Annotated in this window: 58 protein-coding genes (1 of these 58 running past the window's edge); 34 read left to right on the top strand and 24 right to left on the bottom strand. The window is 59.9% G+C overall.

All coding sequences use genetic code 11. From position 1 onward, the window contains the following. Window positions 1–163: 163 nt before the first annotated feature. Window positions 164–916: a M23 family metallopeptidase gene (locus NX84_RS05045; RefSeq protein WP_039674670.1), complete on the bottom strand. Its 753-nt coding sequence runs from the start codon at window positions 914–916 to the stop codon at window positions 164–166. Window positions 917–1,324: 408 nt separating this feature from the next. Here NX84_RS05045 and NX84_RS05050 point away from each other — a divergent pair, with 408 nt between their 5' ends. Genes NX84_RS05050 through purH form a run of 3 tightly spaced genes read left to right on the top strand, consistent with a single transcriptional unit; the run spans window position 1,325 to window position 5,183 of the window. Then, window positions 1,325–2,959, top strand: coding sequence for a cell division protein PerM (locus tag NX84_RS05050; protein WP_126297601.1), 1,635 nt, complete (start codon window positions 1,325–1,327; stop codon window positions 2,957–2,959). A 42-nt stretch (window positions 2,960–3,001) separates the two neighbouring features. Then, window positions 3,002–3,607 (top strand): phosphoribosylglycinamide formyltransferase, encoded by a 606-nt coding sequence (gene purN / locus NX84_RS05055; protein ID WP_039674495.1) that lies wholly within the window; start codon window positions 3,002–3,004, stop codon window positions 3,605–3,607. Between the two features lie 43 nt (window positions 3,608–3,650). After that, window positions 3,651–5,183, top strand: coding sequence for a bifunctional phosphoribosylaminoimidazolecarboxamide formyltransferase/IMP cyclohydrolase (gene purH / locus NX84_RS05060; protein WP_039674497.1), 1,533 nt, complete (start codon window positions 3,651–3,653; stop codon window positions 5,181–5,183). A gap of 16 nt (window positions 5,184–5,199) precedes the next feature. Here purH and NX84_RS05065 read toward each other — a convergent pair whose 3' ends face one another. Next, window positions 5,200–6,120, bottom strand: a complete 921-nt coding sequence (locus NX84_RS05065) for a flagellar basal body-associated FliL family protein (protein WP_039674499.1) — start codon at window positions 6,118–6,120, stop codon at window positions 5,200–5,202. Between the two features lie 227 nt (window positions 6,121–6,347). Between NX84_RS05065 and NX84_RS05070 the strand changes: the two genes are divergently transcribed. Beyond that, window positions 6,348–7,259 (top strand): hypothetical protein, encoded by a 912-nt coding sequence (locus tag NX84_RS05070; protein WP_039674501.1) that lies wholly within the window; start codon window positions 6,348–6,350, stop codon window positions 7,257–7,259. After that, on the top strand, window positions 7,259–8,176 hold the full coding sequence (locus NX84_RS05075; RefSeq protein WP_039674503.1) for a serine hydrolase: 918 nt from the start codon (window positions 7,259–7,261) through the stop codon (window positions 8,174–8,176). Before NX84_RS05070 ends, NX84_RS05075 begins: the two co-directional genes overlap by 1 nt. A 36-nt stretch (window positions 8,177–8,212) precedes the next feature. Here NX84_RS05075 and NX84_RS05080 read toward each other — a convergent pair whose 3' ends face one another. Next, window positions 8,213–8,914 carry a hypothetical protein gene (locus NX84_RS05080; protein WP_231913697.1) on the bottom strand — a complete coding sequence of 234 codons (702 nt, stop codon included), beginning with the start codon at window positions 8,912–8,914 and terminating at the stop codon, window positions 8,213–8,215. A gap of 106 nt (window positions 8,915–9,020) precedes the next feature. Here NX84_RS05080 and NX84_RS05085 point away from each other — a divergent pair, with 106 nt between their 5' ends. Both NX84_RS05085 and NX84_RS05090 read left to right on the top strand, forming a co-directional pair. Next, the gene (locus NX84_RS05085) at window positions 9,021–10,265 is read left to right on the top strand and encodes a serine/threonine-protein kinase (RefSeq protein WP_039674508.1); all 1,245 of its coding nucleotides are present in this window, start codon (window positions 9,021–9,023) and stop codon (window positions 10,263–10,265) included. 108 nt (window positions 10,266–10,373) lie between these two features. Then, window positions 10,374–11,054, top strand: a complete 681-nt coding sequence (locus NX84_RS05090) for a hypothetical protein (RefSeq protein WP_052319677.1) — start codon at window positions 10,374–10,376, stop codon at window positions 11,052–11,054. Between the two features lie 63 nt (window positions 11,055–11,117). On the opposite strand, the gene NX84_RS05095 is transcribed toward NX84_RS05090, so the two are convergent. The 6 genes from NX84_RS05095 to rpmB form a co-directional block, all read right to left on the bottom strand. Then, window positions 11,118–11,834: a TetR/AcrR family transcriptional regulator gene (locus tag NX84_RS05095; RefSeq protein ID WP_039674512.1), complete on the bottom strand. Its 717-nt coding sequence runs from the start codon at window positions 11,832–11,834 to the stop codon at window positions 11,118–11,120. A gap of 86 nt (window positions 11,835–11,920) precedes the next feature. Further along, complete coding sequence (locus NX84_RS05100) at window positions 11,921–12,715, bottom strand: hypothetical protein (protein WP_039674514.1); 795 nt, start codon at window positions 12,713–12,715, stop codon at window positions 11,921–11,923. A gap of 261 nt (window positions 12,716–12,976) precedes the next feature. Continuing rightward, entirely contained in the window at window positions 12,977–13,231 is a 255-nt protein-coding gene (gene rpsR / locus NX84_RS05105; protein ID WP_039674516.1) for a 30S ribosomal protein S18, read from the bottom strand. Between the two features lie 15 nt (window positions 13,232–13,246). Then, entirely contained in the window at window positions 13,247–13,552 is a 306-nt protein-coding gene (gene rpsN / locus NX84_RS05110) for a 30S ribosomal protein S14 (RefSeq protein ID WP_039674518.1), read from the bottom strand. Window positions 13,553–13,555: 3 nt separating this feature from the next. Further along, complete coding sequence (gene rpmG, locus NX84_RS05115; RefSeq protein WP_010187624.1) at window positions 13,556–13,720, bottom strand: 50S ribosomal protein L33; 165 nt, start codon at window positions 13,718–13,720, stop codon at window positions 13,556–13,558. Between the two features lie 2 nt (window positions 13,721–13,722). Continuing rightward, complete coding sequence (rpmB, locus tag NX84_RS05120; RefSeq protein WP_005279911.1) at window positions 13,723–13,959, bottom strand: 50S ribosomal protein L28; 237 nt, start codon at window positions 13,957–13,959, stop codon at window positions 13,723–13,725. Window positions 13,960–14,462: 503 nt separating this feature from the next. Here rpmB and NX84_RS05125 point away from each other — a divergent pair. The 7 genes from NX84_RS05125 to NX84_RS05155 all read left to right on the top strand — a co-directional run bounded on the left by NX84_RS05125 (window position 14,463) and on the right by NX84_RS05155 (window position 19,951). Further along, entirely contained in the window at window positions 14,463–14,732 is a 270-nt protein-coding gene (locus tag NX84_RS05125; RefSeq protein ID WP_005530151.1) for a type B 50S ribosomal protein L31, read from the top strand. A 15-nt stretch (window positions 14,733–14,747) separates the two neighbouring features. After that, window positions 14,748–14,921, top strand: coding sequence for a 50S ribosomal protein L32 (rpmF, locus tag NX84_RS05130; protein WP_039674524.1), 174 nt, complete (start codon window positions 14,748–14,750; stop codon window positions 14,919–14,921). 237 nt (window positions 14,922–15,158) lie between these two features. Further along, window positions 15,159–15,857: a response regulator transcription factor gene (locus tag NX84_RS05135; RefSeq protein WP_039674526.1), complete on the top strand. Its 699-nt coding sequence runs from the start codon at window positions 15,159–15,161 to the stop codon at window positions 15,855–15,857. Beyond that, complete coding sequence (locus NX84_RS05140) at window positions 15,854–17,407, top strand: HAMP domain-containing sensor histidine kinase (protein ID WP_039674528.1); 1,554 nt, start codon at window positions 15,854–15,856, stop codon at window positions 17,405–17,407. The genes NX84_RS05135 and NX84_RS05140 overlap by 4 nt, the downstream gene beginning before the upstream one ends. Before the next feature lie 110 nt (window positions 17,408–17,517). Next, window positions 17,518–18,996, top strand: coding sequence for a S1C family serine protease (locus NX84_RS05145; RefSeq protein ID WP_039674529.1), 1,479 nt, complete (start codon window positions 17,518–17,520; stop codon window positions 18,994–18,996). Window positions 18,997–19,109: 113 nt separating this feature from the next. Then, window positions 19,110–19,703 (top strand): MogA/MoaB family molybdenum cofactor biosynthesis protein, encoded by a 594-nt coding sequence (locus NX84_RS05150; RefSeq protein WP_039674531.1) that lies wholly within the window; start codon window positions 19,110–19,112, stop codon window positions 19,701–19,703. Further along, window positions 19,703–19,951 carry a hypothetical protein gene (locus tag NX84_RS05155; RefSeq protein WP_039674534.1) on the top strand — a complete coding sequence of 83 codons (249 nt, stop codon included), beginning with the start codon at window positions 19,703–19,705 and terminating at the stop codon, window positions 19,949–19,951. Before NX84_RS05150 ends, NX84_RS05155 begins: the two co-directional genes overlap by 1 nt. Window positions 19,952–20,112: 161 nt before the next feature. On the opposite strand, the gene mscL is transcribed toward NX84_RS05155, so the two are convergent. The 3 genes from mscL to NX84_RS05170 form a co-directional block, all read right to left on the bottom strand. After that, window positions 20,113–20,532 (bottom strand): large conductance mechanosensitive channel protein MscL, encoded by a 420-nt coding sequence (mscL, locus tag NX84_RS05160; protein WP_039674536.1) that lies wholly within the window; start codon window positions 20,530–20,532, stop codon window positions 20,113–20,115. A 277-nt stretch (window positions 20,533–20,809) separates the two neighbouring features. Beyond that, window positions 20,810–21,469, bottom strand: a complete 660-nt coding sequence (locus NX84_RS05165) for an SAF domain-containing protein (RefSeq protein ID WP_039674539.1) — start codon at window positions 21,467–21,469, stop codon at window positions 20,810–20,812. A 56-nt stretch (window positions 21,470–21,525) separates the two neighbouring features. Next, entirely contained in the window at window positions 21,526–22,092 is a 567-nt protein-coding gene (locus NX84_RS05170; protein ID WP_039674541.1) for a 5-formyltetrahydrofolate cyclo-ligase, read from the bottom strand. A 70-nt stretch (window positions 22,093–22,162) separates the two neighbouring features. Between NX84_RS05170 and NX84_RS05175 the strand changes: the two genes are divergently transcribed. From NX84_RS05175 to sepX, 4 genes are all read left to right on the top strand, one after another. Continuing rightward, window positions 22,163–23,092: a UTP--glucose-1-phosphate uridylyltransferase gene (locus tag NX84_RS05175; RefSeq protein WP_039674543.1), complete on the top strand. Its 930-nt coding sequence runs from the start codon at window positions 22,163–22,165 to the stop codon at window positions 23,090–23,092. 59 nt (window positions 23,093–23,151) lie between these two features. After that, window positions 23,152–24,444, top strand: a complete 1,293-nt coding sequence (gene glp, locus NX84_RS05180; protein WP_039674545.1) for a molybdotransferase-like divisome protein Glp — start codon at window positions 23,152–23,154, stop codon at window positions 24,442–24,444. Window positions 24,445–24,448: 4 nt separating this feature from the next. Continuing rightward, the gene (locus NX84_RS05185; protein WP_039674547.1) at window positions 24,449–25,159 is read left to right on the top strand and encodes a GNAT family N-acetyltransferase; all 711 of its coding nucleotides are present in this window, start codon (window positions 24,449–24,451) and stop codon (window positions 25,157–25,159) included. Window positions 25,160–25,301: 142 nt separating this feature from the next. Further along, complete coding sequence (gene sepX / locus NX84_RS05190) at window positions 25,302–26,663, top strand: divisome protein SepX/GlpR (protein WP_039674549.1); 1,362 nt, start codon at window positions 25,302–25,304, stop codon at window positions 26,661–26,663. Between the two features lie 81 nt (window positions 26,664–26,744). Here the strand turns inward: sepX and NX84_RS05195 are convergent, their stop codons facing one another. After that, a complete protein-coding gene (locus NX84_RS05195) occupies window positions 26,745–27,383 on the bottom strand; it encodes a DNA-3-methyladenine glycosylase I (RefSeq protein WP_231913695.1) in 639 nt (212 codons plus the stop codon). Between the two features lie 24 nt (window positions 27,384–27,407). Then, window positions 27,408–27,959, bottom strand: coding sequence for a methylated-DNA--[protein]-cysteine S-methyltransferase (locus tag NX84_RS05200; RefSeq protein WP_052319678.1), 552 nt, complete (start codon window positions 27,957–27,959; stop codon window positions 27,408–27,410). Between the two features lie 52 nt (window positions 27,960–28,011). On the opposite strand from NX84_RS05200, the gene NX84_RS05205 reads away from it, so the two are divergent. Next, window positions 28,012–28,425 carry a DoxX family protein gene (locus NX84_RS05205; protein ID WP_039674551.1) on the top strand — a complete coding sequence of 138 codons (414 nt, stop codon included), beginning with the start codon at window positions 28,012–28,014 and terminating at the stop codon, window positions 28,423–28,425. Next, complete coding sequence (locus NX84_RS05210) at window positions 28,412–29,101, top strand: zf-HC2 domain-containing protein (RefSeq protein ID WP_039674553.1); 690 nt, start codon at window positions 28,412–28,414, stop codon at window positions 29,099–29,101. The genes NX84_RS05205 and NX84_RS05210 overlap by 14 nt, the downstream gene beginning before the upstream one ends. A 4-nt stretch (window positions 29,102–29,105) precedes the next feature. Here NX84_RS05210 and NX84_RS05215 read toward each other — a convergent pair whose 3' ends face one another. Then, window positions 29,106–30,704: a dolichyl-phosphate-mannose--protein mannosyltransferase gene (locus NX84_RS05215; RefSeq protein WP_370664351.1), complete on the bottom strand. Its 1,599-nt coding sequence runs from the start codon at window positions 30,702–30,704 to the stop codon at window positions 29,106–29,108. A gap of 44 nt (window positions 30,705–30,748) precedes the next feature. Here NX84_RS05215 and rsmI point away from each other — a divergent pair, with 44 nt between their 5' ends. From rsmI to NX84_RS05240, 5 genes are all read left to right on the top strand, one after another. After that, window positions 30,749–31,600, top strand: coding sequence for a 16S rRNA (cytidine(1402)-2'-O)-methyltransferase (rsmI, locus tag NX84_RS05220; protein ID WP_039674557.1), 852 nt, complete (start codon window positions 30,749–30,751; stop codon window positions 31,598–31,600). A gap of 292 nt (window positions 31,601–31,892) precedes the next feature. Continuing rightward, window positions 31,893–33,740 carry a BCCT family transporter gene (locus tag NX84_RS05225; RefSeq protein ID WP_039674559.1) on the top strand — a complete coding sequence of 616 codons (1,848 nt, stop codon included), beginning with the start codon at window positions 31,893–31,895 and terminating at the stop codon, window positions 33,738–33,740. A gap of 107 nt (window positions 33,741–33,847) precedes the next feature. After that, window positions 33,848–35,680: a methionine--tRNA ligase gene (gene metG, locus NX84_RS05230; RefSeq protein WP_039674561.1), complete on the top strand. Its 1,833-nt coding sequence runs from the start codon at window positions 33,848–33,850 to the stop codon at window positions 35,678–35,680. A gap of 5 nt (window positions 35,681–35,685) precedes the next feature. Then, window positions 35,686–36,879, top strand: a complete 1,194-nt coding sequence (locus tag NX84_RS05235) for an MFS transporter (RefSeq protein WP_039674563.1) — start codon at window positions 35,686–35,688, stop codon at window positions 36,877–36,879. A 91-nt stretch (window positions 36,880–36,970) separates the two neighbouring features. Continuing rightward, complete coding sequence (locus tag NX84_RS05240) at window positions 36,971–37,276, top strand: HigA family addiction module antitoxin (RefSeq protein ID WP_039674565.1); 306 nt, start codon at window positions 36,971–36,973, stop codon at window positions 37,274–37,276. On the opposite strand, the gene NX84_RS05245 is transcribed toward NX84_RS05240, so the two are convergent. Both NX84_RS05245 and NX84_RS05250 read right to left on the bottom strand, forming a co-directional pair. Beyond that, the gene (locus NX84_RS05245; protein WP_039674567.1) at window positions 37,273–37,776 is read right to left on the bottom strand and encodes a GNAT family N-acetyltransferase; all 504 of its coding nucleotides are present in this window, start codon (window positions 37,774–37,776) and stop codon (window positions 37,273–37,275) included. The two genes, NX84_RS05240 and NX84_RS05245, sit on opposite strands and share 4 nt — an antisense overlap. A gap of 11 nt (window positions 37,777–37,787) precedes the next feature. After that, entirely contained in the window at window positions 37,788–38,282 is a 495-nt protein-coding gene (locus NX84_RS05250; protein ID WP_082013917.1) for a GNAT family N-acetyltransferase, read from the bottom strand. 24 nt (window positions 38,283–38,306) lie between these two features. Between NX84_RS05250 and NX84_RS05255 the strand changes: the two genes are divergently transcribed. From NX84_RS05255 to NX84_RS05270, 4 genes are all read left to right on the top strand, one after another. Then, complete coding sequence (locus NX84_RS05255) at window positions 38,307–39,131, top strand: TatD family hydrolase (RefSeq protein WP_039674569.1); 825 nt, start codon at window positions 38,307–38,309, stop codon at window positions 39,129–39,131. Between the two features lie 252 nt (window positions 39,132–39,383). Continuing rightward, the gene (locus NX84_RS05260) at window positions 39,384–40,532 is read left to right on the top strand and encodes a resuscitation-promoting factor (RefSeq protein WP_039674571.1); all 1,149 of its coding nucleotides are present in this window, start codon (window positions 39,384–39,386) and stop codon (window positions 40,530–40,532) included. Between the two features lie 33 nt (window positions 40,533–40,565). Continuing rightward, on the top strand, window positions 40,566–41,408 hold the full coding sequence (rsmA, locus tag NX84_RS05265; protein WP_039674572.1) for a 16S rRNA (adenine(1518)-N(6)/adenine(1519)-N(6))-dimethyltransferase RsmA: 843 nt from the start codon (window positions 40,566–40,568) through the stop codon (window positions 41,406–41,408). Further along, window positions 41,405–42,343, top strand: coding sequence for a 4-(cytidine 5'-diphospho)-2-C-methyl-D-erythritol kinase (locus NX84_RS05270; protein ID WP_039674574.1), 939 nt, complete (start codon window positions 41,405–41,407; stop codon window positions 42,341–42,343). The genes rsmA and NX84_RS05270 overlap by 4 nt, the downstream gene beginning before the upstream one ends. A 32-nt stretch (window positions 42,344–42,375) precedes the next feature. On the opposite strand, the gene NX84_RS05275 is transcribed toward NX84_RS05270, so the two are convergent. After that, a complete protein-coding gene (locus tag NX84_RS05275; protein ID WP_039674576.1) occupies window positions 42,376–43,668 on the bottom strand; it encodes a hypothetical protein in 1,293 nt (430 codons plus the stop codon). 91 nt (window positions 43,669–43,759) lie between these two features. On the opposite strand from NX84_RS05275, the gene NX84_RS05280 reads away from it, so the two are divergent. Beyond that, entirely contained in the window at window positions 43,760–45,625 is a 1,866-nt protein-coding gene (locus NX84_RS05280) for an ABC-F family ATP-binding cassette domain-containing protein (protein WP_039674578.1), read from the top strand. Between the two features lie 25 nt (window positions 45,626–45,650). Here NX84_RS05280 and NX84_RS05285 read toward each other — a convergent pair whose 3' ends face one another. After that, on the bottom strand, window positions 45,651–46,565 hold the full coding sequence (locus NX84_RS05285) for an AEC family transporter (protein ID WP_039674580.1): 915 nt from the start codon (window positions 46,563–46,565) through the stop codon (window positions 45,651–45,653). A 139-nt stretch (window positions 46,566–46,704) separates the two neighbouring features. Here NX84_RS05285 and NX84_RS05290 point away from each other — a divergent pair, with 139 nt between their 5' ends. Together NX84_RS05290 and NX84_RS05295 are read left to right on the top strand one after the other, a co-directional pair. Further along, window positions 46,705–47,262, top strand: a complete 558-nt coding sequence (locus NX84_RS05290; RefSeq protein WP_231913694.1) for a hypothetical protein — start codon at window positions 46,705–46,707, stop codon at window positions 47,260–47,262. A 105-nt stretch (window positions 47,263–47,367) separates the two neighbouring features. After that, window positions 47,368–47,691, top strand: a complete 324-nt coding sequence (locus NX84_RS05295; protein ID WP_039674584.1) for a putative quinol monooxygenase — start codon at window positions 47,368–47,370, stop codon at window positions 47,689–47,691. Window positions 47,692–47,799: 108 nt separating this feature from the next. Here NX84_RS05295 and NX84_RS05300 read toward each other — a convergent pair whose 3' ends face one another. Continuing rightward, window positions 47,800–50,091, bottom strand: coding sequence for an acyltransferase family protein (locus NX84_RS05300; RefSeq protein WP_231913693.1), 2,292 nt, complete (start codon window positions 50,089–50,091; stop codon window positions 47,800–47,802). A gap of 97 nt (window positions 50,092–50,188) precedes the next feature. On the opposite strand from NX84_RS05300, the gene NX84_RS13145 reads away from it, so the two are divergent. After that, the gene (locus NX84_RS13145; protein WP_039674586.1) at window positions 50,189–50,371 is read left to right on the top strand and encodes a hypothetical protein; all 183 of its coding nucleotides are present in this window, start codon (window positions 50,189–50,191) and stop codon (window positions 50,369–50,371) included. Between the two features lie 77 nt (window positions 50,372–50,448). Here the strand turns inward: NX84_RS13145 and NX84_RS05310 are convergent, their stop codons facing one another. Next, window positions 50,449–51,237 carry an HAD family hydrolase gene (locus NX84_RS05310; protein ID WP_052319680.1) on the bottom strand — a complete coding sequence of 263 codons (789 nt, stop codon included), beginning with the start codon at window positions 51,235–51,237 and terminating at the stop codon, window positions 50,449–50,451. Between the two features lie 118 nt (window positions 51,238–51,355). Here NX84_RS05310 and NX84_RS05315 point away from each other — a divergent pair, with 118 nt between their 5' ends. Beyond that, window positions 51,356–52,390 carry a 3-hydroxyisobutyryl-CoA hydrolase gene (locus tag NX84_RS05315; protein ID WP_039674588.1) on the top strand — a complete coding sequence of 345 codons (1,035 nt, stop codon included), beginning with the start codon at window positions 51,356–51,358 and terminating at the stop codon, window positions 52,388–52,390. A 9-nt stretch (window positions 52,391–52,399) separates the two neighbouring features. Here NX84_RS05315 and NX84_RS05320 read toward each other — a convergent pair whose 3' ends face one another. The 3 genes in view from NX84_RS05320 to NX84_RS05330 are tightly spaced (at most 23 nt apart) and all read right to left on the bottom strand, a layout consistent with a single transcriptional unit that may run on beyond the window. Then, window positions 52,400–53,539: a DUF6882 domain-containing protein gene (locus tag NX84_RS05320; protein ID WP_039674590.1), complete on the bottom strand. Its 1,140-nt coding sequence runs from the start codon at window positions 53,537–53,539 to the stop codon at window positions 52,400–52,402. 23 nt (window positions 53,540–53,562) lie between these two features. Further along, the gene (locus tag NX84_RS05325) at window positions 53,563–54,705 is read right to left on the bottom strand and encodes a glycosyltransferase family 4 protein (protein WP_039674592.1); all 1,143 of its coding nucleotides are present in this window, start codon (window positions 54,703–54,705) and stop codon (window positions 53,563–53,565) included. 11 nt (window positions 54,706–54,716) lie between these two features. Next, on the bottom strand, window positions 54,717–55,697 hold the 3' portion of the coding sequence (locus tag NX84_RS05330; protein ID WP_039674594.1) for an NAD-dependent epimerase/dehydratase family protein. 243 nt of this gene lie beyond the right edge of the window; only the last 981 of its 1,224 coding nucleotides appear in the window; the start codon falls outside the window, past its right edge — the gene reads right to left on this strand; it ends in the stop codon at window positions 54,717–54,719.

Here is a 55,697-nt window from a genome sequence, read left to right on the forward strand (position 1 = left end):
ATCTTGCGGTGCCTAATCCACTCCGGACAACTACAGGACAAAATCAACGCACTCTAAAACCGGAAGGGCCGGTAAAAGGTTAATACGCCGAACGACGGCCCAGAACATGTCTGCTCGGAGCCGCCGTTCGGCGTAAAGGAAGGTCTATGAAGCGATCAAAGATTTAGGAGATGTTGACGCCGCGCTCTGCGAGCCACGGGATGGGGTCTACAGCGCCTTCGCCGGTGGGGTGAATTTCGAAGTGGAGGTGGGAGCCGGTGGAGAATCCCAGGGAACCCATGCCAGCAATCTTCTGGCCGGCGTGGACGCGCTCGCCCACAGCAACGTCGAGGGTCTGCATGTGGCCGTAGACGCTCATGGAGCCATCATCGTGCTTGATGCGAATCCACTGGCCAAAGCCGGAGGCCGGGCCGGAGTCGATAACGGTGCCGTCCATGACGGACAGGATGGGGGTGCCTACAGAGTTGGCGATGTCGATGCCAGAGTGGAAAGAACCCCAGCGCGAGCCGAAGCCGGAGGTGAAGACACCTTCTGTCGGGCGGGCAACGGACGGGGCACGGTTCGCTTCATCGGCGGCAGCGCGGGCATCAGCGGCCTGGATGGCCTTATCGAGCTGCGCTGCCAGATCGGAAACCGGCTTGGACTCAGCAATTGCGAGAATCTGCGGGGCAGCATCCTGGATGGAAGCCTGTGCGTCCTTCAACGGATCGGTATCTGCCTGCAAGGAGTAGTCGATGGCCTGAGTCTTGGTCTCCTCGGTTCTGGTCGACTGGATGGTGCCTGCGGCTGCACCACCTACGCCAGCGGTGGATACGGCACCAGCGGCGACGGTAACGACTGCAATGCGTCCCTTCGCGGTCTGCGAGGTGGTGATCTTGCGGTGGCGACCTGCGCTCCGCTGAGTCTTGCTTCGCATGAACTCTACTTCCGTCTTCATTCACTATCGTCCGTCCGGCTCAAACGTTACGTTCTCTGCCGGTTGGTTACCCGATTGTGACCTTCCTGTTACCAACGGAATGTAACAATAGCGTCTCAGGAAAGTTAGAGCAAGCCGGTTTGCGGTTTTTCTTGTTTATGTGCCGTAAATCCTAATAGTAGTGGTACTGGATATAATCTGTGTGAAGACTGTGGCGACCAAGCGGGGGTAGTGCAAGCGATTTTGCGTTTATCTTAGAGTTTAAATCTTAAGGCTAAAAATTTGCAGTCGCTGCTGGGGCTTTTTGTCCTACTTTTTCACCTACCAGCTGCTGCCAAGTAACCATTTGGCCCTAGCCTCGCCGCGCCACCCCCGGCGGGGGAGGGGAGCGTGGCAAAGTGGACGCCAATGAATAAGAACACGAGTCCCCAGTCACGGTCGGCCACGCGGCCGCGTACCCAGATGCGCGGACATGGCCAGGATAGTGAGCGAACCGAGCGCCCCACTCGCAGCGATCGCCGCGCGCCGGCGCAACGGATTAAGGGCGCAGAGTCCGCTAAGGCGAAAGCTCGCCGCGCCCAGGGGCCCACCACGATGCGGGAGCGTATCCGCCGCATGCTCATGGTGGTTGCCGTTCCCAATCTGGTGGTCGTGCTGGGCATCATCGTCGTGGTCATTGCCGCACTGTTGCTCACGAGCTCGCCCTCGGCGTGGTTTAACACCATCGTTGCGGAAGCCTGGATGGTTTTTAACCTCGCGCCCATTCGGGCGGGGGGAATTGACCTCGGTTTCTTGCCCGGGCTGCCCGCGGTGTTGCTGGCATGCCTGGTAGGCCGCCGTGTACGGGTAGCTATTAAAGACAAGGTCAGTATCAATGACCTCCTCGTGCTGACCGCCTGCGTCTTCGCGGTTCCTTTAGCGTTGACCTGCCTTGCGTGGCTGATGCTGTGGGATGCGGGCAAGGCCTACGACGTTTCCCCGCCGGCCCTCTACGTTGTGCTGCCCCGCATGCTGTTGCTCCATGTGGCTGCCCTCATTGGCGGTATGGGCACTCGCCTGTGGAAGGCTCTGGCCAAGCGCAGTGGGGTACCGCGCGTGCTTGTCGACGCCTCCCGGATCGGCCTCAGCTACCTCGGCTACCTCGCCATCGTGAGCTTGGTCCTCGTTCTCGTGTTATGGGCAGTGGGCTGGCAGCGCCAAGCAGAGATGCTGGCTGCCTATCCGGTCCTCGACGCGGTGGGTACGGCTGGACTGGTTTTGCTCAGCATTCTTTATCTACCCAACGCCGTTATTGCTGCCGCTTCTGTGCTGAGCGGCTCTGAGCTACACGTTGGACCGGAGACGAGTATCAGCTTATTCAGCGCTCATATGGTGCCGCTGCCGCCTCTGCCACTTGCCGCCGCGGTACCGCCGAGTATTAGCTCCTGGGCTGTTGCTCTCTTTGTGCTTCCCGCGGTTGCTGCCGGCGTGGCCTTCGCACGGCGCCGAGTGATCGTGAATTTTCAGGTGGCGTTGGTCGCTGCCGTCGTTGCCGCTATCGCTGCTTTCGCCGCTATCTACGGCACCTCTGGTGCTCTCGGCATCTACGGCTATACCGGCCCTGAACTGTGGACGGCCGTGGGGCTTATTTCCTTGTGGTGCCTCGTCGTCGGTGCTGGCTTCGCTGCCGCGAATGCACTCATGTCCTGGCGTACTCACCGTAGTAGCGAGGACGACGCCGAGGTTGCCACCACGGAACCGTCCTCTGCGAAGGACACTGAGCATACTGAGCACACTGAGCACGCAGGGGATGTAGAGGACGCGAAGAACACAGAGCAAACAGAAGACACTCGCCCCGCGAATGCCGTGCCGGTCTCAGCGCTGCTCGGCATCAACTCCGAAAGCCTAGAGGACGCATCCGAGAGTTCGGAGGACTCAGACGTTATTGACGCCGAGGTGGTCGATGCGGAAGCCGTCGATAAGGACGACGGGGAGCCCGAGGGGGACGTCGCCAAGCGCATGCCCGCAGACCCTGACCTTGATGAGGACCCCTCCCAGGGTTAAGCAATTGCTTGTTTGCTCCCCGCAGGCGCTAGGCTGGAGCGCGTGACTACACCGCATCAGCCCGCTGCTTCCGCCCGCCTCAAAGTCGTTGTTCTGGTCTCTGGAACCGGCTCTTTGCTGCAGGCCATCCTTGATGGTCAGGACGAGCACTTTGGCGTGGTGAAAGTTATCGCGGACGTGCCTTGTCAGGGCATCGAGCGCGCACAGGCAGCGGGAATCGCCACTGAAGTTGTGGAGATGGGTAAAGATCGCGCCGAATGGAATAGACGTCTGGTTGATGCAGTAGATGCTGCACAGCCAGACGTTGTTGTTTCTGCGGGCTTCATGAAAATCCTGGGTAAGGATTTTCTGGACCGCTTTGAAGGGCGCACCATCAATACTCACCCGGCGCTCCTGCCCGCTTTCAAAGGAGCACATGGCGTGCGTGATGCGCTGGCCTACGGTGCCAAGGTCACAGGCTCGACCGTCCACTTTGTTGATGCTGGCGTCGATACGGGCGCCATCATCGCCCAAGAACCCGTGCGCGTGCTGCCAGAAGATAACGAGGCCAGCCTGCACGAGCGCATCAAAGTGGTCGAGCGAGAACTCATTGTCACTGTCCTGCGTGCCATCCGCGTGCAGGACGCAGCACTGACTATTGAGCTTTAATTATCGCTGCAACAAACGCAAGGAAGGCTAAAGTCCACACACCATGAGCGAGGATCGTAAGAACATTAAACGCGCACTCATTAGCGTCTACGACAAGACCGGTTTGGAGGACCTAGCCCAGGCCCTCGACAAGGCCGGCGTGGAGATTGTTTCCACCGGTTCTACCGCGAAGAAGATCGCGGATCTGGGCATCGAGGTTACCCCGGTTGAAAAGCTCACCGGTTTCCCCGAGTGTCTGGAGGGCCGCGTGAAGACCCTGCACCCGCGCGTGCATGCCGGCATCCTGGCGGATACCCGCAAGGAAGACCACCTCAACCAGCTCTCCGAGCTCGAGGTTCAGCCTTTCCAGCTGGTCGTGGTGAATTTGTACCCCTTCCGTGAAACTGTGGCTTCCGGCGCTGACTTCGATGGCTGTGTGGAGCAGATCGATATCGGCGGCCCGTCCATGGTGCGCGCAGCCGCAAAGAACCACCCGTCTGTTGCTGTAGTTGTGGACCCGGCTCGCTACGGCGATGTAGCTAACGCTGTGGCCAATGGCGGCTTCACCTTGGAAGAGCGCCGTGGCCTTGCCCGCGATGCCTTCCTGCACACCGCCGATTACGACGCTGCTGTGTCCGCCTGGTTTGTGGACCAACTCAGCGACGGTGACACGACCACCCCGCTGCGCTACGGCGAGAACTCCCACCAAAAGGCCACCGTGACCCGCATTGGCACCACCGGTCTGGCCAACGCGAAGCAGTTCAACGGCAAGGAGATGAGCTACAACAACTACCAGGACGCCGACGCCGCCTGGCGTGCCGCCTGGGACCACGAGCGCCCCTGCGTGGCCATTATTAAGCACGCCAATCCGTGCGGCATCGCGGTGTCTGAGGAGTCGATTGCTGCTGCTCACCGCGCGGCCCATGCCTGCGACCCGATGTCCGCCTTTGGCGGCGTTATCGCAGTCAACCGCGAGGTCACCGTGGAGATGGCCGAGCAGGTCAAAGACATTTTCACCGAGGTCATCGTGGCGCCGTCCTATGAAGAAGGCGCTATCGAGGTTCTCAAGGCTAAGAAGAACCTGCGCGTGCTGCAGGCAGAGCACGAAGCACCGGAGGAGGAAGTTAAATTCATCTCCGGCGGCGTGCTCACCCAGGAACCGGATACCTACCAGGCCGAGGGCGATAACCCGGCCAACTGGACCTTGGCTGCTGGTGAGGCGCTCAACGAGTCCGACCTGGCACAGCTCGAGTTCGCTTGGCGCTCAGTTCGTGCGGTGAAGTCCAACGCCATCCTTCTGGCTAAGGACAATGCCACCGTGGGTGTGGGCATGGGCCAAGTCAACCGCGTGGACTCTGCCAAGCTGGCAGTCGAGCGCGCCAACACGCTGGCCGATGGCGCCAACCGCACCGAAGGTTCCTTCGCTGCCTCCGATGCCTTCTTCCCGTTTGCCGATGGCCTGGAGGTGCTTCTCGACGCCGGCGTGAAGGCCGTTGTTCAGCCGGGTGGTTCCATCCGCGACGAAGAGGTCATTGAGGCCGCTCAGAAGGCTGGCGTGACCATGTACTTCACCGGTACCCGCCACTTCTTCCACTAGAGTGTTGACGGTGGCGTCACTGCGCGTTTAGTGAGGCCACCGCAAAGCCAGTATTTTCGGCGGGGTTTCCGTCTTTATCCTTGTAGGTAAAAGTAAACCGCAACTCCTGATGCTCGCCGACGTGGATGGGCATTTCCAAGGCCTCATCCGCGGGGACATCGAAGGTTGCGAGTTCAGTGCCGTCGCTCCCGGTGACGGTAACACTGGCGGTGGCGACGTCCGTGTTGTCGCGGTCATCGATAAAACCAAAGACCGCATTGAGCTGGCTTTGGCCTTGAGCCAGATGGATATCGGCGATATTGGTGCTGCCCCCGCGGGAGACATAGGAATCCGGGAACAGCGTACGAGCAATGACTGCGTCCTCCTCAGTGAGGTCGGTTGAGATGCCGTCGTGCGCGCCAATCGGGTTTCCCGCTAGCACGGCGGTTGTTGTCGGATCTGCAGATGCACCTGCTTGCTCGCTTCCTGAGGAGTCACGTCCCCAGATAAACCAGGCGCCTACTCCCAATGCAATGGCGAGGACCACCAGAATCGCGATGAGCGCTGCTATCGCGCCACTAAACTTTCCTTTGCCCTTCGGGGAAGGCGGGGCAGAGTACTGCGGTGCTTGTGGGGGCTGCGGCTGCTGTGAGAGTTGTGGCTGCTGTGCTTGGCCCGGGTAGTGGGATTGCCCTGGCGGTGGAGTAGGCGCGCCACCAAAGACCGGCTGGGCGTTCGCACCACCTCCACCTGCAGGGGAGCCTGGATGAGAGCCCTGATACGCCCCCGGTGTGTGCGGGCGGCTGCCGAACGGCGGCGGAGCACCAAAGCCTCCGGGCGTGCCGGGGTTACTGGTGCCACCACCTGGCTGACCAAAGCCGGGGCGGGGAGTACCAAATCCGGAGTTAGACCCGGAGCGTCCTGGTGGCGTGCTTGAAGGTCCAGGAGAAAAAGTCATGGGTTCGTGAAAGCCTTTCCGCAAGCGAGGGAAGTGTCTTTAAACAACTTAAACCGTATCGCGCACGATGCGCGGGAGTCTCGGCAGATTCGAGGGATACTCCCCGTGGGGTTGGGGCTGGGCTAGAAGATAAATCACTATAGTCAGGGCAACACTGTGCAAAGATGGAAGACACCGTATATGCGGTAGCGATAGGCGCTACAGACACTGTAGAAACGGAGGCTCCGGTGACTGACTCAGAACACAACCACGGCTTCGGTGCGCCCCGGCCGCAGGGACACGGCGGTCAACTGAACCAGAACCGCAAGGACACGCACCCAGAAACCGTGGACTTTGAATCCCCGCTGTCACAAGAGCGCCAATACTCCAATCCCTTCGCCGCGCCAGCTGATCAACAGCCCACCCAACACTTTTCTGCCCCGCAGGTACAGCCAGGACAGCCGAGCCAGCAGGGTCAGCAAGGCCACCAGGGGCAGCCGAGCCAGCAGAACCAGCAGGGCTGGGCAGGGCACCAAAGTCAGCAGGATCAGTGGGGCAACCAACAGCAACCGGCTGGCGGTTACAACGCCGCGTACCCGCAGCAGGCCGCGGCCCACTCCGGCTCCTCTAACGGCGGAAAAATCATTCTCATCGTCGTCCTTATCCTGGCCGTGTTGCTCGTCATTGCTGCGCTGGCCTACCTCTTCTTCTTTAAAAACTCCGCGACCGGCAATCAGGCCCAACCGCCGCTGACCACCGAGGCACAAGTCTCTGAGGAGACCGCTGGCGGCGAAGAAGAGGCAACCTCTGCCGCAGAGACAACGACCTCCGAGGAAGAGACCACCAGCGCGGAACCGGAAAAGCGCCCTGAACACCCAGCGCTTCCCGACGGCGCACAGCCGGTCAACGATGCTGCACGTAATAACGAACCCGGCGGCGATTTCAATAATGTCTACCGCGGCTCCACGGTGACGACCGAACCGTTCGCCAACATCGTGCGCGATGAGTACGTCAAGCACTACGTGGATACAAAGGAGCTTAACGCGACTATCGACGCCTACAGTCCCATCACCAAGCAGACCTACAGGATGGACTGCTCCGACAACGGTAAGTTCGTCACCTGCAAGGGTGGCAATAACGCGATTGTGTACATCGTCTAATGCGCCGCATCCACAACCTCCACACCGCCGCGCTCGCCACAGCGACCGCCCTGTCGGTCGCGCTGCTGAGCGCCTGCACTATTGGTGATGTCTCCGGAATCGACGAGGCCGAAACTGCTCCCCAGGGCGCTGAAGAGGAATCAGCGCCTCAGCCCACGCTACCTGAATCCACCCCCGTACCCGCACCCGTCACCACGGAGGACCTGCCCGTGATTGAGGCCACCGACCCGCAAGAAGCCCTCGACGCTATCGCTGCGGACAATCCCGGAACAGGCATCGCCGTAGCGGGCGGCGGAACAATCTTCGCGGCTGGCATGACGGATCCCGTTGCCGCCTGGTCAACCGCGAAGGTTCCCCTCGCCATCGCCGCTGAACGCGCCGGGGTGGCGGAAGACAGCACTGTTAGTCAGGCAGTTACGTACTCCGATAATGCCGCTGCTGACTCGTTGTGGGAAGCCCTGGGCGGCGGACAGGAAGCAGCGCAGGCCACACAAGAGGTCATCGGTGCAACCTCAGTGCCAGCTACCCCGCCGCGCCCAGGGTTTAGCGCCTTTGGTCAAACGCAGTGGTCGGTAACGCAGCAAGCAGAGTTCGTGGCATCCCTTGGCTGCATGGACGGCGCAGAGCCAGTCCTCGCCGCAATGGGCCAGCCCGATCCCGCCCAGAACTACGGTCTAGGCACCTTGGAGGGCGCGGTCAAGAAAGGCGGCTGGGGCCCTGCCGAAGATGGATCCTATGAAGCGCGTCAGATGGGCCTTGTGACCCTCGGCGGCCACACCGTTGCCGTGGCCATTTACGCCAGCGCAGACTCCGGGGACTACGGCGATGCCCAACTGATGCTCACGCGCCTCGCCGCCCAGCTTGAGTCGGCAGAGGTCGAGTGGCCGGCAGCTGGATGCCAGCAGGGAGCAGTGTAGCCACACCGCTGCTAGGCCCCTTGGCAACGGTTGGATTTACTTTGGCCAGTAGACGTCGAAGTCACCGGCCTTGCCATCAATGTCGTAGTGCTCGCCACGGATGGTGAGCACCGAGCCGGTATCGGCACCACTCGTGGGATCGAGAATCGCCACGCTAAAGTCCGTACCTTCGCCCTTGGCTGGGCCAAAGGCAGCGCCGCTAGACCAGATGCCGCGGTAAAAAAGAGAATCCTTGCTTTCGCAGATAACAATATGCGAATCATCATCTGCGCTGGCAGCAGCAAAGACCATCTCTTCGCCTTGCTGGCAGCGTGCCTCGGGGACATCAGACCACCCAGCAGCAGTGAGTCCAGGCGGCACGTCGGCGGTATCAGCGGATTCCTGCGGCGCATCCTCGGAAGCGCTAGCTTTCCCACTTACATCATCTTCCGAGGTATCGGCGTCGGACTCGGTTTCTGACTCCATCGTCATGGGAGCAGCGTCGGAGGATTGCCCATTCGTCGGCACTTCTTGGCTGGTGGAGCGCACGTCATTCCAAATGATCAAGCCAGAGATTGTCAGCGCGATGAGGATGGCGATGGCACAGATAATTGGCACGTTGTTGCGCTGCTCAGAGGGATCCGAAGCAGGGAGCGCAGAAGCCGGGCTGGGGCTAGGGCGCTCGGAAAAAGAGTTGTTGCCAAATCCTGGGGTGGTCATAGGGTCCTTGGAAAGACGATTGAGAACAACAGAAATCATAATCGTTGTGTACGAACCGCCATTATCCGAGGGGGAGTACCCTCCATTCGGGGGAGACGCGACACGGCAACATCATGAGACCTAATGCATATGGTGCAATGGTGCGGTGACTAGTTCCTATTTCGTTGAGTGGCTTACCCAGCATAAGCGCTACACCACGGTGTACCTGCTGGGTGAAGGCGGCATGGGCCAAGTCTTTCACGCGACGGATCCAGACCTCTCCCGTGAGCTTGCGGTTAAGGTGCTGCTGGACGACGTCCGGGATGAAGCCTCCCGCGCTCGTTTCCACAACGAGATGAAGGCACTTACCCGCATCGGTAGCCACCCTGGCGTGGTGCAGTTCTATTCCAAAGAATCAACCCCGCGTGGCGACGACGTCATGGTCATGGCGTTTATTGACGGTGGAACACTAGCGCATGCAATCAAGGATCGCGCTCGAACTGGCCGTGGATTCACAGTGAAGGAAGTCGTGTATTTCCTCAGGCCGATTGCCTCAGCCTTGGACTATATGCATCATGAGCTGCATCCAGGATGGGTACATCGCGATGTTAAGCCCGCGAATATCCTGCTCCGGAAGAATCCCGGCAGCCTTCCGCCGGCTGTCCTGTCAGATTTTGGCATCAGCATCGAGGAAGGGCAGTCACGCCTGACCAAGATCGGCCACATCGTGGGCACAGAGAAATACTTAGCGCCAGAGAATAAAGGTCACGCCTACGGTGATGATGATTTGTCGGCGCGTGCTGATGATTACTCTTTGGCGCTCATCGCCTTCGAAATGCTCACGCTCCATCACCTCAAGGACACGATGCCACGCAGCGAGTGGCGTGGTGAGCGCCGCCTTCCGGAGCTATCGAGTGCGGCTTTCTCGGATGTCCTCGCGCCCGACACCGCTGCAGTGGCTAGCCAGGTACAAGATGTGCTGAGCAAGGCTCTCGATAGTGTTCCGATGCAGCGCTACTCCACGGCAGAGGAGTTCATCCAAGCATTGGAGAAGATATCCAACTCTTCTTCGTTTGCCGCGCCGCAGAAATCGCCCACAGCCCCGCAGTCACCACGCTCGGAGCACACAGCGCATACGACCCCCACACAGAAGTGGCCAGAGCCCCCGCGTCCCACCGAGAATATGCAGCCTACTGGGTTCGTGGCACCCTCGAACCCCATTTCCTCAACAGCGCATGTGCGGCCATCAACTCCTGTGACCCCGCCAACGCCCATACCCCCACAGCAGTCAGGGGTGCCCTCGGCGCTGAGCGCGCCGCCGAAAAAAGATAACGGCAACGCCCTAATCATCACCGCGACCGTCGTGGTCATCATCCTCATTTTCCTGGTGACCTGGGCAATCGTGGCATAACCCGAAGGTAGCCTGGAAGCCGGACAGAAATTCCCGCTACACTAAAGGACAATTTTTGCGGCACAACTTTTGGCGTTGTGCCCGGAGTGTTCTTCAACGGAGGTGACTATGAACACGCAACAGACACCCCAGCCGCAGCAGGCGGCGCGGGGCCCAAGGCTGCGTATCGATGACCTGATCGGCGGCGTGAGGATTGTCGCGCCAGGAGAAGAAGTTATCGTCGGCCGTGCCGGTGATTTCCGCGTGGGCGAGGGGGACCTTACCCTTCACCGCCACCTCTTCCAGCTGTGGTACGGCGGGCAGGGATGGATGATCAGCAACATTGGTAGCCACATCCCGTTGCGCATTGAACTACGTGGAGTGAAGGGATTCTCCCGTATCGACTTGGGGCCGCGATCGGTGGCTGCGGTTCCGCCAGGACCTTCCCGCATCACGTTTGAAACTCCGGAATGCCCCTACGAGCTGTACATCGATGTCGAGAACAGCAATGTTGCGCGGCGCACGAGGCGCGAGCAGGAGCTGGAGGAAGAGCGCACCCGGACCCGGCATGTGCCCAATGATGAGCAGGAAGAACTGTTGCGTCAGCTTGCTAGCTATCTGAAAAAGCCAGGTTCGTCGGATGCCGATATTCCGTCGGTACGCGAGATCGCCGATGCCCTCGAATGGACGGAAAAGAAGACGAATCACAAGATGGATCGCCTCGTTGACAGCCTGAAAGCTGATGGCGAGAAAGTCTATAAACCCTATAAGACGTTCTTGGCGCACTACGCCATCCGCCACGGACGCTAAAAGCGGCCTAAGACCGTTGGGGGTTTAGGCCGCTGGGAAAGGGCTCAGGACGTTGGGGCCGCGCTAGCGCGTGGCCTTCTTGCGGTCCGCGGCGGCAGCGGCGGCCGAGGAGATGGAGTCGTTGCGGTTTTTGAGCAGCTCCAGAGTCGTTGCCTCTGCATTGTCCGGGGGAGTGGTGCCGAGGACGGCCAAGGCGGCGTCGGCAAGCATGGCGGATTGCTCCGGCACGCGCTGCGCGGCATCAAACGGGGCGGTGCCATCGTTGGGGCGCATCTCAATGACTGACAGTGCGATATGGAAGGGCAGCTCGATGCGCGGGTCATCCGTGCCCACAAGGCCCGCAGCGGCGGAACGGAAATGTTCCTTCAGGCGGTCTCGCTGTACGTGGTACTCACCAAACTCGGGGGAATTAGCCACCGGCAGCTGGTAGAGACGGCCTACATTCCATGCAGAGGTCAGCAGCAGACGGGACTCTGCCGCAACGAGGGACCACAGGCGCTGCGCTGGCGCCGCATCGGAGGCGGCGAGCTCCTCTGCGAGCTCAAGAGAAGGCTCAATAGTGGAGTTCAGCAGAGTAAGGAAAATATCCGTCTTCGACGGGAAGTGATAGTACAACGAAGCCTGACGGATACCCACGGCATCGGCAATCTGGTGCGTGGAAGTCGTGGCGAAACCCTGTGTCGTGAACAGCTCGGATGAGGCGTCGAGGATTTCTTCGCGCGCGGTGTTGCCCCGGCGGCGCGGGCTATTCTTACGCGGCCTGCCAACGGTACCTGCCATCAGGCGGACTCCCTTCGGTGAGCGTCACTCAATAATTATTTTCAGCTTAACCATCGTACTCCCTAGAGCGGGAAGCGTTGAATTCGCTACCCAGCTATACTGCCTACCACCCTACCGTGCCGTGCCACGATAGATTCCACAGTTGCAGAAACTGTTCGGCACGCAGAACCATAGGCGGTGCGATCCAGCGGGGGAAGGTCACCAAGGGCGACGCTGTGCTTGTCGACGCCCTCGTACCAGCGCCCCAACTCCAGCGCCATGCCCGTGCCCCACGCCAAGCTCAGGCCTTCGGCCTCACTGGCGGTGAGCAGTTCGCGCTCGACACCAATAGCCAAACGGTCCGGTGTCGGGCGCGGAGCGGGGGCGGCCCAGCGCGCAATAGCTGACACCGGAGCTAGCAACGTGGCACGGATGGCGACGTCTGCGGTGCGGTCAGGCAACCCATCAACGAGGGTAAGCGGGGCGGGACGCTTCGCCAAGGCGTCGGCGTACAGTTCTTCTTCACCACCATGGCCCACGGGTAGTCCGGCATCGGCGCGGGCGGGCGTGGTTTCCGCCACCGCAGAACATCTTAGGCCGGCGTCAGAAATGACACTTTCGAGTTGCTCATCCTCACCGAGCCACGTGATGCGCATGGAAGGAAGCAGGTCACCGCGAGCAGCTGGCCCGGTCAGTCGCACTGGGCTGGACAGGCCCGGAGACCGCACGAGATCGGTCACAATGCGGGAAAACCAGGCTGCGAGTTCGAGGCTATCGGCGCGGTGCGCTGTGGCATTGCGCAGGAGATCCTGTGCCTCTTCCAGAAGGCCGCGGGCATGCGCGGGGGAGTGGCAGTGGGCAGCTAGCTCGCTCAGATCAGTCAACGACTCGTGCAGCGACATGAGGTTCAAAGCCCTTTCGGTCAGGGTGATTCTTGTTCTTCAATGTAGCAGTACGAGAGGCACGAGCAGCGCGGTGGGTGCCCAGAGCTGACTGGGGGTGGCGGTGGCAACGAAAAGAAGGCGAAAAGGGGAGGGAAAACGACAATCGCCGCCTCAGCTCCTCAAAATGAGGAACGAGGCGGCGATTGAGAAGCTCTTTTGTCCTGTCCTAGTGAGTCACGAGTACAGCGGCAAAAGTGCGCTGTTGAAACCAGCTAGTGTTTAGCGGGACGTGAACGGCAGGAGAGCCATTTCGCGTGCGTTCTTGACGGCAGTAGCAACCTGACGCTGCTGCTGCGGGGTCAGACCGGTGACGCGACGGGAGCGGATCTTGCCACGATCGGAGATGAACAGACGCAGGGTCTTGATCTCCTTGTAGTCAACCTGCTCGATGCCTTCGGCCTTGAGCGGGTTCTTCTTCGGGCGGCGGGTCTGCTCCATACGGAACTTCTTGTGGTTATTACGCTTGACAGCCATTGTGTGGTTACCCCTTTACCAGCTGGACTTGCGAACGCCCGGCAGCTCACCACGGTGAGCCATGCCGCGCATACGGACACGGGACAGACCGAACTTACGGAGGTAACCGCGCGGACGTCCATCAGCGGAGTCGCGGTTACGGACGCGGACGCGGGCGGCGTCGCGCGGCTGACGGTTCAGCTCGAACTGCGCCTCGAGGCGCTCGTCGTCCGGGGTGTTCGGGTTCTTGATGATTGCCTTGAGCTCAGCGCGACGCTCCGCGTAGCGGGCGACGATTTCCTTGCGCTGCTCGTTCTTGGCGATCTTAGACTTCTTAGCCATAGATTATCGCTCCTCGCGGAATTCGACGTGCTTGCGGACAATCGGATCGAACTTCTTGAGCGTGATGCGATCCGGGTTGTTGCGCTTGTTCTTGCGGGTCACGTAGGTGTAGCCGGTGCCCGCGGTGGACTTCAGTTTGATGATTGGACGGATATCATTACGTGCCATCGTTAAATCTTCTCCCCACGTGCGCGAATCTTGGCCACGACGGACTCAATGCCGTCACGGTCGATGATCTTCATGCCCTTGGTGGAAACATTCAAGGTGATGGTACGGCCCTCGGAGGGCAGGTAGTACCGACGACGCTGCACGTTGGGGTTCCAACGGCGCGAGGTGCGGCGGTGCGAGTGCGAGACCTGCTTGCCGAATTCCGGCTTGCGGCCCGTTACCTGGCAAATAGCCGACATGGGTCTTCTTTCTCCTAGCCGCCCACATCGAAAGCGACTAACGGAGTGCCTAATCCGCGGTGAGGCGCGGCGCTCTAAAAAGTGAGGTTGAGCAGGAGGCATAATTCCGTTGAACACCAGTTGATGAGGGCGTAAAACGATTACTTTGACAACAGCAAGGGGAAATCTTACATGCCGGGCAGCTCAGAACCTAATCGCTGATCTGTGAGCCAGAGGTGCGCTCTGGGATAAATGGAGGCAGCACGCCATTATAAAGGTAGGGGAGTGATGCCGCTTGGCGCCGATTTAGGTTTTCGGGCCGGTGGCCTGTAGGATATTCCGAGTTGTCGGCGCGAGCCGCACAGTTTGTAAGAATTGAGACCCAACTCGGGCACGATCCTTACGCGCACAGTTAATCTTTGCCAGTGCAGCACTACGCAGCGATACGCATAGTGTGCGGGCGAATTTCATATTGTGCGGAGAGAGGGAACCGACCCGTAGTTCAACCCTGAGGGAATCGACATATGAAGAAAGATATCCACCCGGATTACCACCCGGTGGTCTTCAAGGACGCCGGTACCGGCCACTCCTTCCTGACCAAATCCACCGCTACCTCCGACCGCACCGTTGAGTGGGAAGACGGCAACGAGTACCCGCTCATCGTCGTTGACGTGACCGCTGAGTCTCACCCGTTCTGGACCGGTGCACAGCGCGTTATGGATACCGCTGGTCGTGTTGAGAAGTTCAACCAGCGCTTCGGCGCAATGGCTCGCCGTAAGAAGAAGAACGCGTAAGGAGGATAGGAAAAGATGGCAACTCCTAAGTTTAAGAAGTCCCGCGCGAATACCCACTCTCGCCGTTCCCAGTGGAAGGCTGACAACGTCGCCCTCCAGGAAGTCACCATCGACGGCCAGACCGTGCGCATCCCGCGTCGTCTGGTGAAGGCTGCCAAGCTCGGCCTCATCGACGTCGAGCAGTTCTAAGGTATTAAGCCTGCTGCGTGACTAGCATCCCCGAATCATTCATTCATCTTGAGTGAATGGTTCGGGGATTTTTGCTTCTTTTACTCGCCTTTCCTCTCCTGTCAGCGGTGTTAACATCCGTGCAATGTCCGTGCAACGCATGAGGTTGGTGACTTTTCCCTTAAGGGGGGGATTTAAGGGGGCGAAAAAATTCTCTTCGCTTCGTGAAAATGCCCTTCATAAGTCATAATTGGCTATATGAAGATTCTAGTCGTGGATGATGAGCAAGCCGTACGCGAATCGCTTCGCCGATCCCTGAAGTTCAATGGCTACGATGTAGCGTTGGCTGCTGATGGTGTGCAGGCTGTCGAGGCAGTGCACCGTGATAACCCTGAATTGCTCATCCTCGACGTCATGATGCCAAACATGGACGGCCTTGAGGTCTGCCGCACCCTGCGTAGTGAAGGGTGGGATCGCCCTATCCTCGTGCTGACTGCTCGTGATGGCGTGTCTGACCGTGTTGCTGGCCTTGACGCGGGCGCTGACGATTACCTGCCCAAGCCCTTCGCGCTGGAGGAGCTTCTTGCTCGCGTGCGTTCCCTGGTCCGCCGTGCGGCAGCTGACTCCATTGGGTCCAAGCAGCCGGCCGAGACTCAGCTGAGCTTCGAGGACCTTAAGCTCGATGCTGATACCCGTGAGGTAACCCGCGGCGATCGTCAGATTTCTCTGACCCGTACGGAGTTCGCTCTGCTGCACCTGTTGATGGAGAATCCGCGCAAGGTGCTGTCCCGCAACACCATCCTCGAAGAGGTGTGGGGCTACGATTTCCCGACGTCAGGCAATGCGCTGGAAGTCTACATTGGCTACCTGCGTAAGAAGACCGAGGAAGATGGCGAACCCCGACTCATCCATACCGTGCGTGGCGTGGGCTACGTCATGAGGGAGGCCACCGCGTGATTCTCCGAAGGCCCGCGCCTCCTGCGGTGCCTTCTGAAGCTTCATCGGCTACCACTGAGGTAGCCATGACACCCCGCCGACGCGGGTGGGCTTCACGGGCGCCACTGCGATGGCGCCTTTCTCTCGTTACCGGTGTCGTAGTAGCCGTCTCTGTGGCGGTCACGACGTTGGTGACGTACTGGTTGGTGGCAGTGTCGATGACCGCCAGTGTGGATAAGCACATGTCTCAGCAGGCAGACGTGTTGATCCGTCAGGCCCAAGACCCGAGCTTTGTTGACAACATCGACCGAGAGATCGCGTCGTTCAAGTTCTATAACCCAGACACCCGGGTGTCTATCTCCCCGGCGTCGGAAACCTTTGCCTATGGCGATGCGCTCCCGATTGGCGGCGATTTCAAGCGTGACGGTGACACCACGGAAACCTCCATCCGCACGGTTAGTGGCGAGCGCGTCTTGGCCAGGATTCATGATGGCGGGGCCACAGTGGTGTTGGCGCAAGACTTAACGCCTACCGAAGAGTTGATCTCTGCGGTTGGCTCCGCCTTGCTCGTGATTGTGGCCTTCGGCGTATTGTTGGCTATTTTTGCAGGCATGGTGGTGTCGAAGACGGGCATGCAGCCGATTGCACGCCTCAAGCGCGCCGTGGATTACGTCACCCAGACCAACGACCTGCGCCCGATTGAAGTTGTGAGTAACGATGAGATGGCGCAGCTGACGGTGTCCTTCAACCGAATGCTGAGTGCCCTCCAACACGCGCGTGTACAGCAGTCTCAGTTCGTCGCGGATGCCGGCCATGAGTTGAAGACCCCGCTGACCTCGATGCGTACCAATATCGAGTTGCTCATGATGCTGAACAAGTCTGGTGACGGCTTCGGCATTAGCGAAGAGGATCGCCGTGACCTTGAAGAAGACGTGATGGCGCAGATGTCAGAGCTTTCCACGCTTATTGGTGATCTTGTGGACCTTGCCCGCGAGGATGCGACGGAGAAGGAGCCAGAACCAGTCGAGCTTCATGAGGTTCTGGAACACTCCCTCAACCGTGCTCGCCGTCGCCGCCCAGACGTTGACTTCCGTGTGCGTTTTATCCCGTGGGGGCTTGACGGTGACCCCTTCGCGTTGGGTCGCGCCACGCTCAACCTTATGGACAACGCTGCCAAATGGTCGCCGCCTACCGGCACGGTGCGTGTATCCATGCGCCAGGTGGAAGAGGATAAGGTGTGTCTGCGCGTCGACGACTCTGGTCCGGGTATTGCTCCGGAGGAGCGCGAGAAGGTCTTTGAGCGCTTCTATCGCTCCGCGGAGGCTCGTTCGATGCCGGGTTCCGGTTTGGGCTTGGCCATCGTCAAGGCCGTTGTTGAGCGCCACAATGGCGACATCACCATCAAGGAATCCGCTGATGGCGGTACACGTATGGAGGTCATTTTGCCCGGCTATCCGGTCGAGGGGGATGCCATGGTGGATGGTCTCGAAGAGCAGCCCAATGAATTTCAGACAGAGAACCCTGCTGACCGTGGTCAGATCTTCGCGGAGCGCTGGTTCAACCAAGGCTAGTTTGGGTGTTCCACCCCAGTTCAGCACACACAGGAAACGTTCAGTATCTCGTAGCAGAATAGCAGTGCTGCTACAGATCCACGCCAGCACAATAGGGCACACTAGATGGCATGAACATGAGGAACTCAAACATGGATAACTCGCAGGACCCCCGACACACTCCCGCGGGAAGCGAGTCTACTGGTTGGAACCAGCCCCGCACTGACGCTCACGGCGCACAGGGCTCCAACGGTTTTGGCAACCGTCCCAGCGACGGTCACCACATGAATCAAGCCCCGTACAGCGGCCAAACCTCCGCCCACAACCAGGGGCAGCACAATGGCGCCGCCTATGGCTTCGGCGGACAGCGTCCCCACAACCAGCAGCCCTACGCGGGCCGTGGATTCGATGCTCCTCAGGCAGCCCCTCAGAACCAGCAAACATTCGGGGGCCAGCAAGCATCCGGGAACCAGCAGACACCCGGCGTGCGCGTTGTGCCGAATGAGCAGAGCGATAAATCCAAGCGCAAAGTGGGATTGGGCACTGCACTAGCGATGATGCTCGTGGGCGCAGTAGCAATCGGAGGCGTCACTGGCACAGTCGTAGGAGCGATGGGCAATAATGGCGACTCTACCTCGACCGTCAACGAGGTCCTGCAAAATCAGCCAGTGGCCAACAGTACCGGCAAGGAACCTGCAGCAGGTTCAGTAGAGGACGTCGCGTCAAAGGTGCTGCCGGCGGTGGTGTCCATCTTCAGCATCACCCGTTCCGGCGGTGCGGAAGGTTCCGGGTCCATCATCTCCCCTGATGGCTACGTTCTAACCAACCACCATGTGGTGGCCGGTGCTGACGAGGGTGGTCGTCTTGAGGTCACGATGAATGATGGTTCGCACCATACCGCGACTTTTGTGGCGTCGGATGCCACGACGGACGTTGCCGTTATCAAGATCGATGATGCCAAGGATCTTCCCTTCCTGCAGTTTGGTGACTCTGACTCGGCAGCTGTGGGGCAGGAAGTCGTGGCCGTGGGCTCCCCACTAGGACTCAATGCAACGGTGACATCCGGCATCGTCTCGGCAAAGAATCGTCCGGTGCGCGCCTCCCAGGAGGGCGGTGAATCATCGCTTATCGACGCTATCCAGACCGACGCCGCGGTCAACCCCGGCAACTCAGGTGGTCCTTTGGTGGACATGGAAGGCAACATCATCGGTATGAATTCGATGATTGCTTCATTGTCGGGCGGTACGGGTTCAGAAGGCGGGTCAATCGGCCTGGGCTTTGCCATCCCCTCTAACTTTGCTAAGCGCATGGCTGATGAGCTCATCAACAACGGCAAGGTAAAGCACCCCACCTTGGGCGTGAAGGTACGCGCACAAAGCGATGTCTATGGCGCCGAAATTGTTGACGTTGACCCCGATAGTCCGGCGGATAAGGCGGGGCTGAAGGCTGGCGATATTGTCACTCGTGTCGATGACCGCCTCATTGAGAGCTCTGATTCGCTCATCGCGGCTACCCGCTCCCAAGAATTTGGTGCAACCGTCACTCTCGAGGTGACGAGCCGAGATAGCGAAGATTCGCGACAGGTAGAGGTAACGCTAGCGAGCGAGTAAGTTTACAAATAACCACGCGGCCTAGGAGCCACTTTGCTTCTAGGCCGCGCAGCGACCGCCAGACGCACGACACTGAGATGACAATGGGCCTTCGGACTTAAGGAGACACCGCCTTGGCAGAGAAAACCGACACCACAGACTTGCTGGGACGCGACGCTTCACACGAGCTGGATGACGTCAACGAGCCCGATGATGCGTTCCTTTTCGCCAGCGAAAAGGAACAGAGCGTGCAGGCACCGCGCCGTGCGCTAGTCGTCATCGTGACAGATCACCCGGATGACACCGCACAGGATACTTCCCGCCTAGCAGGTGAGCTGCTGGCAGAAGCAGACTTCACCGTTGATGGCGCGGTGATTGTTCGCTCGAAGAAATCCAAGATTCGCCAGGCCATTGAGACTGGCGTTGTCGGTGGCGTGGATCTTGTTCTCACGATTGGCGGTACCGGTGTAGGCCCGCGCGATAAGACTCCGGAGGCGACCCGTGCGGTGCTGGACCAGATGGTCCCCGGTGTTGCTCAGGCACTGCGTTCCTCCGGCCAGGCCTGCGGAGCAGTGGATGCGTGCACGTCCCGCGGTATCTCCGGCGTGTCTGGCTCCACCGTGATTGTGAATGTGGCTTCCTCTCGCGCCGCTGTGCGCGACGGCATGGCCACGCTCACCCCGCTGGTGCACTACCTCGTTGACCAGCTCCAGAAGTCAAGCGTCTAATGACAGATTCTGAACAGCGCCCTGCGCGCCGTCGCCGCCGCGCGCAGCGCCCGTCCACTGCGGAGAATTATGACCGCAGTTTTGATGCTCCCAGCGTAGACGCTCGAAGCACCGAGCATGCAGGGGGAGAAGATGAGCTACGCAGCGTCTCCTTTGACGAGGCTGCAGCTGTGGGCGGCGATGACGAGCCCACCGGTGAAGCTTTTTACCGCGAAAATATGCCACCTCACTTCGGCTCGACGCAGTAGGGGAGTAGAGGGGCAGAGAAGCAAACAGGACAAGAGGCACAAGAGCCACATGCCTCTTCATGGGAAGCCGAAGGCTGCCCCAGAAAACGAAAGAAGGTCAGCCCTTTCTCCGCGAAAGGGCTGACCCTACAACAAGCTCGAACGCTTGTGAACAGCCGAACCTACTTGGTCGTCGTGTTGGTGGTGCCACCGTTCTCAGCAGCAAGCAGGTCGCGGATCTCGCTCAGCAGCTGCTCGGTAGTCGGGGCAGCTTCCTCCGGGTCCACACCCTGGCGGCGCTTAGCGCGCTCGGTCAGAGCGTTCATCGGAGCGACGATGCCGAAGTAGACCACAGCGGCGATGATGAGGAAGTTGATGGCGGCGGTAATCACTGCACCGAAGTCGAGGAAGGTATCCGGGTTGTCAGTGATAGCGAAGCCGAGGCCACCCATGTCCGCAGAACCGAAAGAGTTGATGAGCGGCTGGATGAGGTGATCCGTCACGGCGGTGACAATGGCGGTGAAGGCAGAACCGATGATGACTGCTACGGCAAGTTCGATGACGTTGCCGCGCATGATGAAATCTTTAAAGCCCTTGAGCATAGGAATGTCCTTATCTGCAATAACCTCGCGGCTTACTGCGGCGCATCGAACGCAGGACGATCGGTGCGGCAGTAGGAAAATTCTAGGGAAAGAAGCGAGGCTGAGTGAAAAACTACTGTGATGAGAGGCCACGTGGCGGCGCGGTGCCGTCAGCAGCGTCTGCGCTGTTGGGCTGTAGCGCCTAGGGTGGACAGAGATACCGTAGTTCGTTTGTGGTGATACCGGCAAGATGTAGAGACAGGGTTGCGCCCAAACGAGCTAAGTATCACAGCTGTGGTCAGCTGTGTGCCCGGTCGCCCACAATGACGACTGTAAGCGGCTGGGCTAGGGAGGCTGCCGCGACAGCTTCGGCGGCATCTGCCGGGAGCGCAACGAGCAACGTGCGTCCCCGCGCGCCGTCATCAGTTGTGCCGACGGAGATTACACGCGCACCGCTAGCGATAGTTGAACCATGTACGGCAGAGAACTCGACATCTAGTGTTTCTGCCTCACCTGTGCTGCTGCCGCCAACGATGTTGACCGTATCGCCATGGTGCAGATTGGAAGCTATTTCGGGTTCAGCCAATGTGAGTGGAATGAGATGGGCATCTTCCATGCCGAAGTCTGCGATGAGGTCTGAGCTCAGCAGGCGCGTCGTCGTGAGGATTTCTCCTGGGCTGGCAGACGCCAAGAGCACTCGACCCACCACGTCATCTGGGTTGCTGCCCACAGCGGTGGCAGGAAGCAGGGAGGAAGGGACGCGAGCTAGGGAGACATCATCGTGTGTGAGCTTCTCACCTGCGCTGACCTCTCGAGCCATGACAACGGTATGGGGTTGCTCACGTGTCGAGGCCACAGCGCTGAGACCAGCGGCCGCGAGCAAAACGCAGGCCAGCACGCGGCGCAGGAGAACGCTGCGCCGGTGCCCCGGTGTGCGTAGAAGCTGGAGAAAGTCCATGCCTTCTTAGACTGGGCGTAGGTTCAGTCGGTTCCCAGAGTGCTATTCCCAGAGCGCTATAACCAACGCATTTCGCGCTCGGTAAGAATGCCATCCACAGGGCGATCGTGCTCTTCATAAGGCACCTCGCGAACTTCTGTGGAGTGCACGAGCGCGACAACTGGCGGGTGCCCGGTGGGAAGTGGGCTGAGAGCGCGGTCGTAGTAGCCGGCACCTTTGCCGAGCCGCATGCCGGAAGGGCTCACAGCCATGGCTGGTGCCAGGATGAGATCCACCGTAGCCAGAATCGCACTCGAGTGACGCTCGCCCTGAGGCTCTGCAATGCCTAGCGCGCCGGGGCGCATGGCTTCTGGGCCGTCGTACCGCGTCCACAGCAATTGGCCCTGTGGAGCGGAAATGGGCAGATACACCTCTGCACAGGCAGCCTTGATAGTGTCCACAAACGCTGAACCGCCGGGCTCTGTTCCCAATGGGTAGTAAGCCGCCACAGTCATGTCGGGAGTCAACAGGGAACGTACTCCTCTACACCAGGCTTGATTATTCTCATCGCGCTGCTCGGCACTACGTGTGCGTCGGGCGTGGAGAAGCTGAGCTCTGAGAGCATCCTTAGCGGAAGTTGTCATGGATATAAATCATAGAATGGTCGCGTAGCGCAGCGCAGTGACACGGAGGGCGCATTGTAAACTGGAATCTATGGCTATTGCACATGAGGATTCCCCGACAGGGATCGCCACGGTTGTTGTCCCCGCTGCCGGCATGGGCACCCGCTTTCTGCCCGCCACCAAAACTGTGCCGAAGGAGCTGCTCCCCGTCGTTGATACGCCGGGTATTGAGCTAATCGCGGAGGAAGCCGCGTCCGTCGGCGCCCAGCGCCTGGCTGTTATTACCGCACCGAACAAACAGGAAGTGATGCGTCACTTCGAGGAGTTCCCTGAACTCGTCGATACCCTTGATGCTCGCGGTAAAGATGAGCAGGTAGGAAAGGTCAAGCGCGCTGCCCAACTTATCCACCCCATTTCCGTTCCCCAGGAAAAGCCTCTGGGATTGGGACATGCGGTGGGTCTGGCTGAATCCGTTTTGGATGACGACGAGGAGTACTTCGCCGTCATGTTGCCGGATGACATTGTTCTGCCTGCCACCGTCATGGGGGAAATGGCGCGGGTACGCGCTGCACTCGGTGGCAGTGTGCTGTGCGCTTTCGAGGTCTCCCGGGAGGAGACTTTTAACTACGGCGTCTTTGACGTGGAAGATACCAATGTCCCGGGCGTTAAGAAGGTTGTCGGCATGGTGGAAAAGCCCGACCCGGAGGACGCGCCGTCTAATCTCGTGGCAACTGGCCGCTACCTGCTCGACCGTAAGATCTTTGACGCTTTGCGTCGCATTAAGCCCGGTAAGGGCGGCGAATTGCAGCTCACGGATGCCATCGAATTGCTTATTACCGAGGGCCACCCGGTTCATGTCGTTGTACACCAAGGTAAGCGCCATGACTTGGGTAACCCGGGTGGCTATATCCCAGCTAACGTTGATTTTGGTCTGCGTGATGAGAAGTACGGTCCGGCGCTGTACAAGGCGATTAAGCAGATCATGGATGAGTACGAGGCAGAGAACGGCCTGAAGGGTTAGCTTCTGCGCATTAAGATCTAGTCCATCCCTGAAGAGCCCACAGCAAAGGTAGGCGGTTTATGCGTTCGGTCGATGACCAGATGGCATTCATTCTTGATGCAGCGGTGACCCCGGAACCGGTGCGCATCGCTATCGCGAATGCTCTGGGCCTCAAGTGTGCCGAGGAGGTGCAGGCCAACCAGCCATTGCCGGGATTTCCGCAGGCCGCGATTGATGGCTACGCGGTCCGGGCTGTCGACGTTGGTGGCGAAAGGGCGCTCAAGGCCCGCTCGCGGCAGTCCGAAGAGGACACCGATGGTGCTGCCGCGGAGCCGGAAATCGAGCGCTCCCTTCCGGTCGTTGGTGAGGTGCCTGCAGGTTCTCGCCAGCCGCTACGCTTGCAGCCCAAGCAGGCGGTTCGTGTCTATACGGGTGCACCGTTGCCGACGCTCGCTGACGCCGTTCTTCCACTCGAATGGTCTGATCGCGGACGCAAGCGCGTCACCTCGCACCGACCAGTGCGTTCGGGTGATTTCGTGCGCCGTGTGGGCGATGATATCCAGCCGGGTGATGTCGCTGTGTCTTCCGGAACCATCCTGGGACCAGCACAGATTGGATTGCTCGCCGCAGTGGGACGATCCAAGGTTCTGGCCTATCCGCGCCCGCGCGTGACCATCGTGTCCTACGGTAAAGAACTTGTTGACATTGATCGCGAACCTGGCCTTGGACAGGTCTTTGACGTCAACTCCTATTCCTTGGCCGCGGCCGCGAAGGAGGCAGGTGCTGACGTGCAGCGCGTGGGTATCGCGGCAGGCGAACCGCGCCGCGTGCGCGAAGCCCTAGAGACGTATTTGGCGCGCAGCGAAGTCCTGGTGATTTCAGGATCCGTGGGTGGCGCCGGCGCGGAGGAGATCCGTGAGGTCCTTGATGAGCTTGGTGATGTCGATACCTCACGCGTGGCAATGCACCCAGGCTCAGTTCAGGGCTTTGGGCTCTTGGGTGAAGAGCGCATTCCGACCTTCCTGTTACCATCGAACCCGGTTTCGACTCTCGTCATCTTTGAGGTCTTTGTTCGCCCACTCATCAAGCTGTCACTGGGCAAACGCTCTGGTCAGCGCCGCGTGGTACGAGCACGCGTACTTAACCATGTGGAATCCCGCCCAGGCCGTCGTGGGTTTATTCGTGCACGCCTCATGCGCGATGCAGAAACGTCCGACTACCTAGTGGAAGGTCTTGGCGGCGCCTCGGGTGCACCGGCTCACTTGCTTGCCGGCTTGTCCGAGGCCAACGCCATGATTCGTATTCCCGAGGACGTGACGGAGATTCGCCCTGGCGATGTCGTTGACGTCATGTTCTTAACCCAACGCAGCTAAGGCCATGCTCGATCCTTTTGGAACCGCCGCTGGGCGGCTGTCGAGCCCTGCCAGCGGTGCGGTCAATCCTGACCACCCCGGCTGGCCGGAGGCCACACCTTCGCTAAAAGTGCGGGGTACCTCGGCTTTCCCGCAGGGGCTGAACGTTCGGCTGCGCCCACTGCTGCGCAGTGACGGAAGCGCCTGGCGCCAGCAACGGATCGAGGACTGTGATTTTCTCAAGCCCGTTGAACCTACGCTTCCGACCGATTGGGTTTCCGCGCATTCTCAGTCCGCTTGGTGGAACCATTTGATGTTCTTGCGTGAATCGGCGCGTTCAGGAACAGTCGTTCCCCTCGTCATTGAGGTTGAAGGGCAGTTTCGTGGTCAGCTGACCTTAGGCAATATTCAGCACGGCGGGGTGAGTGAATGTTGGATTGGTTATTGGGTCCACTCGGGCGTGCACCGCGCCGGCATCGCGACCGCTGCCTGTGCACTGGGGGTGGATCATGCCTTTTACCGCGTTGGCTTGCACCGCGTCACCGCGACGTACCTTCCAGAAAATCCTGCCTCTGGCAAAGTGCTGCACAATAATGGCTTTCGGGATGAAGGTTTCCTGCGCCGCAATCTCCATATCGATGGAGCGTGGCGTGATCATCACTTCTTGGCGCTTAACCGGGAGGACTTTGCGTCCAGCGCAGTGGAACGCCTACAGGCAGTCGGCCGAGTTGTCTAAAGCTTAACTACCTCTGCTTTCACATAAGTCACAACCTTGTAATTTTGCGGTCGACAATGCCCGAAGTGAGCCCATAGGAGGCTAGAGTGGGGGCCTAGTTGTACTCCCTTTTCGTCGACCCTGGAAAGTGGGACCCTTCCTCATGATGACCACTGTGCCTATCATCCTCGTCATTGTGGTGTGGCTTTTCATCCTCGCGCCCTGGCTGCTGCGCTCCCAGCGCCCCATGAGCCACACTGGTGAGGCATTTGAAGAGACCCGTGTGCTTTTTGAGGGTGACTCCGGTTCGGTACCTGGGCGCCGCAAGCCCCGACTCAGCAAGGACGATGTGCGCCCGAGCAGCTACAGTGCGGCCGACGACGCAGACGCTGATTACGAGCTGGTGGTTGCGGATGATCCCGCTGCGGATCATTCCCGCTCCGCGGATTCTTCTCACGGGGAGTCGAATGATGCTGATGCTGTTGCCGCGACTATCGACGGCGAAGTTGTCGAAGCAGCCTCTGAGTCTGACACAGAGTCTGTGGACGACATCGACAGCACTGCTGGCGTGGATGTTGCGGAGAACGCTCAGGCGGTGCCTGCTAACGCTGCGCAGGCTGACACGAAAGCCGATGATGGAGATGAGGACGATGACGACGATGTCATCGTGGATGAAGAGCGTATAGAAGACGCAGAGGGCGCCGAGGACGACGCTGATCGCGTTGATGCTTCTGAGGCTGAGGTCTTCACGGTTCCAGCTAATGCATCCGTGGCTGAGGATGCGTATGAGCACGATGAAACCTACACCTCACCGGTAGACCTTCTGTACCCAGGAGCTATCGATGGGGAGGACGCTGCAGACGAGGCCGACGGCATCAACGCAGCAGCCGATTCTGACAGCGCTGTGGAGGCCGGGGAATCGGACGCCGACGAGTCTGGCGTTGCCCTACCCGTGAGCGAAACCATCGCGGCGGACTCGGACGCTGACGAGCAGGCGGCTAATGACTCCGATACTGAACTCTCCGCGGAAGAGCTTGCTTTCGCGCAACGCCGACTCGGCCGCGGCGGCTGGGATCCTGTCAAGGAGAAGGAAGCCTCGGCAACTCGTTATCAGCGCCGTCAGCGCACGCTCATTGGCTTGGCCATCGCCGTGGTAGCCACTGTGTGCCTCGGCATTGTGGTAGGTGGATGGACGTGGTGGTTCGCCGGCATTACTGGTGCGATCACCATTATCTACTTGGTGGCCTTGCGCTCCCAGGTGCGCCGCGAGCAGGAGCTGCTGCGTCGCCGTGTTTACCACTTGCGCCGCGCACGCCTTGGCGTGCGGAACGCGGACAACCCCGCTGAGTCCCTGCCGCCGAACCTTCGCCGACCGGGCGCACTCGTCTTGGAAATCGACGATGAAAGCCCCGATTTCGACTACCTGCCGGTCTATGACGAGGACGATAGCGATGGCGGTTTTGACGGACCCCACAGCTCACCACGTCAACGTCGTGATGACCTCGCTGCGCGCCGCGTAGGTTAACTCCTAAGGACTAGCCGGCTCTTAATCCTCTATCCCGTCTGGTGCCTCAGGTGACTCGGGCACCTATGCGGCGGGCCCTAGTTAAGCCGGCCAGATTCCAGAGGTGCCTCGGCGGTGCGAGCCCATGAGGTGGGCATCGACCATCCCGATGGCCTCCATAAGAGAAAAGCAGATCACAGGGCCGACAAATTTGAAGCCGGCTTTCTTGAGAGCCTTGGACATGTCTTGAGCTTCCTGCGTGTATTTGGGGATATCTTCCTCCCGCTCAGGTGCGATGGTCTCCTCTGGGAGGAAGCTCCATATAAACTCATCGAGCCCGCCTTCCTCGCGCAAGGCCACCGTGGCCTTGGCGTTGGTGAGCACAGAGGTAATCTTCAGCCGGTTGCGGATAATGCGCTCATTGTCCAGGAGACGTTCAACTTCCTCGTCCCCAAAGCTGGCGAGTAAATCCGCATCAAATCCAACAAAAGCTTCGCGAAAAGCCTCGCGCTTGCGCAACACGAGCTCCCAGCTCAATCCAGCTTGAAAGCCCTCGAGACATAGGCGCTCCAGCAACGCCGATTCTTCGTGAATGGGCATGCCCCATTCCGTGTCGTAATAGTGCTTGAGGAGCGGTGAGGCCACTGCCCATGCAGGGCGGCCGCGGCCCTCTTCGTCATAAACAAGTCCCGTATCGTTCGTCATCTCAGGTGTGGGTGGTGTCATCTCTGTAACAGTCATATCTTCTTAGACTGGGCAAACCTTTCAAAGGTTCCCGCCGGTGTGCTCTCGAATGAAGCGTTCTTCAAGCTCCAAGAGGAAGCGCTTAATGTCTGGGCCTCCACGATAAGCGCCAATGTGGCCGTCCGCGCGTACCACGCGGTGACAGGGAACCACAATGGGCAGCGGGTTGGTGGCGCAGGCACTACCCGCTGCCCGTACCGCACCTTCGCTTCCCGTTGCCTGGGCTAGCTGGGCATACGTCCAGCGCGTGCCATAGGGAATGCTTCTTAGCGCATGCTGGGCGCGGCTGCGGAAGGTGAGTGGGGGAGTAGGGACGTCGAGAAGCAGCTCAAAACTCTTTCGGTTCCCGGCGAAGTACTCGGCGAGTTGCCGGGAGGCGTCGTTCAACACCGTCAACGCTGTGTCCTCACACTGATCGTTGTGGGCAAGCGCAGAATCCGTGGCATGAGTGGCTTTCGTGGCCGTGTTGAGGACCGGTTCCTCGGAAGAAAAATACACGTGGGACAAACCCTGAGCGCTCGCGACGAGGGTAAGCGGGCCAACCGGTGAATCCACAGTGAGCCAAGTGCGCATGGTGTGGGAGTCCTTTCGTGGGTCAGTGGGCATCCAGGGTAGTCTATGAAGCATGAATCGACCCGCCGTTCGTGATGCCGCACTGCTCATACTCCGCGCAGTGCTGGGAATCATCTTTGTGGCACACGGCGTGGACAAAATGTTCTTTACCGGCATGGATGAAACCACCGGACAATTCTCTGCACTGGGCATTCCGCAACCGCAGCTGTCGGCCTACTTGGCCAGCATCGCGGAAATGATTGGTGGAGCGGCCCTTGTCGTGGGGCTACTCACCACGTTCGTTGCAGGTGCATTGGCCCTTCTGATGGCCTGTGCCCTGTATTTTGTGCACTTGGGCAATGGACTCTTTAGTGCGGATGGCGGCATCGAGTATCCGCTGGTCCTCATCGTGTCCCTGCTTATGATCGTCGTGTTCGGTTCCGGCCGCGCCAGCGTAGATGGAGTGTTAAGCCGTGCTGACGCATGAGCAAGTGCAGGCGGCTATCTCCGCACAGCTGGATGGTGAAGTTCCCCAGCTTTCACCAGATGTCATCGATGCGCATGTTTCTGGGTGCGCGGAGTGTGCCGCATTCCGGGATAAGGCCGCCGCGTTGTCGCGCTCATTGAGTCAAGTGGAACCGGCAGGGGCGCCACCCCGAGATTTATCCGAGGTCATCCTCGCCGGTGTGGAACCAGAATGGCAGCGCGCCTCCAGTGCTCGTCAGGCGTCACTAACGCTGGCGCGGGTAAGCCTTGGTGCCCTGTCCGCCGTATTCCTCGTATGGGCCGTCGTGGTTGTGGTGAGTGCTTCCGGCCTGACCACCACTGGCACAGAGGGAACCCTACCGGAAGGCGCGGACCCAGAGCGCGCCCGCCTGCTTATGGAAGCAGCCGCTCTGCGTTTCGGCCTGGCTAGTGGTTTAGGTTTTGCCGCATGGCGTCCGGCATCGGCGCCTGGCCTGTTGCCGGTGGCCTGCACCATGTTCGCCTTCCTCTTTGGATTCACCATGCGCGACATCGCCTTGGGCACCGTGGGCGCTGGCCAGATCTACATTCTCGTCGCTACTGGCCTGGCTGCTGCCGGACTGGGTTGGGCGTGGGCCGCAGACCGCGGGTTTGTGTTGCGGGATGTGTACCGCACGCTCACTGCGAGCCCCCGCTAGGGGACTAGGTCCACGACGGCAGCCACATCATCGACTGATACCAGGACTCCGGAATTATGAATCCGTAGAGGATAGGGGAGAAGTACGCGAACATGGCTACCACCAGCGCGGCGTAACACACTGTGAGGAAGGTGCCCAGGGGAACCGCGGAGCCGAAGAGCGACGTGATCCACGGCCACGTGAGTTCGCGTCCACGACCAATCATCTGGCCCAAAGCAAGGGCGATAAGCACGATGACAAAGGGGATGAAGGCTGTGGCGTAGAAGAAGTACATCTGACGGTCAAACACCATGAGCCACGGCAAGAAACCAGCGGCCGCACCCACGAGTGGGATGAGGAAAGATCGGTTGCGGCGCACGAGGAGCGACCACAGGCCCCACAGCACAGCGGGGATAACCAGCCACCAAATGGCGGGAGTACCGAAGAGGAACAGCATCTTGCGGCACTCGCCACCACCCCGGCAGGTGAGGTCGGTGGAGGAGTAATAGAGAATAGGGCGTGCTGCCACCAACCAGGCCCACGGCTTGGAGTCCCACGGGTGGCTGTGGCCACCGGACGACGTCAGCGAGGCGTGAAACTCCAGCACAGAGGTGTGGTAGTAGAACCAGCCGGCAAGAGGCTCGGGGAGGTGGAGGAGCCAGGACCCCTCTTCGATGGTGCCGTCCACCTTGGCATGGCGGTAAACAGCAGTTTCATCAGCGAACCACGCACGCCATGACCATACGTAGAGCGCCACAGGCACAGCAACAAGCGAAGCTAGCGCCGCCGGCGTATCGCGAATCAAGGTGCCGACGACGTAGCGGCGAACGCCGTAGAGGCGGCGCAGGGCCAGGTCGGAGAAGACGCTCATGAGCCCGAAGAACATGATGTAGTACAGGCCAGACCACTTCACCGACAGGGTAAGGCCCAAGAAAACACCGGCGGTGAAGCGCCACCAGCGGAAACCAAAACGTGGGCCGAAGTCGGACGTTCCCATTGTTCCGTTGATAAAGGCGGTGTGCAGACGCTCACGCATCTGCTGGTGGTCGCGCGCTAGCGCCCATGCGGCAGCGACGACGAAGAAGACCTGGAAGATATCGAGCATGCCGAACTTTGAGGACACCAGCAGCACACCATCACAAACTGCTAGGAGACCCGCCAGGAAACCTACCTGCCAGGAACCAGAAAGACGACGAGCCAGTGCCATGGTGAGCAGCACGGTACCGACGCCAAAGAGAGCGGTCATACAACGCCAGCCCAGCGGTGTATAGCCAAAGACTGATTCGGAGAGAGCCACAATTTGCTTGGCTAGCGGCGGGTGCACCACAAGGCCGTATCCAGGATTGGATTCGATGCCGCCCAAAAAGAGGTTGCGCCAGCTGGTGACCATGTCCCAGGCTTGAGGAACGTAGTGCTTCTCATCGAAGACCGGTGTTCCTTCAGACACAGGGCTGGTAAGGCCCGCGAAACGCGTGATGAACGCCAGCACGGCGATAATGGCCGTACTGATGGTGTCCGAACGGGTCCACACGTAGGGACGAGGTACGGGCGGTGCTGGGCGCGTGTGGCGACCGGACCCAGCCGTGCGGTCCTGTCGGACGGGTCGGGCGATGGACTCTGCGATACTCACTCGGAAGAGTTTAGCGTGCGTGTGCCATGCTGGGGAGTATGAGTCTTCAGCTTGAACCTTTGCCGCGCGGTGTCATTCTCGCCGCGACACCCCTGGGCAATCCTGGTGATGCGTCCGCACGCCTCATCCAGGCTCTAGGCCACGCCGATGTTATCGCCGCGGAAGATACCCGCCGCGTACGCAATCTGGCCGCTGCCTTAGGGGCGGAGATTCGTGGCAAGGTGGTCTCCAATTTTGACCATAACGAGGCGGAACGCTCCCGCATGCTCGTGGACGCTGCTCGCACGGGCACGGTCCTCGTCGTCTCAGACGCCGGCATGCCGCTCGTGTCCGACCCTGGCCACTCCATTGTGGATGCTGCAGTGGAGGCGGGTGTTCCGGTCACCTGCTTCCCCGGACCTTCGGCAGTACCTACTGCCTTGGCGCTCTCAGGCCTGGGTGTCGGGCACTTCCTTTTCGATGCCTTCCCTCCGCGCAAGCCCGGACCCCGCAAGGCGTGGCTGGAGTCTTTGGTCGGTGAGCGCCGCGCCATTGCCTTCTTTGAGTCTCCACACCGCCTGGCGCAGACGCTTGCCGACGCCTCCTTAATCCTCGGCGCCGAACGCCGCGCTGCCGTCTGCCGCGAGCTGACGAAGACCTACGAAGAGGTTAAGCGTGGCACCTTGGGCGAGCTCGCGGAGTGGGCCGAAGAGAATGCGCGGGGCGAAATCACCGTGGTTATCGAAGGCGGCACGGCCGAACCGGCCTCGCTGGACGAACTCGTAGCGCAGGTCCGCACCGAGGTCGACCGCGGTGTACGCGCCAAGGATGCATGCAAGCAGGCGGCCGCCGGTACCGAGTGGTCAAACCGCGAGGTGTATGACGCCTACCTTGCTGCTCGCGAAGAGTAGCCGCCGTGAATGTGGGCTTGTCCAGCATTGACGCATGGAGGTGAGCACAGTCTCTTTTACACTAATTGTTATTGCTTCGTTATAGTTCTCGCCTGTGTTCGCCCTGTGTGTTGGCCTAAAATCCGCAGCCAGCTGCACAGTCGTAGGTGGATGATGGCCTGGAATGGTGATTGGGGAGGCGTCGGAAAGCGCAGGCCATGGCGCCCATTCCAGGCATATCTGCGGTCTACAGTGCATTTTAACGTAGTTCGCAGGTTGACTAGTTGGTGGGATAACACCAAGGTCTGAAGCTATGACAGACTCGACCAATGCAGACAAACTAAAGGACACGGAGGTGTCGTCGGCCGTCCCGAGCGGAGCTAGCTCCCCGAGCGCGGTGGATGACTACCATACCGTTGACGAGCGCCTCGAGGCTGCCTCCGCTACGAGCCAGCTCCAGGACATGCTCACCAACAAGTCCTTCAACCCAGACGCCCACACGGTTCCGGCAGAAGAGAAGGACACGGCGGAGGAGGACTTTGGCCCCGGCGGTATTGACTCGCCGATCGATTGGACCATCGTCAGCTTCGCTGGCATCCTCGTCGCTGCCATCGTGGCATGGGGACTGGCCGCGCCGGATAACTTCGGTACCTTCGCCAGCAACGCGTTGAGCTTCGTGGTCAACAACTTTGGCTGGGCCTACGTGCTCTTCGGCACCATCTTCGTCGTCTTCGTGCTCTTCATTGCGCTCTCGAAGTTCGGCACCATCCGCTTGGGCAAAATCAACGAAGAACCTGAGTTCACCACGGTGTCGTGGATCGCCATGATGTTCGCCGCTGGTATGGGCATTGGTCTGATGTTCTATGGTGCGTCCGAGCCACTCAACTACTTCAAGAACGGCGTTCCCGGCCACGGTGAACATGAAGTTGGTACCTCCATGGCCACTGCCATGTTCCACTGGACGCTACACCCGTGGGCGGTCTACGCCATCGTTGGTCTGGCCATTGCGTACTCGACGTTCCGCATCGGCCGCAAGCAGCTGCTGAGCCAGACCTTTGTGCCGCTCATCGGTCAGCGCAATGCTGACGGTGCCGTGGGCAAGATCATTGACATCCTGGCCATCTTCGCCACCGTCTTCGGTACCGCCTGCTCCCTGGGCCTCGGTGCTACCCAGATCCAGGCGGGCCTTGAGGCATCCGGTCTCATTGAGAATCCTTCCCAGGGCGTGGTCATTGGCATCGTGCTCGTGCTGACTCTAGCCTTCATCCTGTCCGCGATGTCCGGTGTGGGCAAGGGTATTCAGTACCTGTCCAACGCCAACATGGTCTTGGCTGCCCTGCTGGCCATCTTCGTGTTCATCCTGGGACCCACGGTGACGATTCTCAACCAGATCCCTGGCTCTATTGGTAACTACTTGGCCAACTTCACCGAGATGATCGCCCGTACCGCCGAGTCCAACAACGGTACTGCTGGTGAGTGGCTATCCACGTGGACCATCTTCTACTGGGCATGGTGGGTCTCTTGGTCTCCGTTCGTTGGTATGTTCTTGGCCCGCATTTCCCGCGGCCGCTCCGTGCGCGAGTTCTGCATCGGCGTGCTTCTCGTTCCGGCTGGTGTATCCACCGTGTGGTTCGCCATCTTCGGCGGCACCGCCATCCACATGGAGCAGAATGGCAACTCCATCTCTGGTGACTCCGCAGAGCAGGAATTGTTTAACCTTCTGCAGAACCTGCCTGGTGGCTTCATCGCCGGCATTGTCGCCGCAATCCTGCTGGCTACGTTCTTCATTACGTCGGCAGACTCCGCGTCCACCGTCATGGGCTCCATGTCCCAGTCTGGTGCCACCACCGCTAAGCCGTGGCTATCCGCCGTCTGGGGCGTGCTCACCGCTGCGGTTGGCCTGACCCTGCTGCTCTCTAGCGAGGATTCCCTGTCCAACCTGCAGAATGTCACCATCGTGGCAGCGCTGCCCTTCCTCTTCATCGTCGTCGGTCTCATGTTTGCTATCTACAAGGACCTGAGCAACGACGTCATCTACAAGGAGTACCGCGAATCCCAGGCCTTCCAGCGCAAACTGGCCCGTGAGCGTCGTCTGCACCGCGAGTTCCAGCGCGAACAGGCCTTCAAGGAGCGCCGCCGCCAGCACAAGCAGAAGCACTAACGCTTAAAGCGCTGGCGAAGAATTGCCCGTCAAGCGCCTTACTGCGCGCTCTTTTACACCCCCCTCACTGCACGTACGGTGAGGGGGTGTTCGATAGAGTAGAGGGCATGACTGAGACAGTTGTCGTTAATGTTGCTTGGCCTTACGCCAACGGACCCCGCCACATCGGACACGTGGCGGGCTTCGGCGTTCCATCAGATGTGTTTGCCCGCTTCCAACGAATGCGCGGCAATGATGTTCTCATGGTCTCCGGTACGGATGAGCACGGAACCCCGCTGCTTGTTCAAGCCGATAAGGAAGGCGTGACCGTCCGCGAGCTGGCGGACCGCTACAACCGTCAGATTGTTACCGACTTGGCTGGGCTCGGCCTGTCTTATGACCTTTTTACCCGCACCACCACGCGCAACCACTACGCGGTAGTGCAGGAGCTGTTCAAGGGACTGTATGAGAACGGCTACATGATTAAGGAAACCACCAAGGGTGCCATTTCACCTTCCACGGGCCGTACCTTGCCGGACCGCTACATTGAAGGCACCTGTCCTATTTGTGGCGCCGATGGCGCCCGCGGTGACCAGTGCGATGAGTGCGGCAACCAGCTGGATCCGGTGGACCTCATCAACCCAGTGTCCAAGATTAACGGCGAAACACCGGATTTCATTGAGACCGAGCACTTTCTGCTCGACCTTCCCTCCGTTAAGGACGCGCTTGAAAAGTGGCTCAAGACCCGTGAGGATTGGCGCCCGAACGTACTGAAGTTCTCCCTCAACCTGCTGGAGGATATGCGCCCGCGTACCATGACCCGCGATATCGACTGGGGTATTCCGATTCCGGTTGAGGGATGGCAAGACAACGGCGCGAAGAAGCTCTACGTGTGGTTCGATGCCGTCATCGGTTACTTGTCCTCCTCCATTGAGTGGGCCTACCGTACCGGCAACCCGGATGCCTGGAAGCAGTACTGGCAGAACCCGGAGGCTCGCCACTACTACTTCCAAGGCAAAGACAACATCACTTTCCACTCCCAGATTTGGCCGGCTGAGCTGTTGGGCTACGCCGGCAAGGGCTCCAAGGGTGGGGAGGAGCACACCTATGGTGAGCTGAATCTGCCCACGGAGATCGTGTCCTCGGAGTACCTGACTATGTCGGGCTCCAAGTTCTCCTCCTCCAAGGGCGTGGTCATCTACGTCAAGGACTTCCTTAAAGAGTTTGGCCCGGATGCCCTGCGCTATTTCATTGCGGTGGCTGGACCTGAAAACAATGACACCGACTTCACCTGGGATGAGTTCGTCCGCCGTATCAACAATGAGCTGGCGAATGGCTGGGGCAACCTGGTCAACCGCACTGTGTCCATGGCGTTCAAGAACTTTGGCGAAGTACCGGCACCGGCCGCTTTGGAACAGGCCGATAAGGATATTTTGGCGCTGTCTGAGGAGACCTTCGCCACCGCCGCGGAATTCCTTGAGCAGTCCAAGTTCAAGCAGGCCATGACCGCCATCATGCACGTTGTAGGTGAGGCCAATGCCTACGTTGCCGCCATGGAGCCGTGGAAGCTGGCCAAGGATGAGACCCAGCGCGAGCGTCTGGCCACCGTCCTGTGGACGGCACTGCAGGTAGTGTGTGACTGCAACGTCATGCTCACACCGTTCCTGCCGTTTACTGCGCAGAAGGTGCACGAGACCCTAGGCCGTGAGGGCGAGTGGGCCGCGCAGCCACGTGTTGAGGACGTCGTTGACGATATTCCGGTTGAGCTCGTCGGCGTGAATCTCCCACCGGAGAATCACCCGTACCCGATCATCACGGGTGACTACACGGGCCAGCAGGCAGTGTGGCAGCGCATCGACGTCACTCCTGGTACGGCGCTGCAGAAGCCGAAGCCTCTCGTGGCCAAACTGGATCCTGAGCTCGGTGAGACTGGCCCGGAGTGGGCCCCAGTCCAGAAATAGTTCTCGTGGGCCAGGCGTTCCGGCGCAGTCTTGCGCCTGCCTTGCTCTTCACCGTCGTGTGCCTCACGGCGGTGAATTTGCGATCCGGCATTGCGTCAGTGGCGCCGGTTTTAGGGCAAATCCAGGACTACTTTGGTATTAGTTCCGGCGCCGCGGGACTTCTTACCGCGCTGCCTGGATTGTGCTTTGCTGTGATGGGCCTTGCCGCCGTTCCCATTGCGCGCCGCGTGGGGTTAAGCCGGACTTTGGCGGCCGGAACGCTCTCGCTCGTTGTGGGGTTGGCGCTGCGCCCGTGGGTAGGCAGCTTCCCGCTGTTCGTCGCGCTGACCTTGTGCGTGGTGGCGGGTATTGCGTTGGCGAATGTCCTGCTTCCCGCGTGGATTAAACAGCACGGCTCTGGCCGCACGCTGGTAGCGCTCATGACGACCTACACCACGATGTTGGGCGTCTCCAGCGCGTTGGGGCCGCTGTCGGCGGTGACCCAGAAGACCTGGCAAGGAGCTCTGTGGGTGTGGTTTTTGCCGGCGGTCGCTCAGCTCATCGTGTGGGGTGTGGTGCTGCCGCGCGCTGGTCGCGATGTTGCACAAGGCGCAGTCGATGACGCTGATACCCCGCGCCCCATGTACACCTCGCCCACTGCCGTGGCTATGCTCTTCTTCTTTGGCCTGCAATCCACCATGGCCTATGTCCAGATGGGCTGGTTGCCGCGCATGCTCGTGGACACAGGTGTGGGGGAGAACACCGCGAGCGTGGCCTTAGCCATTATCGGTGTGTTCAATATCGCTGGCGGCGTGATCATGCCGTGGCTCATTTCGCGGCTGGACCGGTTAGCACCTGTGCCCGTGGTGCTTGCCCTGTGTACGTGTGCAGGATGGGCCGGTGTGCTGCTGGCTGCCGACGTCGCCCCGCTGGTCTGGGCATCCCTCATGGGAATCGGCGGCATGTGCTTCCCCTTGGCACTGGCTCTACTCACCGCCCGTACGCGTAGCGCGCTGACCACTGCACGTCTGTCCGGCTTCGTTCAGCCCGGCGGCTACATCCTCGCGGGGCTCGTGCCGTTGCTTGTTGGCGTCGTGCGCGGCGCCACCGGCAACTGGACTGCCGTGCTGCTCGGCCTCATGGTCCTGTCACTATGCATGCTGGTAGCAGGCCTGCGCGCGACCGCGCGGGTCTATATTGACGACGAGCTCGTGTCCTAGACGGCGCGCCACCTCGCCGCGATGCACTCTGTATTCTTAAAGAGACGATGAAAGCTATGGGGGCTGCTACAGAGACTAAAGGAGACTGAAGATGGAAAGCGCCGATCTAATTCCCCCAGTGCATCCGGGAGAAATCCTGAAAGAGGAGTTTCTTAAGGAACTGGGGCTAAGCCATCACTCGCTCGCACAGTCTCTTGGCGTTGCGCAGCGTCGTGTCGACGAGATCCTTGAGGGGAGATCGGACGTAGATGCCGATATGGCTCTCCGGCTGGCCCGATTTTTCGGGATGAGTCCTGAGTTTTGGATGGGAATACAGAACCATTACGACTTAGACACGGCGGAGCAGAAATTTCGTTCGGAATTGGAAGCCATCACGCCGCTGGCGGCACCGCACTAGGAACGGTCGAAGTCGAGCTGCAGGTGTACGAGGCCGAGGCGCACGCCGTCCTTAGTGTGGATGTTGGGCATGCGGCCGGTTTCCACGAAGCCGAACTTCTTGTGCAGGGCAATGGACGCCTCGTTGGTATCCACGATGTAGGTGATCATGGTCTGGACGTAGTCGTTGTCCTGCGCATGATCCATGAGCGTGGCCATGAGCTCACTGCCCACCCCTTTGCCGCGTGCGGATTCAGCAATGTAGACGGAGTCCTCCGCAGTGCCGTAATAGATGGCGGGAGTAACGAACTGGAAGTACGCGGCCCAGCCGACGATTTCGTCGTCGTCCACGGCGACGAAAACGGGGTAGTCGTCTTTTTCCATCTGTGCCAGCCACTGCTTACGGTCCTCGACGGATTCCTGCCAGGTCACCAGGTTGGCCGCCGGCGTTGCGGCGGAAGCGGCGTTGTAGATGGTGGCGATGGAGGGGGCGTCGTCAAGCACTGCGGGACGAACGTGCATACGGGTAATCCTTAAACCATGAGTTGCAAGTGGGCAAGGTCTAACCACTGCCCAGCTTTGCGGCTGACTTCTTTTAGAGTTCCTACAGTGGCAAAACCGAACTTCTCATGCAACTTGATGGATGCGATGTTGTCCGCCACGATAAGCGCCAGCAGCGTATGAACCTGTTCAACCTTGCGGGCATGCTGGACAACTGCCTCGAGCAGGCGTGTTCCCACCCCTTTTCCGTGGGCCGCGGGATCCACATAAATCGTGGTCTCATAGCACCCTAGCCACACCTTCGGATCGCGGTAAGGGCGGTAGAGCGCCCAACCCAGATAGGCTCCGTCATCATCGAAAGCCACAAAACAAGGGCAGTTCTCGCGGCGCAACCGGTGCAGGTACTCGGTGCGTTCTTCCACCGTGGCGGGCTCGCTACGGAAAATGAAGAGGGTTTCCTGAATAGCCCAATTCAGTGTGGCGGTCATTGCGGGGACGTCGGCGTCCGTCGCTTCACGGATAATCATGCGCGCAAGACTACACTCGCAGCCATGTCTAAGAAGAAGCCACGCCCCACGCCCGTGCCCGCCGAAGGTTTGAGCCAGCTTATCGACGCCCACACGCACCTCGCCTCCTGCCGCGACGCCGACGCTGACCTTGTCGCCCGCGCTCATGCCGCTGGAGTTGAGCGCATCGTCTCCGTAGGCGATGGATTGGCTGAGGCGGAGAAGGCGCTGGCCGCAGCGCACGAGTTCGACAACGTGTATGCCGCGTGCGCGATTCACCCGACGAAGGCGCAGGAACTAGATGAGGCCGCCCGTGCTCGCCTGAGTGAGATGGCGGCGGACCCGCGCTGCGTGGCCATTGGTGAAACGGGGCTGGACACCTACTGGATTCACCACGAGCCGGAGCGCACTGCGCCGCTTGACGTCCAAGAGGAAGCCCTGCGCTGGCACGCCGCGTTGGCGGCGAAGGTAGGAAAGACGCTCATGATCCACAACCGTGAGGCCGATGAGGATCTCATGCGAGTACTAGGGGAGTGTGCAGAGGCGCCGAAGGTGATGCTGCACTGTTTCTCCTCACCGCTGGAGGTGGCCAAGGAAGCTCTTGAGCGCGGCTATGTGTTGTCCTTTGCCGGCAACGTGACTTTTAAGCGCAATGAAGAGATGCGCCAAGCTGCGGCCCTTGCGCCGGCCGGACAGTTGTTGATTGAGACCGATGCTCCGTACATGACTCCGGAGCCTTTCCGCGGTGCGCGCAATGAGCCGTCGCTTATTGGCCACACTTATACCTGCATTGCTGAGGCGCGTGGTCAGGCCGTGGAAGAGTTGGCGGCTGAAGTGAAGGAAACCTTCGCGAGCGTCTTTGGAGTGTAGTTACCCGCCCAAATTGTGACGATCTTCACTCTTTGAAAACCTGCAGCTCAGGGGTGGCGGGCGTGTTTCTTGTGACGAGTGTGTTGCTAGTGGCTGCGGCGCGGGAGGACTTCTCGATCGTTACGCGCTGTTACCGTATCGTTATCCAAAGTTAGCCCGGCATTGATCTTGCCGGGGCGCGCATTCTGTCGCGCAGAATCAGCTGCCGGGCGGATGCCTGGCACGAAATACTGCAGAGACGAGTAGAGGTTTATGTCCCCGAAGAAGCAGATCAAGCGTATTAACAACTCCCGCTCCCTGCCGTTGCGTATGGCTACCGGCGGTGTCCTTGGCACCCTGGCTGTCGGCGGTGTCGTTGCCGTTGGTGCACAGAAGGATGTCACCCTCGACATCAATGGTGAGACGACTACCCTGGCCACCTTTGCTGGTGGCGTCAACAGCGCTTTGGAGGCCGCGGGCGTCGACGTGGCGGGCGATGACCTTGTCTACCCAGCGTTGTCTGAGGAGCTTGCTGATGGTGACTCCATCACTGTCCGCACCGCCAAGCCGGTTGCTGTGACCATCGACGGCGTGGAAACGCAGCTGTCCTCCACCGACCTCACCATTTCTGATCTGCTGGGTGGCCTCGACGGCATCGTGCCTGGCGCTGCGGTAACCTCCGGGTCGAAGACCGTTGAGGATGATGAGGTGGTGACCGAAGGTATGAACATCGAGGTAGTCTCCCCGAAGATTGTGAAGGTTTCCGATGCCGGCTCGGTCTCCTACGCCAGCATCGCCGCAAAGACCGTCGAGGATGCCCTCGAAGCTCGCGGCATCACCGTGGATAAGGATGACCGCGTAAGCCCCGCTCTGGATACCCCGGTCACCGCTGGTATGAGTATTACCGTGGACCGCGTTGAGGTCTCCGAGGAAGAGAAGACTGAAGACTTCGATGCTCCGGCTGACTACTTTGATGATCCGGAGCTTGAGGAAGGCTCCGAAGAGGTCCGCGAAGAGGGAACTCCAGGCTCGCGCACCGTGACCCGCAAGATCGTCAAGGTTAACGGTAAGGAAGAATCCAACGACGTCATCAAGGAAGACGTCCACACCGAGCCCGTAGCCGCACGTATTGCCCGCGGTACCAAGCCGAAGTCCACTGCCCCTGCCGTAGCTGAAGGTTCCGTCTGGGATGCTCTTGCGCAGTGTGAGGCTACCGGTAACTGGTCTATCAACACCGGTAACGGTTTCTCCGGCGGCCTGCAGTTCACCCCGTCCACGTGGGCTGCCTTCGGCGGCAACGAGTACGCACCGCAGGCATGGCAGGCAACCCGTGAGCAACAGATTGCAGTGGCGCAGAAGGTCCAGGCCGCTCAGGGCTGGGGCGCATGGCCTGCCTGCACCGCAAAGCTTGGCCTGCGCTAAAACTGCGGCGCGCCGCGTATTAGTCTGGAAAACATGACACAACCCCACCTGCTGGGCCCGGTGGAGATCCGCGAGCTCGCTGCTGAGCTCGACGTCACCCCGACGAAGAAGCTGGGCCAGAACTTCCTCCATGACCCCAACACCATTCGGCGCATCGTTGCCGCCGCGGACCTCTCCGCTGAGGACCGCGTAGTGGAGGTTGGCCCGGGCCTCGGCTCGTTGACGCTGGGACTGCTGGGCGAGGTCGAACACGTCACCGCAGTGGAAATTGACCCGCGCTTGGCAGCGAAGCTGCCGGATACCGTGGCCCAGCGTGCACCGGAGCAGGCAAACCGCCTCACCTTGGTGGAAAAAGACGCCTTGACCGTGGAAAAGGGCGAGTTGGGAGAGCCCACAGCGCTCGTGGCCAACCTTCCCTATAACGTGGCCGTTCCGGTACTGCTACACCTGTTGGAGCTGTACCCCTCAATCCGCCGTGTCCTCGTCATGGTCCAGCTGGAAGTGGCCGAGCGCCTCGCGGCCGCGCCTGGAAGCAAGGTCTACGGCGTGCCGAGTGTCAAAGCTGCTTTCTATGGTCCCGTGCGTCAGGCCGGCACAATTGGCAAAAACGTCTTCTGGCCCGCTCCTAAGATCGAGTCCGGTCTCGTGCGCATTGACTGCACGCGTCCCTATGATGAGGCACTGCGTCCGCAGCTTTTCGCGCTTGTCGACGCTGCCTTTGCCCAACGCCGCAAGACTCTGCGCGCGGCACTTGCTGGCCACTATGGCTCCGCCGCGGCTGCCGAAGAAGCACTGCATGCAGCCGGCATCGATCCGCGCCTGCGCGGTGAGAAACTCGGTGTCGAGGACTTTGTCCGATTGGCAGGCGCATCATGACCCAGCCACTCGCGCCGTCCTCACAGCTGTGGCAGGCTCGCGCACACGCCAAAGTCAATCTGCATCTTGGCGTCGGTGAAGCCCGCGAGGATGGATTCCACGAGCTCGCCACGGTTTTTCAGGCTCTCGACGTCCATGATGTCGTCAGCTATCGCTGGTCAGAAGACACCACGGTGGAGGTCACCGGCCGCCACGCGAAAGGCGTGCCCGCCACGACAGATAACCTGGCTTGGCGTGCTGTGGAGCTGGTCGCCCAACGCCTCATGCTCCCAGCGACGGGCATCCTGACGATGGAGAAAAACATCCCTGCGGCGGGTGGCATGGCTGGTGGTTCGGCCGATGCCGCCGCAGCCTTGCTTCTAGCTAACCATGCTTTAAGCACCGAATTCTCCCGGGAACCTGTGGCTGAGGAGAAGCTCTTTGAGCTCGCAGCGGAACTGGGGTCCGATGTTCCCTTCACGCTCCTGGGGGGCACTGCCTTGGGCCGGGGTCGTGGTGAATTACTGACCTCAATGTTGTCGCGCGGTCGCTATATCTGGGCCATCATCACTAATGCTGAGGGGCTGTCCACCCCGACGGTCTTCCACAAACTCGATGAGCTTCGTGCAGCTGGCCGCGGAAGCTCCCCGCACCTCGATACCGAAGCGGTTGGCCAAGCCCTCATTAGCGGCAACCCACGTGAACTTGCCGCAGTCATGCACAATGACCTCCAGCCGGCCGCGCTGTCCTTGCGGCCAGACCTGCGCAAAATCCTTGAGACCGGCGAAGCCGCCGGTGCTTTGAAGGGGATTGTTTCCGGCTCTGGCCCGACCTGTGCTTTCCTCTGTGAAGATGAGGAGACAGCAGCTGAGGTCGTGGCTCAAGTCTGTGCTGATAACCGCGGCACCCGCGGCCTGGTGACAACGGGCCCAGCTAGCGGCGCCACGCTGGTCTAAGTATTTAGCTAAAGGCGTATGGAGGGCAGGAGCTACAGAACCGCCATTTCCACCGGTTTCATCTCCAGTGGAATGCGCTGTGGTTCCTTGTCTCCGAGCAGATCGACGATGACGAGCTCCTCTTTAGCTGCGTCTGTGATGTAGGCATAGCCATTGGCCGCCTTCAAGATAGGTCCTGGCAGCTGCCATTCCTCATTTTCCTTCCACGGGGCAATAGCGTCGATCTTTTTCGTCACCTCGCCGGATTCAGGGTCAATAAGGTTGAGCTTGCCGTCGGTGGTGAGAACCAGTGCCTCCCCAAGTGGGCCGCGGGCCAAGGAGCGGAACCAATAGGATTCCCCGAGCTCGACTTTCTGGGCGGAGTAATCCTCAGTATTAATGAGCGTGACCGAGGTCGGGCGCTCGAATTCGGCGTCCTTATCCGTCTTGTTGTCTGCCAAGATGACGTTGGACTCCTCGGAGCCAGCAGAGTTGCCTGAGCGTTGATAGCCGTCCTTGCCGGCATAGGCAGAAACATCCACTTTGTGGAAGTCACTGCCGTCGAAGACCACCGGTCCGTCTTCACATCCGAAGAAAAGCGTGCCGTTTCCGGCGGCTGCTTCGCCGTGTACGCCGGGGCATTCGGTAGTTTCTGCCAGGACTTTGCCGGACTTGTCTACGTGCTGAATGGTGTGGCGCTCGTCTTCAGTGCCCTTGGTGATGACCACCGAGCCGTCCTTGAGCGGCACGGCCACTCCGTGATGAGCTGCGCCGGTCTCAACGGTGTTGACTGGCTCGGCGTCCGCATTGCCGATGTCATCCGTCTTGTAGATTGTCGCCACGCCGTCACCATCGGAAAAGAGCGCGGTCAAGCCGTCATGATGCACCACGTGCCCAGCATGAGGTGCGTCCACGGAAACGTCGCCAAGCTTCGGCTCCGCCGTGTAATAGTGCTTGTGGTCGCCATGCGGCTTGGTGATGCGCCCGGTGTCGAAGGTGAGGAAGCTATCGCCCTTGGTCACCATGACATGGCGGTTATCGCCGGCATCACTGAGGCGTAGAAAGGCCTTCATGTCCTCGGTGCCAATGACTTCGCCGGTTTCGCCGTCAATAGTGGTGAGACCATCTTTGTGGGAGAGCACAATACGTGTGGGCAGCTGCGCTACCTCGGTCTCGCCCTCAGCGGACTCGAATCCATCGTGGCTGTGGGCTGAGTCTGCAGAATCAGCAGCAGAGGGTTCAGTACTGCTTGGGGGAGTGCTGTCGTTATCAGGGGCGGAGCAAGACGTGATGGCGATGGCCGCTGCGGATAGTGCAGCGCACAGGGCGAGAGTGTGGTTCTTCATACAGAACGACAGTATTGCAAGTGAAAATCACTAGCAATAAGATTCTGGGTGCGGGGGTAACCGTGGCGAGGCACTAAGATAGATCCTCGTTATGGCGAACCTCATCAACCTCGAAAACGTAACCAAGTCTTTCGGTCTCAAGACCCTTCTCAACGGGGTCTCCCTCGGTGTCCAAACCGGCGACCGGATTGGCATCGTCGGTGTTAACGGTGGCGGCAAGACCACACTGCTGGAGGTCCTCACCGGCATCGAGCCGCCGGACTCGGGCCGCGTATCCCACAACTCGGACTTGCGTATGGCCGTGGTGACGCAGCGTTTTGAGGTCGACGAGTCTCTCACCATCTCCCAAGTCATTATCGAACCGCTAGGTTTGGAGACTTTCGAGTGGGCCTCCAACGCCAAAGTGCGCGATGTCTTGGGTGGTCTGGGCATTGTTGACCTCGGACTCGACACGAAGGTGGGCTCACTATCTGGTGGTGAGCGCCGCCGCGTAAACCTGGCCGCAGCGCTCGTGCAGGATCTCGACGCCGTGGTGCTCGATGAGCCCACCAACCACTTGGATGTGGAAGGTGTGCAGTGGCTGGCCAATCATCTGTTGTCCCGCAAACTGGCGGTTATCGTCGTGACGCACGACCGTTGGTTCCTCGACACCGTGGCTACCACGACCTGGGAAGTTCACGACGGTGTTGTTGATGCTTATGAAGGCGGCTACAACGACTGGACCTTTGCCCGCGCTGAGCGTGCCCGCCAGGCCGATGCTATCGAGCAACGCCGCCAGAACTTGGCCCGCAAGGAACTGGCGTGGTTGCGCCGCGGTGCACCGGCCCGCACGTCCAAGCCGCGCTACCGCATTGAGGCCGCCGAGGCGATTATTGCGGACGTCCCAGCACCGCGCGACAAGGTTGAGCTCATGGCTTTTTCCAAGCAGCGCCAAGGTCGAGTCGTTATTGAGCTCGAGGATGCACAGATCACCACGCCGGATGGCCGCACGCTGGTAGACCACCTCACGTGGAGGCTGGCTCCAGGCGAGCGCATTGGCCTCGTCGGCGTCAACGGTTCAGGAAAGACCACGCTGCTGCGCGCCCTCGCCGGCGAGGTGGAATTGGCAGCCGGCAAACGCATTGAGGGCAAGACCGTGCGCCTGGGGTGGTTGCGCCAGGAGCTTGATGATTTGGATCCGGAGCGCAGGCTTCTCGACGCCGTCGAGGACGTCGCCACCTATGTCCAGTTGGGCAAGAAGGAGCTGTCTGCCTCGCAGTTGGCTGAGCGTCTAGGCTTTTCGGCCAAGCGTCAGCGCACTCCGGTAGGCGATCTCTCTGGTGGTGAACGCCGCCGACTGCAACTGACTCGTGTTCTCATGGCAGAACCTAACGTGCTGCTTCTCGACGAGCCCACGAACGACCTCGATATCGACACCCTCCAGGAACTGGAGTCCCTCCTGGATTCCTGGCCGGGCACCATGGTGGTCATTTCGCACGACCGCTACCTCATTGAGCGCATTGCGGATAACACCTATGCCTTGTTTGGGGATGGCAAGCTCACCAACCTGCCGGGCGGAATCGAGGAGTACCTGCGCCGCCGCCAGCAGATGGAGGCGGCTGCTTCACGCGGGGTTATTGACCTTGGCGAGAAGTCCTCGACTGCTGGCTCGGACACAGGTGGTACCTCGACTGATGCGACCGCGTCTGAGAACGCAGCGCCAGTCAAGCGCTTGAGTTCTCAAGAGGAACGCGAGCTTACCAAGAAGATGAACGCGCTGGAGCGCAAAATGGCCAAGCTCGATGAGAAGACTTCACAGCTCAACGAGAAGATGGCCGATGCGGCCGAGAAGATGGCCTCCGGCGACGGCGATTCCGCAGAGCTCTCCCGACTGGATTCTGAGCTCAAGGCTGTAGCCGCCGAGCGCGAAGAACTGGAAATGGAATGGCTCGAGCTAGGGGAGCAGCTCGAAGGCTAGGGAGAAAGAAGCGGAAAAGCGAGCCTTAGCCGAAAAGCGCGGCGATGCCCAGCATCGCGGGCAAAGAAAGGAACGTGGTGAGGAAAACCGTATCGCGCGCTACGGTTTCTCCCACCTGGTAGGTGGCGGCGTAGTTGTAGACATTCTGCGCGGTCGGAAGCGCCGCCAAAATCAGCGCTGCGTAGAGCTCGTTGCCGCTGAGACCAAAAGCTACACCTGCGGCGAGAGCGATGGCTGGCATACCAATGAGTTTGAGAGCCGTTGCCACGATGGTGGGCAGGCGGTCGTTGTCCAGCAGCGAATCACCCTTGAGGGAGGCACCGAAGCTCATGAGAATCATGGGGATGGAGGCGCCACCCAGGATTTCCAACGGTGCCATGATGACGTCGGGCACGGTCCACCCGACAGCAGAGACGATGAATCCCAAGACGGCAGCGATGACTACGGGTGCGGTAACACCTGACATCATCGAACTTATGACTGAGCGCAGATTCGTTCCTTGTGCATTGAGCCCAGCGATAATAAAAGGTGAGAGCACCGCCATCTGCAGCACCAACGCAGGCACAACGAAAGTGGCATCACCGATGACGTAGGTGGCGATGGGCAGACCAATGTTGACGGAATTGTAGTAGCTCGAGGCCGCCGCGCCCGCCATGGTTTCCGCGCCGCTGCGGCGGAAGAAAAACATACTCAGCAGTCCGTATACGCCCATTGTCGCCACCGATGCGACAGCAATAACTGCCACAACGGGGGAGGCAAATGCTGAAGTATCGGACTGCGCCACGCTGGAGAAAATTAGCGCTGGCGTTGCCGCCCAGAAGGCGACCCGGTTGAACTGTAAACGGGCTTCACCTTTGCCGATGACACCTTTGTGTGCCAGTACGAAGCCCACAGCGATAACCACGAAGATAATCGCAAAGCCCGTAAGGACATCCAGCACTAGTGATCAACCTTTCGCACGCGTTCCAAGAAGCGCCGTAGAAAACAACGCCTTGGAGCATAACAATGCCATATCGAATTCCCTGTGATTCTGCGAGGTTAGTTCACAGACGAAGCGATTGTATGGCACGGTAGAGAGCATGAATGCATTCCGTCGTGTTTCCCGCCTGTCCACCACCGCTGTGCTGACCGCGGCGCTGGCTGTTTCCGGCGCATCCGCTGCGCAGGCGCAGGATATTAATCAGCTGTCCTCTCAGGCTACTGAGCAGATTAACTCCCTCCAGATTGAGCTGCCTGCCCAGGCTTATGACTTGGCTGAGCAGTACAACGTGAAGCTGCCGCCGTTCGTGAAGACGCCTACCCCGTCCGTAGCGAATGAGCTCGTCAGCGCTACCCACTCCCACCTGCTGAAACAGGGCCACCACGCTGATGACAACGCGAAGAAGATCGCTCAGGAGTGGGCTGACCAGGCAGCTGCCGGCAAGGTCACCTTCCACGACAACGCTGGTGACGGGATGACCCACCTGGAGGAGGGCAGCGGCAACATTTACAAGCTCACCGAGTCTGAGGCTAAGGACCGCGTGAAGTGGCTCAACCGCGATGTTCCGGTTACCAAGACCGATGGCACCGGCTTCGGCGTTGCCCAGGCCTTTGACGGAAAGTACGTCTACGTGGCGGAGTACTTCTTCAACAAGTAATCCACCACCAGCCTCATTAATGGGCCCTGCTTCACTATGGCGTGATTGAACTGCCATAGGCAGGGCCTTCTGCACGTTTTCATGGAGACAGTTACAGTGGGGCCCATGATTTTGATCAACGTACAGTTCCACGTCAAGCCCGAGTACGCCGAGACCTTCCTCGACGAAATCGACTGGTACACCAAGGCCTGCCAGGCTGAGCCCGGCTGCATTGACTTCAAGTGGTTCCGTGATCCGGAAGACAAGCAGCGCTTCCTCCTGCTCGAGTCCTACAAGGATGGCACCGACGTCGACCACGTCAACACCGAGCACTTCAAGCGTTCCTGCGAGGAGCTCCCGAAGTACCTGGTGGAGACCCCGGACATCATCAACACCCACATCGATGGAAAGACTGAGTGGGACAAGATGGCTGAGTTCTCCGTCGACTAAGACGCCGTCTCAGTCTCATAGAGGCCTAGCGCCGAAAAGCGCCGCTCGAAAGCGGCGCTTTTCTGCATTTTAAGGGCAGTTGCGAGATCTAATTCCGGTAGGAATGGATCAAGCTTCGCACGTGGTCGCGAGAGTTTTGTCGCCGTTGCCGTACTGTTCAAGGGCCTTTTCGAAGGACTCAGCGTAGAGGTTTGCACCTTCGGCCAGCGGATGCACACCGTCGTCGTACATCAGCGCGGGGTTCTCCTGGGCAGTGCCGCACCAATCCGCTAAGTAGACGTTTTCGTGCTGCGATGCTGCCTGCACGATCTCCGCGCGTGCTTGGCCCATCCAATCACGGTCGCCATAGGGCACCGCGAAGACCACGGTGCGCTCAGGTCCCACAAGGTCGAGCAACTCATCCAGGCGTCCCGCATCTGCAGCGCCATTGGTTCCGAGCCCCAAGAAGACCGTTGAGCGCAGTTGCCCAGAATCCTTCAGAGCGCGCAGCGAATCAATGGCTTCAGAGTATTGGCGGGAGACCGCGGCATCAATGAGGATGCCTGGAAAACGCTCCGTGAGGGCATCGGAAGAAGCAAGCATGACGGAATCACCCAACGCAGTGATCTCCTCACCCGTGGGAACAGAACGCTTCTCCTTGGGCTTGTTGGTAGGCTGCGCTGGCGCTGACGCTGCCGCCTGCTCATTGGCCTGCGCCATGCGCTCAAGTTCGCGCTCCAGCTGCGTCTTGTCCTCAGAAGTCGCCACGCCATAGACCACGCCAATGGAAGAAAGCACGACAAGTGCCGGTACAACCGGCCACATGGCTTTGCCAAAGCCCACCTTCATCTCATGCAAGGTGGGACGGGCAGCCCAGTAATCGTGCCACGTCTTGATGTAGCCCCCGCGGCGGAAGGGGTTCTCCACAAACTGGTACGTGACCTCTGCCAGAACCAGGGACAGTGGCAGGGCAAGAATGCCCAGTGCCCATGCTGGAGCGTCGGACACGGCTAGAAGAATCATGATGAGGGGCCAGTGCCACAAGTACAGCGAGAAGGAACGCTGTCCCAGCCAGCGCATGACGGGTGTACGGAACAGCCACGTCAGGGGGCCGGTTTCGCGCACTACGGACCAGATCATCGCAGCGCCCAGCACGCTGGTGAGAACTAGGCCACCGCGGTAGGTGAACTCGCGGTCGGCACCCATCCACACCAACTGTGCAAGGTAGGCGAGCAGCGCTAAGGTGCCAACAGAACCGGCAAGGACGCCTTTGCCCCTCGCCGCCCACGAGTCGGCTTCTGCCTCTTTCGACGTCGAAGTGAGTATGAAGGACAAAAGTGCACCGACAAGTAAGCCGAAGGCATGGGTATCAGTGCCGTAATACACGCGGGTAGGATCTTCGCCCGGCGTGAAGAGGAAAGCCATCGCGAGGGCAGACGCCGTTGCAAGCACCAGTGCCACCGCGATGGGCAAACGCTTAGGCTTTCGGCGCGAAACAGCAAAGACTGCTGCCATGAGCAGCGGCCAGATGAGGTAGGACTGCTCCTCCACAGCGAGCGACCAATAATGAGCAAAGACCTGCACTTCATTGGGTGCGAAATAGGTTTGACTAGTGGCGATCTGCGTCCAGTTATTGACGAAGAACAAGGTGCCCAGGAATTGCTCGCGGATGCCAACAGCTAGGTCGCTTCCAATGGCCGCAACGATTGCAGCGCACAGACATAGCACGACGAGTGCAGCAGGAAGTATTCGCCGAAAGCGCCTGATCCAAAAATCTCTGAGGTTGATGCGCCCAGTGACGTTGAACTCGCGAATCAGTAGTGACGTGATGAGGAATCCAGAGAGGACGAAGAACATGTCCACACCCAGGTAACCGCCAGGCAGTAGATCACCGAAAAAGTGGTAGATAACCACGGCGACAACTGCGAGGCCACGCAGGCCATCAAGTCCCGGAACTTGGCGTAAACGGGCGCGACGCTGCTGCTTGACGGTAGCGGATTCCTTTGGCACCGCCAGCACGTCAGTGCTACCTTCGGCAGCGTCCACACGGGCAGTAGCGCGGCGCTGTTCGCGAGTAGGTTTGGTGGGCTTGAGCTGCCTTTCGGTAGGCGTCCCGATGGGCTGCGAGCGTCGCGCTAGAGCACGTGAAATCTCTGCGGTGGGAGCTTCCTCAGCGGAATGCGGCTCGGGGAGTTCTGTGGCTTCCTTCGCAGCTGATGCAGGCGTTGCTGTGTCTTTGTCTTTCTCTTCAGCGGGCTGAGATGTGGCAGCGGGCTGCGCTTGAGCAGTGGGGTTGGCTGTGTCTGGGCGCTGGGGAGTGACAGAACGCTGTGGTGTGACCGCGCGTGGGATGGGGCGGCGTCGGCGCGGTTTAGTGTTTTCAGCCTCCTCGCGGGCCTTAGTGAGCTGTGCCTTCCGCACGGCGGAGGCCTTCGGGAGGGACGCTGCGTTTAGTTCGAGCGAGGAATTCTCGCCGCGCTGAGGGCGCCTGCGCTTCGGCGCCGGTACAGGCTCTGACGTGCGCTTTGCCTTCGTCGCCGGCTTTGCCTTCGGCACAGACACTGGTGTCGGCGCGGCCGACGGGGTAGAGGCAGGGGAAGAAGCTGTGGGCTGTGAGGGACTTGAGGAAGACTTCTCGCGCTTCGTCGAGCCTGACAAGATCGACCGCAGAAAATTCTTCACGACAACACTCCGCTCGTAGGGGGTCAGAGGGCTAGGGAACCCGAGTAATCCTACTCCGGGGGAATGCGTGAACCAGGCAGGTTTCCTGGGAGCGTGTTAGGAGCTCAGTAGCTTGCGCAACACCACGCTGACGCCGTTGTCAGTGTTGGCGGGTGCGATGATGTCTGCGACTTCCTTGAGCTGGGGATGAGCATTCTCCATGGCCACAGCTGTGCCCGCTGCCTGCAGCATCTCCAGGTCGTTGAGGTAATCACCGAAGGCCGCGGTGGCGGCAATGGGCACCTCTGCTAGCTCGGCGAGCTTGGTCAACGCGGCGCCTTTATCCACCCCGCGGGCCATAACATCGAGCCATACCTTGCCGGAGACTGCAACGTTATCGTCCGGAACTGCTTGACGGATCGGCTCATAGACATGGGCTTCTGAGCCTGACTCGCAAAAGATAGCGATTTTGATGATGTCGGAATCAGGGACGGAGGAAAGCTCCGGCACCCACGTGACAGCTTTGTAGTACTTAGACAACTCAGCGCGAGCGGTGCCCGATACGTCGTCAGACACGAAGGCAGTCTCCGGCGTGCATAGCACCGTGGTGTGCGGTTCGGTGATGGAATTAGCCGCAGCGCGGGCAGCGCGTACAGTTTCTTCCGCAATGGGGAAGGTGGCGATGATTTCACCGCCGCGCATAACCACCGAGCCATTTTCCGCGATGAAGGTGTCGATGTGAGGGAACATGTCGTTGAGCGTGGCCAGCTGACGGCCGGACGCCGGTACCAGCTCGCAGTGGTGCTCAGCCGCTAGTTTCTGAAGCTCAGGGAAATCAGCGGGAAGCTGGCCGTGGGCATCAAGAAGTGTGCCATCCATGTCGAGGGCAACAAGCTGTGGGAGCACGAAAAGTTACACCGTTTCTATGGTCTCGTCTGAGGTCTTGTTATGTGGTCTTGTTAGTGGTTTCGGCGGTCTTGAAAATTGGTGGCCGAAAAATGTGTGATATGGAACACTGGTGCGTATGACTACGACTGATCCAGTACTCGTTTCCGTCCGCAACCATACCGGAGTCCTCGAGCTCAATCGTCCTAAGGCATTGAACTCGCTGAACCCCGACATGATTGACATCATTCGCCGCTCCCTCGAGGAGTGGGCAGAGGACGACAACATCGAACAGGTCCTCATTCACTCCGCTAGTGAGAAGGCATTTTGTGCTGGCGGTGACGTTCGCCATGCCCGTGAAGGAATAGCGGAGGGCAAGCTCGAAGACGTCGATGCCTTCTTTGCCTCCGAGTACCTCACCAACGGTGATATCGCTGAGTTCCCTAAGCCCTATATCGCCGTGATTGATGGTGTCGTTATGGGCGGTGGCCTTGGTATTTCCCTCCACGGCTCGCACCGCGTGGTGACAGAACGTGCCTTTGCTTCGATGCCGGAGATGAACATCGGCTACGTCACGGATGTGGGCGTGGCCTACGCAGCACAGCGCATGGTGGGCACCCGCGGCGTGGCATCGCCTGGATTGGCTAAGTTCTGGGGCATTTCGGGCTACCGCATGTATGCCGCCGATATGCTGTGGACCGGCGTAGCGACCCACGTGGTCAAGGACGCCGCTGAGCTGATCGAGGCTGCCATCGACCGCGGCATTGACGCTGCCCTGGCGGATCTCGCCTTGCCGGCACCGAAGGAGCCGGCGCCGCTGGAGCAGGTAGCCAAGGACTTGGAAGAGACCTTTGCGTTGCCGACATGGGAGGAGATTTTCGCCGAGCTGGAGACGCGCCCGCAGATCGCTGGGGAAGTGAAGCGCCTCATGGCGGGTGCCTGCCCCGCAGCGATTATAGCGGCCAATGAGCTCTTTGAGGCTGAGGCCAAGGTTGATGATATCCGCGAAGCGCTCCTGCTGGAGCTCAAGCTCGGCATGCACATGTACCGTCGCCCGGATTTCTCCGAGGGAGTGCGCGCAGTCCTCGTGGATAAGACCCAGGACGCGAAGTTCGACCCCGCCACGACCCAGGAGGTCGATCCGGAGGAATTCCGCACGATCCTCAACGCTTAAGGAAGAAAGCTAGAAACCGCGCTGGCGCTGGTACGCGGCGCGGGCGCGCTGCTCGTCCACGCCCGGGGGAACCGTCACGTTGAGCGTGGCCTGCGTGGCGGCCGGGGATGGCGCAGGAAGGTGGAAGGCGGGGGCGTCGGAAAGCGCGAGGCCCAGACGGCCGTCCGGAAGGTGCACCGGCAACAGAGTCCACAGGCCCAGAATAGGCATAGCTAGTTGCGGCAAACGTGCCTGCCGGGCATCCGCAATAGGAACACGTGCGCGAAGGAGCTCCGGCACGGCGCGGTCATAAGCGAAGCGCCGCAGGTTACCTGCCGCCTGCGCAGACATGGAGGAGGCGAGTTCGTCAGCCCATGCCCACGTAAAAGTACCGGCAGACTCATCCAGGGTGGCAATGAGGTGTGCTGGAACAGTCAACGAACCGTGCGCTGTGCTCACCAGCGTGCGGGAGGTCCCGGGATCCAGTTCGGCCCTCAAGTTGGGGAAGCGGGCGTCGAGGAAAAAATTGTGCTCAGTGGCAAGGAAGTGAGCATCCGCAAGAATATCCCGTGCCCGAAGTCCCGCCTGGCCATTGAGCTGGGGAAGGGCAACGATGCGAGAGCCCTCAAACTGGGCAAGTGCTTCCGGGTTATTGTTGGGCACATTCATATAGGAAGCGAGCTCGGTGGTGGCGATACGCTCGTCCACGCCGCCTTCGATGTCCCCGCTCTTTTCCAGACCAGCGAGCACGGCGCTGACGGGGTTCGGGTCAAGCTCCGTGAAGTCCACCGCTACTAGTGCTTCAGCATCGCCCTGCGGAACGCGGACGACGGGGCGATCACCAACAAGACGGCGTGCCAGGCCCCTGAGCAGTGCCGTATCCGGCTGGGGACCGTGGAACTCGGGAAGATCTGCCTGCTGCGCCAAGCCGGTGGCCCAGTGGAACTGGCCATCCTGCACGGACGCTAAGCGCAGACCGTCAAAGTCATGAACGCCGCTGCTGGTGGTGAAACGCACCGTAGCGCGCTGGTCATGCTCAGGCTGGTCGGACTCGACGGGGACGAAGTTGACTTCCACATCCGTGATGGGGCCGAGGCGACGGGCAAAGGCGGCGTCGATGCCGGCCTGAATAAACGCGCCGGCGGAGTACAGGTTTCTCGCTGAATCCATGCGTGCTCCTTGACTAGTACGGTTTAGTCCCTGCGGTAGGGGTGTTCAATGGCTTCCTCATAGGCCGTAAGAAGGGCTTGGGTGGATTCTACCCAGGAATATTTCTCCGCTTCGCGTCGGGCGGCTGTGCCCATCTCAGATCGCCGGGAAGGATCACGGAGAAGATTCACGGCGGCGTGGGCCCATGCTGCGTCGTCAGCATCGGGGTCAATGAGATGGCCGGTGACCCCTTCCTCAATGACGAAGGGGATTCCGCCGGCGCGGGTTCCGATGACAGGAACCCCCGAAGCGAAGGACTCCAGCGCCACAAGGCCCAGGGTTTCCGTGGCAGAAGGGAAGAGGAAGACATCACCGACGGCGAAGGCGGCGGCGAGCTCGTCACCAGAGAGGTAGCCGGTAAAGACGGTGTAGGAGGGGTCGAAGCCTTCCTTGAGTTCGTCCAAGAAGGGGCCGTCACCGACGATGGCGAGGTGGGCGTCGCTAAGCTCGGCGCGTACCAACTGCATGACGTGGTCGAGGCGCTCCAAGTCCTTTTCTTTGGAGACTCGGCCGATGTAAGTCAGCAGTGGCGCATTGGGGTTGCCACCGGTGAGGCGCTCGCGCATTGCCTCGGTGGCCCGGGAAGGCTGATACGTCTCCGTATCCACGGCTTTGGGCCATAGTTTCACGTTGCGAATGCCCATTTCACCAGCCTTGTCCACCATGGGCCCGGAGGTGCACAGATTGACTGCTGCCTGGTTATGCAGGTATTTCAGCGCTGCCTCTGTCAGCGGGCGGGTCCAGCCAATGCCCAGGGCATCGACGTACTCGGGCACGTTGGTGTGGAAGCTAGCCACGAGTGGAACAGCGTCACGCTGTGCGGCAAAGACGCCGAGCGCTGCGGTCCAAATCGGGTTGACGGCGTGGATGACATCGGGGTCAAAGTCCCGAATTTCTTTAAAGAAATTCCACGAGGGCAAGCCAAACTTGATTTCCGGATAGACCCACAGCGACAAGCTAGGAATGCGGGTGACCTCGAAACCTGCATACGTGGCAGGTGCCTTGCCCGTGGCGAAGATGCGGACCTCATGGCCCATAGCCGCCAGCTGGTCCAGCGTGCGGGTAATGCGGGTGACCACGCCGTCGATTTTGGGCAAGAAAACCTCAGTAACAATCGCGATGCGCATGGCAGGAATGCTTATGCCTGTGCGGTGTCGGTAGCGTCGCTCGCCACGGAGTCAGGAACGCCCGCCTGCTGCTGCTTGGTCCACAGGGATTGCGCTGGAATCTTGGAGCGGTCCACGCGCTCGGCGTACTTGCGGGCAACCTCTTCGACCTCATGGAGCAGGCCTTCCGACAAGGTGGTTGGTTCTAGGCCAAGTTCCAGGAACGTGTCGTTGGTGACGTGAAGTTCATTTTCTGCGGACTCCTTGCGTGGATTGGGCACGTAGGCTACCTCCGCCCCAGAAATCTTTGCCAGCAGCTCCGCCAAGTCGCGCACGCGGTGGGTTTCGGTCATCTGGTTGATGATCTTGACGCGCTCGCCACGAGCGGGTGGATTATTCAGTGCCAGCTCAATGCAGCGCACCATGTCACGGATGTGGATAAAGGCGCGAGTCTGGCCACCAGTACCGTGCACGGTCAGCGGGTAACCAATACCTGCCTGGATGAGGAAGCGGTTGAGTACTGTGCCGTAATCACCGTCGTAGTCAAAGCGGTTGATCAGGCGTTCATCCTTCTGGGTCTGCTCGGTGTGCGTGCCCCAAATGATGCCCTGGTGGAGGTCGGTAATGCGCAGCTCATCGTTCTTGGCATAGTAGGCAAAGAGGTGCTGATCCAGTACCTTCGTCATGTGGTAGACCGAGCCTGGGTTGGAGGGGTAGAGGATCTGCTGCTCGACGATACCGTTCTCACCAGCATCGACCTGCACATCCAGGTAGCCCTCCGGAATCTTCATGCCCGCGGTGCCGTAGCCGTACACGCCCATGGTGCCCAAGTGTGCGACGTGGATATCCTGCTCAGATTCCACGATGGCGGCAAGCAGGTTATGGGTAGCGTTGATGTTGTTATCCACCGTGTAGCGCTTGGTGCGCGAATTCTTCATGGAATAAGGAGCAGCGCGCTGCTCAGCGAAGTGGACAACGGCATCTGGGCGCTCCGTGGTGAGGAACTCCAACAG

Origin of the sequence: Corynebacterium minutissimum (genome assembly GCF_000805675.1) — a bacterium.
GTDB lineage: Bacteria > Actinomycetota > Actinomycetes > Mycobacteriales > Mycobacteriaceae > Corynebacterium > Corynebacterium minutissimum.

Bases quoted from the DNA above. Each gene is read 5' to 3' on its own strand.
- NX84_RS05045 (WP_039674670.1), bottom strand. From the start codon at position 916: ATGCGAAGCAAGACTCAGCGGAGCGCAGGTCGCCACCGCAAGATCACC.
- NX84_RS05050 (WP_126297601.1), top strand. From the start codon at position 1,325: ATGAATAAGAACACGAGTCCCCAGTCACGGTCGGCCACGCGGCCGCGT.
- purH (WP_039674497.1), top strand. From the start codon at position 3,651: ATGAGCGAGGATCGTAAGAACATTAAACGCGCACTCATTAGCGTCTAC.
- NX84_RS05065 (WP_039674499.1), bottom strand. From the start codon at position 6,120: ATGACTTTTTCTCCTGGACCTTCAAGCACGCCACCAGGACGCTCCGGG.
- NX84_RS05075 (WP_039674503.1), top strand. From the start codon at position 7,259: ATGCGCCGCATCCACAACCTCCACACCGCCGCGCTCGCCACAGCGACC.
- NX84_RS05080 (WP_231913697.1), bottom strand. From the start codon at position 8,914: ATGATTTCTGTTGTTCTCAATCGTCTTTCCAAGGACCCTATGACCACC.
- NX84_RS05090 (WP_052319677.1), top strand. From the start codon at position 10,374: ATGAACACGCAACAGACACCCCAGCCGCAGCAGGCGGCGCGGGGCCCA.
- NX84_RS05095 (WP_039674512.1), bottom strand. From the start codon at position 11,834: ATGGCAGGTACCGTTGGCAGGCCGCGTAAGAATAGCCCGCGCCGCCGG.
- NX84_RS05100 (WP_039674514.1), bottom strand. From the start codon at position 12,715: ATGTCGCTGCACGAGTCGTTGACTGATCTGAGCGAGCTAGCTGCCCAC.
- rpsR (WP_039674516.1), bottom strand. From the start codon at position 13,231: ATGGCTGTCAAGCGTAATAACCACAAGAAGTTCCGTATGGAGCAGACC.
- rpsN (WP_039674518.1), bottom strand. From the start codon at position 13,552: ATGGCTAAGAAGTCTAAGATCGCCAAGAACGAGCAGCGCAAGGAAATC.
- rpmG (WP_010187624.1), bottom strand. From the start codon at position 13,720: ATGGCACGTAATGATATCCGTCCAATCATCAAACTGAAGTCCACCGCG.
- rpmB (WP_005279911.1), bottom strand. From the start codon at position 13,959: ATGTCGGCTATTTGCCAGGTAACGGGCCGCAAGCCGGAATTCGGCAAG.
- NX84_RS05125 (WP_005530151.1), top strand. From the start codon at position 14,463: ATGAAGAAAGATATCCACCCGGATTACCACCCGGTGGTCTTCAAGGAC.
- rpmF (WP_039674524.1), top strand. From the start codon at position 14,748: ATGGCAACTCCTAAGTTTAAGAAGTCCCGCGCGAATACCCACTCTCGC.
- NX84_RS05135 (WP_039674526.1), top strand. From the start codon at position 15,159: ATGAAGATTCTAGTCGTGGATGATGAGCAAGCCGTACGCGAATCGCTT.
- NX84_RS05145 (WP_039674529.1), top strand. From the start codon at position 17,518: ATGAACATGAGGAACTCAAACATGGATAACTCGCAGGACCCCCGACAC.
- NX84_RS05155 (WP_039674534.1), top strand. From the start codon at position 19,703: ATGACAGATTCTGAACAGCGCCCTGCGCGCCGTCGCCGCCGCGCGCAG.
- mscL (WP_039674536.1), bottom strand. From the start codon at position 20,532: ATGCTCAAGGGCTTTAAAGATTTCATCATGCGCGGCAACGTCATCGAA.
- NX84_RS05165 (WP_039674539.1), bottom strand. From the start codon at position 21,469: ATGGACTTTCTCCAGCTTCTACGCACACCGGGGCACCGGCGCAGCGTT.
- NX84_RS05170 (WP_039674541.1), bottom strand. From the start codon at position 22,092: ATGACAACTTCCGCTAAGGATGCTCTCAGAGCTCAGCTTCTCCACGCC.
- NX84_RS05175 (WP_039674543.1), top strand. From the start codon at position 22,163: ATGGCTATTGCACATGAGGATTCCCCGACAGGGATCGCCACGGTTGTT.
- glp (WP_039674545.1), top strand. From the start codon at position 23,152: ATGCGTTCGGTCGATGACCAGATGGCATTCATTCTTGATGCAGCGGTG.
- NX84_RS05185 (WP_039674547.1), top strand. From the start codon at position 24,449: ATGCTCGATCCTTTTGGAACCGCCGCTGGGCGGCTGTCGAGCCCTGCC.
- sepX (WP_039674549.1), top strand. From the start codon at position 25,302: ATGATGACCACTGTGCCTATCATCCTCGTCATTGTGGTGTGGCTTTTC.
- NX84_RS05195 (WP_231913695.1), bottom strand. From the start codon at position 27,383: ATGACTGTTACAGAGATGACACCACCCACACCTGAGATGACGAACGAT.
- NX84_RS05200 (WP_052319678.1), bottom strand. From the start codon at position 27,959: ATGCGCACTTGGCTCACTGTGGATTCACCGGTTGGCCCGCTTACCCTC.
- NX84_RS05205 (WP_039674551.1), top strand. From the start codon at position 28,012: ATGAATCGACCCGCCGTTCGTGATGCCGCACTGCTCATACTCCGCGCA.
- rsmI (WP_039674557.1), top strand. From the start codon at position 30,749: ATGAGTCTTCAGCTTGAACCTTTGCCGCGCGGTGTCATTCTCGCCGCG.
- NX84_RS05225 (WP_039674559.1), top strand. From the start codon at position 31,893: ATGACAGACTCGACCAATGCAGACAAACTAAAGGACACGGAGGTGTCG.
- metG (WP_039674561.1), top strand. From the start codon at position 33,848: ATGACTGAGACAGTTGTCGTTAATGTTGCTTGGCCTTACGCCAACGGA.
- NX84_RS05240 (WP_039674565.1), top strand. From the start codon at position 36,971: ATGGAAAGCGCCGATCTAATTCCCCCAGTGCATCCGGGAGAAATCCTG.
- NX84_RS05245 (WP_039674567.1), bottom strand. From the start codon at position 37,776: ATGCACGTTCGTCCCGCAGTGCTTGACGACGCCCCCTCCATCGCCACC.
- NX84_RS05250 (WP_082013917.1), bottom strand. From the start codon at position 38,282: ATGATTATCCGTGAAGCGACGGACGCCGACGTCCCCGCAATGACCGCC.
- NX84_RS05255 (WP_039674569.1), top strand. From the start codon at position 38,307: ATGTCTAAGAAGAAGCCACGCCCCACGCCCGTGCCCGCCGAAGGTTTG.
- NX84_RS05260 (WP_039674571.1), top strand. From the start codon at position 39,384: ATGTCCCCGAAGAAGCAGATCAAGCGTATTAACAACTCCCGCTCCCTG.
- rsmA (WP_039674572.1), top strand. From the start codon at position 40,566: ATGACACAACCCCACCTGCTGGGCCCGGTGGAGATCCGCGAGCTCGCT.
- NX84_RS05270 (WP_039674574.1), top strand. From the start codon at position 41,405: ATGACCCAGCCACTCGCGCCGTCCTCACAGCTGTGGCAGGCTCGCGCA.
- NX84_RS05275 (WP_039674576.1), bottom strand. From the start codon at position 43,668: ATGAAGAACCACACTCTCGCCCTGTGCGCTGCACTATCCGCAGCGGCC.
- NX84_RS05280 (WP_039674578.1), top strand. From the start codon at position 43,760: ATGGCGAACCTCATCAACCTCGAAAACGTAACCAAGTCTTTCGGTCTC.
- NX84_RS05290 (WP_231913694.1), top strand. From the start codon at position 46,705: ATGAATGCATTCCGTCGTGTTTCCCGCCTGTCCACCACCGCTGTGCTG.
- NX84_RS05295 (WP_039674584.1), top strand. From the start codon at position 47,368: ATGATTTTGATCAACGTACAGTTCCACGTCAAGCCCGAGTACGCCGAG.
- NX84_RS05315 (WP_039674588.1), top strand. From the start codon at position 51,356: ATGACTACGACTGATCCAGTACTCGTTTCCGTCCGCAACCATACCGGA.
- NX84_RS05320 (WP_039674590.1), bottom strand. From the start codon at position 53,539: ATGGATTCAGCGAGAAACCTGTACTCCGCCGGCGCGTTTATTCAGGCC.
- NX84_RS05325 (WP_039674592.1), bottom strand. From the start codon at position 54,705: ATGCGCATCGCGATTGTTACTGAGGTTTTCTTGCCCAAAATCGACGGC.